The sequence below is a fragment of the Paenibacillus sp. LHD-117 genome (genome assembly GCF_030929555.1).
In the GTDB taxonomy this organism is placed as follows: Bacteria; Bacillota; Bacilli; order Paenibacillales; family Paenibacillaceae; genus Pristimantibacillus.
In genome coordinates this window covers 1-57,671 of record NZ_JAVFVT010000002.1, presented here as the reverse complement: position 1 = coordinate 57,671, position 57,671 = coordinate 1, and the positions used below count along the sequence as shown (strand labels likewise).

Sequence of the window (57,671 nt, the reverse complement as noted above, 5' to 3'; positions counted from 1 at the left end):
TCGGAGATGCCGTTACGATCAAGACGATCGAACAAGCGATTATCGATCGCGGCTTCGAAGAAGGCTGGGTCGTACCTCAGCCGCCTAAAGTCCGTACGGGCAAGCGCATCGCGGTTGTCGGCTCCGGTCCTGCGGGCATGGCGGCGGCAGCGCAGCTTAACAAAGCCGGCCATACCGTTACGGTATATGAGCGCGCGGACCGCATCGGCGGTTTGCTGACTTACGGCATCCCTACGATGAAGCTGGAGAAACATGTCGTACAGCGCCGCGTCGATCTGATGACCGAAGAAGGCATCGAATTCGTGACGAACACGGAGATCGGCAAAGATATTACGGCGAACGAGCTTGTCGAGAAGTTTGACGCGGTCGTGCTTTGCGGCGGCGCTACCAAGGCTCGCGACGTCGACATCGAAGGACGCGATCTGAACGGCGTTCATATGGCGATGGATTATTTGAACGGCACGATCAAGAGCTACCTGGATTCCAATCTGGAAGACGGCAATTATCTTTCGGCGAAGGACAAGAACGTCATCGTCATCGGCGGCGGCGACACAGGCACCGACTGCGTAGCGACCGCGCTGCGTCACGGCTGCAAATCCGTCACGCAATTCGGTACGGTCGGCAAAGCTCCGCTTAAGCGCGACCCGATCACGAATCCGTGGCCGCAATTCCCGAACGTCTATACGCTCGACTATGCGCAGGAAGAGGCGAAGGCGCTGTACGGCGAAGATCCTCGCGCTTTCTCCGTCCTTACGAAGAAGTTTGTAGGCGACGAGAACGGCAACCTGAAGGAGCTTCATACCGTCCAAATCGAACGTACCGTTGACGAGACGGGACGCCGCATTTATAAAGATATTCCGGGCACGGAGAAAGTATGGCCGGCAGATCTGGTCTTTATCGCGGTAGGCTTCGAAGGTCCGGAGACGACGCTGATCGAACAGCTCGGCCTCGAGCAAGATCGCCGTTCCAACGTGAAAGCGAACTATGGCCAGTACAACACGAACGTAGAGAAAGTATTCGCAGCCGGCGATATGCGCCGCGGCCAAAGTTTGGTCGTTTGGGCGATCAACGAGGGCCGCGAAGTCGCCCGCGAAGTTGACAAATATTTGATGGGATCGTCCATGCTGCCTTAACATGGTGGTCATATTCCATAAGCAATGGAATGATATATGAGCAGGTATAAAGCGCCCTCGGGCGCTTTTCTTGCTTCCAAATGTTTTTATTTCGCAAGAATAGTATTGAGGAGGAGTCCAGCTATGATTAAATATGGATTGGATCGTGTTACGGAGTTAAAGTTCTTATCGTTCATGCCAACGATCGAACGTAGAGACTCGCAATGGATCGACATCGTGCTGCGGCCGGAGCTTGCGGAAGCGACTCCCGTACCGGATGATATGATCGATTTTACGATATTGGTCATCTGCACACTTGACGGCACGGTCGTGCAAATGGTGCCGCAGGACGAGGATACGGATTGCGAATACGGGTTTACCGTAGGCGAGAAAGAGCAAATCGCGGCATACGTCGCGCGTTCTGAAATCCAAGCAGAAATCGCGAATCTATCTTCCCCATAAGCAGGAAAGTTGTGGTAGAATCGGTGTGAGACTGCGTGCCAGGGAGAGATGTGGATGCTTGCCGATCATGCATACGTGCTGACGCCGACGGACGTACGGAATATTCGGAATTACGTGCAAACCAAATATGCGGCGATGTCGAACCGCAAACGGGCGGAGATCGTGGCCGATGCCGTGTCTCGGATTATTCATAAACAGTTGCCGGACTTCGAGCCCCAGACAAAACATTTCCTTACAAGCAATCTGATTCGGACGACGGTACTCGAAGAGAGGCGGCCGGTAAGCGCGGACGATATTTACCGGTTATGTTTAGAGCTCGATCAGGAGAACGAGGCGATCGCGGTGCCTTTTCGCCGCTGGGTTCGCGCTCAGGAAACTCGGCTGGACACCGGAGCTGCCGGCATCGTCGGGACGACCAAAAACGCGGAATCCTCAAGCTCCGTTCCACCATTGCTTCCGGGACTGCCTTATTCGCATATAAGACGCATGCGCAAACGTTCCTTTATATACGGATTGTTGTGTTTGCTGATCGTGGCATCAGCTTCGGTCTACGCATTGTCAACTTCGACGGCAGTTCTGCAAGGTTCGCGTGCCCCGATGGGCATGCCGGTCCAGCAGAAGGAGCTGCCCGCGGCGCCGCCGACATCGCTGAACGAGCTGCCAGCAGAGCTTCGGTACGCGGAAGTGGATCGGGCATTAATGGAGGCATACCTGAATGACCGCGGTTCTATTTTGGCTGATGCCCCCTATTTGAATGCCATCATTCAGACGGCAAGGGATTTCGATATTCACCCTGCCGTTCTATTCGCCATAACCGGTCAGGAGCAGTCGTTTGTGCCAAGATCGCATAAGAAGGCCAAGGAAATTGCCAATAACCCGTTTAACGTCTTTTATAGCTGGGAGAAGTTTAATACAACGATCGAGCAGTCTTCGGCAATTGCCGCCCGCACCATCAATCGATTAAGCAAGGACAAGCCTACGGACATGGATCCATTCGTATGGATTAACCGGGAATACGCGGAAGATCCGAACTGGTCGATCGGCGTTCGATCGATCTTCTCGGATATCATGGCGACTTTGGACGCTTCCCCACCGCTGGGAATCAAGTAAACAGAGGGAGCGAGCCTCATCGTGAAAACGTTAGTGATAGCAGAAAAACCGGATATGGGACGGAACATCGCTTCCGCTATCGATCCGAAAGCCAAAAATCACCGTACTTATATTGAAGGCGAACACTACATCATTACTTGGGCGATCGGTCACTTGATCGGGTTGGCGGAGCCTGATGCCTATGATGCGAAATATAAAAAATGGAACATTCAAGATTTGCCCATCATCCCGGATCAATTCAAGCTGGTACCGAACCGAAAAACGATCGATCAGCTTAAAGTGATCGGCGAGCTCGCCAAACGTTGCGCAGCGCTTGTTAACGGCTGCGACGCAGGGCGTGAAGGGCAATATATATTTTCGCTTATCCAGCGCCACTTGAAGCTTAAGCAGCCCGTAAAGCGGCTATGGATATCCGATCTGACGCCGGAGACGATCCGGAAGGGATTCGCCGAGTTGAAGGAAGGCAGCGAATACGACAACCTAACGAAAGCCGCAACGGCGAGAAGCGAGGCGGATTGGCTCATCGGGATGAACGGATCTCGCGCGTTCACGACGAGGCATAACGTGCTGCTGTCCGTCGGACGCGTCCAGACGCCCGTACTTGCGTTGATCTACGATCGTCAGAAAACGATTGAAGCTTTTACTTCATTAAAGTACTTCGAGGTAGAAGGGCACTTCAAGCAAGCAGAAACGACTTATCGCGGCATGTGGCAAGGCGAACGAATGACGGACCCGGAGAAGGCCGAAGCGATCGCGAAGAAGGTGAAGGGGAAGGAAGGAAAGGTCGCCTCCTATGAAGTGAAGGACGTGAAGGAATATCCGTTCAAGCTGTACGATTTGACGCTGCTTCAGCGGGAAGCGAACGGCAAATACGGTTTTTCGGCGAAAAAGACGCTCGATACGGCGCAGGCGCTTTACGAAAAACATAAAGTGATTTCCTATCCGCGTACGAACTCGAACTACGTGACGGAGCAAAATATTCCCGACATGCACAAAACGCTTCAAGCGCTTCAAGGAACTTCCTACGACGAATGGGTGAAGGGAGCGAACCGCGCGCTCGTGCATAAGGGGAACAAGTTTATTTGCAATCCCGCGAAGGTCGAGGACCATCATGCGATTCTGCCGACCTACCGCAAGGCAGCCGGATTGTCCCCCGACGAGCAGAAGCTGTACGACATGATCGTTCGGCGGTTTTTATCCCAGTTTTATCCGGCGGCCGAATACAAATCGCATAGCGTTCTCACGGAGGTCGAAGGCGAGTCGTTCAAAACAAATGTGAAAGAGCTGCTCAGCCTGGGATGGAAGGCGATCTATGCCGATCAGAACAAATCCAAGGACAAAACTTCTTCGAAGAAAGGCAAGGACGAGGAAGCCGAAGAGGAGGAGGAAGTAAGCGAACCGTTCCGTCTTGCGTCGGATCAGCCAGTCGATTGTCAAGACGCTGTCATGAAGGAGAAGGATACCCAGCCTCCCAAAGCGTATACCGAGGGCACGCTGCTTAAGGCGATGGAAAGCGCCGGAAAGCAGATCGAAGACGAGGAAGTACGCGATGCGATGAAGGATTCCGGGCTCGGAACGCCGGCTACGCGCGCCGCCACGATCGAGAGGCTCAAGAACGTCGGCTACATTGAAATGCAAGGGAAACGCATTCTGGTGACGCAAAAGGGCAGAACCGCGATCGAGCTCATTCGCGCCGCGGGAGTGGAGCTGCTTACGTCTCCTGAGATGACGGGCATGTGGGAGAAACGATTAACGGAAATCGCGCGCGGCGGCGCGTCGAACATGCAGTTCATGGACAATGTGAAAAAGTTCGCGACCATGATCGTGGATAAGGTAAAACATCAGTCTCGTGCGGATATTGCTTCATTCGGGGCAGATTCCGGTTCGGAACGAGGCAAAGCCAAAGGAGCAGGAAGTCGCGGCCGAAACGGGAAAAGCGTTGGAGCTGGCGGCGCCCAAGACGCAAAAACCGACGGAGCGCGGGCGAGCAGGAGCGGCGGTGCCAAGGCCAAAAGCGCATCAACCGTCCGCCAAGCGGATGCCGGGGCAGCGGATTCTACGAAAAGCGCTGAACCGCATCACATCGCAGCATGTCCGAGGCCAGGCTGCGGCGGCAGTTTATTTATGGGCAGGAAAGGATATGGCTGCTCGCATTACCGCAGCGGCTGTTCGTTCGTCATTTGGAAAGAAAGCTTCGGTCGGAGCTTGACGGATTCGCAGGTCAAGACGCTCGCCGAGAAAGGCAAAACGGCGAAGCTGAAGCTTGTACTGGAGGACGGCAGCTCCGTCGACGGCCGGATCGTCGTTCGCAATCCGGCAACGGGGGAGCTTGCCGCCGATTATTAACGATTATTTTCGGATAAACTGTTGAATCGCGTCCGGCACGTCGCAAAGCTTATCCAGCGTCAAGAAAGCGCCTTTCGGCTGCACGTTGATCTGAACGACGTTGTAGTGCCATTCTTCCGAAGTTCTCATATGGATGGCATGAATGCCGGCGGTCAGGGCAGGAACAACATCCGTGCGGATGGAATTACCGATCATCCATGTCCGTCCGCGATCGAATGTGCCGCCGGACAAAATTTGTTCGAGCGCATCATTGTTCTTTAATTGCCGAATGTAGATTCGGGATTCGAAATATCTAGCCAGATTCATCCGTTCGATCTTGCGCTGCTGAATGAGCAGTTCTCCGCCCGTATATAAATGAAGCTCATGGCCGGCATCCGCAAGCGCGTCGAGCGTTTGCTCCATATGCGGGTAGGGCTCCGTATCGTGTTCGTAAACGCTCATGCCGAGCTTCCATAAAAAATCTTCCTCGACGGCCGAACGTTTCCGCCCGGTCAGATCGCCGAAATGTTTGTACGTATCGATAAACGACTGGGGGAAATGTTCGCTCTTAAACCCGGTATTCCCGATCAGGACGATGTCGCGTTCGGTTTGCATGTCGCGAACGGCGCCGTCGGTCACGAGTTCGTAGCCGCGAAACCACGTCGTCATGGAATCCACGAATTGGTCAACGACGAAAAAAAAGTACTTGTTGCAATAAATGAGCGTGTCGTCTAGATCGAACATGATCTGCTGTTTCATGCGAATGGTCTCCTTTGGCAAGGCAAATGCTGTGTATGATCAATCTACCTTAAAGCCATTACAGAGTCAATCCGCGAAAAACGCATTCTTCAAGGCTGGTCACATAGATTGCCGCTTCACTCCGCATAATGGTAGTGGAGGTGAGCGACATGCCGCATAACAAAAGCAAAAAGATAAACAATCTTCAAAACGAGTCCAGCATCAGCGAGGAAGCCATTACGGTTAAAGGGGAAAAAGCCGCAAAACGGCCGCCCAGCCTGAATGGCATTAATAAGCAGCCATAACCAAAGTGAAACGGCAATGCAAAACGTATAAATGCTTAGAATGGAACAAAGGAGAGAACGATTCGTCGTTCTCTCCTTCTTCAAATAGGAGGATTATGCATATTTCAACTGCGATGCGGCCAGTTGATTCTTAATGAACGCGATGCGCTTGCGAACGTAGAAATCTCTGCTGTCTGCTCTCAAGTCCTTCGGGCCGATCACCTCCTCCGTGGCGTTATCGATGATGACGAGTTTCCCGTCTTTGTAAAATTTGAAGGTCAAATCGCGGTGCGGGCGGACCTTCTCGACGTAACGAAAATTTTCACAGTTGATGTTCATGGTGATCTAGCCTCCTTCAAAGGTTTAGTGAAAGTTCAGAACATTTGTTCTTATTTCGATTATACCAAACATTTGTTCGTGTGGAAAGTGTTTTTTATTTCACGTAAACTAGATTCATAGAAGCGTTTGCAGCGACAGAAAGGGAGCGGAAGATGTTACGGATAAAAGGATTGACGAAACGCATTCCCGGGGGACCGAAAGTGCTTAGCGACATTAGCTTCGATGCTTACGAAGGCGATTTCATCGCGGTGAAAGGAAGCAGCGGCAGCGGCAAGTCGATGCTGCTCAAATGTTTGGCGCTGCAAGAAAGCTGGACTAGCGGGAGCTACCAATTTAACGGCAAGGACGTATTCGCGCAGGGCTGGTCCGGCAAGTCGAAAGTCAAGCAGCAGGTTGCCTACCTGGAGGAGAAGCCGTATCTTATTCCGGACAAAACCGGGCTGAAAAACGTGATCATCGGCTCCGTCAGCCAAACGCCGGCATGGCGGAGATGGACGGGCATGATGCGAAACGACGATTATATGGGCGCTATGGATATGATCGAGAAGCGCGGTCTGCTTGACAAAGCGCATATGAAAGCAAAAAATCTCAGCGGCGGCGAACGCCAACGGATGGCCATCGCGAGGGCGCTTGTCCACGGCGCGAAGGTGATCGTGGCTGACGAACCGGTATCGGGCCTTGACCCGCATGCGGCGGATGCCGTTCTTGGCGAGCTGAAGTCGCTCTGCAAGAATGAAGGTATTATCGTTATTGCCGTGCTGCATCAGGGGGACTGGGCGGAGCGGTATGCGGACCGGATACTCGGTTTGAACCAAGGCCAGCTCGTGCTCGATGTGTACGGGCGAAGGCTGACGGAGAGGGAGAAAGGGCTGCTGTAATTTCGTGCCGATCGCATACATGACGCGAATGGGACAGGCTCGGCGGCGCATAGACTAGACCATCTTTCACTTCTAGAAAGGTGTGTTTCCTTATGCCAACTCCGAATCCGCTCATCGTACAGACGGTGAAGTCAACGTTCCCGAAGGCGGAGCTCTCCATTCCGCATGTCTCCGGCGGCGCGAATCCCGCGGCGGATAAGCTCATCAACGAAACGATCATCGCCCATGTCAGGCAGCTGGTTCACGATCAAGGCAGCCTGGAAGATCCGAGAGCGGAGATGATCGGCTATTACGAACTGAAGACGAACGAGAAGGACGTATTCAGCTTATCGTTGATCAATTACGCGTATACGGGAGGCGCGCACGGCATGACGCTCCAGCGTTCGCTGACGTTCAGAGCTTCGACGGGACATACTTATGAGCTGGAGCAGCTCTTCAAGCCGGGCAGCGATTACGTCGGCCGTATCAGCAAAATCGTTGCGGCTCAGATCAAAGCAAGGAACATCCCGACGCTGGAGCCGTTCAAGGCGATTTCTCCCGATCAATCGTTTTATGTGGCAGACCGATCGTTAGTCATTTATTTTCAGCTTTACGAACTGGCGGCTTACGTTTATGGGTTTATTTATTTCCCCATTTCCGTCTACGAACTGGAAGACATCATCGCTGAAGACGGACCGCTTGGTCCAATGCTGATGAGTTAAAATTAATGCCATTAACGAAACAACGCCCGGCCGGCAGGCCGGGCGTTGTTCGCTGTCTGCATTAGGCGGCGTATCCCGGCGGTTGGAACGGGCCCAGGGCATGTCGCAACGCAACCGATCATACATTACCGTATGGGGGTGGAATCATGATCGTTGCTATTGCCGGCTTGCTGCTGGCCGCGGCCGTGTGCGCGTTCAGCCTGCTTGTCGGCCGGAAGGCGCAGCAAGGCTTACAACGTTCTCGTTATCAAAGCATGATTCAATACGGCTTGGAGACGCAGTTGATCCAAGATAAAAACGATTTGCACCGCTTCGGTCTTTCGCAGCTGCTCCGAAGAACATCCGGCGGCTTGTCGGTCGTCGGCATGTCCATGAATACAATGGCGATCATCGGAGGGGGGGCGCTTTTGTTCGGACCGGCGCTAGAGGCGGGAGGACCGTCGGTGATCGGAATCGGGCTTCCGATCGTTGCGCTTCTATCCATATGCGTCAGCGCATCGCTGGCCGAGCTTGTCTCCGGCGTACCGACCGCTGGCGGCATTTATCATGTCGCCTACCAGCTAGGAGGGCGGAAATGGGGCATTCGCGCGGGGTGGCTGCATCTCGCCGGATATTTGGCCAAGCTCGCTTTATTCATTGGAGGGTTCGCCTTCTTGGTCGACAGCCTTCTTGCTTCGCGGTTCGGTTATGATAGCACTGTGCTGACGTTCTGCGCGGCAGCCGGAGCGGGGGCGTTCACGCAAGCTGCGCTGTGCCACTATGGCCAAAGCATCGCGAATAAAGTCCAGGCAGCGGGCGTATGGCTGCAGATCGTCATTATCTTATCGGCGATCGTAGGTCTTGTTTGGATGTTCTGGCCCGGCGATTATTCGCCCGTTACGATGTACCAATGGCTGGATAGCAACCTGGAACAGCCCGTCCAGCCGCTCATGTTTGTCTTGGGCTTCTTGCTGCTGGCCCAATTGTTCACGGGCATGGACGGGGCAGCGCATGGTGCCGAGGAAACGATCGAGCCACGCGTACGAGTCCCATGGGCGATCTATTTATCCACGGCATATACATATATCGCTTTATTTGTGCTACTGTTCTTCATGACGCTTATCGTCATGCCTGCGGGAGGGTTAATGTTTGTGTCCCCCGAGCTATTCCACGCTTCGGGGTTGGGCGGATTCGTGCAGTACGCCGCTGCGGGATGGGGCGGTTCGGTTTGGCTGAAGGCGCTAATTATCGTCTCGTTATGGCAAAGCGGCCAGCAGACGATGACGGCGTGTTCGAGAGCGGTCTTCAGCTTGGCGAGAGACGAAGCGCTCCCGTTCAGTCGCAAGTTAGCCAGCCTATCGTTTCGTCGCCATACTCCGCTTATCGCGATATGGAGCGTTGCTTGCGCGGCGCTGCTGCTTCTCATTGGGTTAGGCTCTCTTCAAACGGAGGGAGCGTTCATGCCGCTAATAGCCGCCGCGATCGTCTGTCTGCATCTCGCATACGCGATTCCGGTCGGCCTTAGCTGGTTGTCCGACAGGTCAGCCAGTCGGGCGCAGCATAAGCGGGGAACGCGTCCGGTAGAGCCCGGCGGTAACAAGTCGCCTTGGCAGCTGGGGGAATGGAGCTTCCCGATTCGAAGCGCCGCGCTCGCTTGGCTCATCCTGAGCGCCGGTCTGACCGCGGGTATCGTCCATCCATTCGGAGGCATCACGGCAGCGGCAGTCACGCTCGCTCTGACGGCAACGGATTTCCGATACGGAAGTCGCCGTGCAACCGGCAAGAAGCGGCGAGAGAGGCAGGACCGAAGTGAAACGGCTGCAACCGCCGAAAACAAAATCAGACAGCAGTAATTGGCGGATGCGAAATAAGATGAATCTTGGGAATGTTCAGACAAATCAATCAAATCAAATCATGAGCGGGTCATTTGGGAAATCGTGATCGGAATACGGGAAATAGATTCGAAAAAAAGCGCAATCATTTCCCGGGGAAGCGCAAGGATTTACACGAACAAGAGCTTTTCGACAGTATTGCGCACCACCGGCTGGGAGAATGTGTCGAATTGCCAGAGGTCATGGATGATGTAGTCAATATGACGCGCGGGCAAAGGTTATTGTTTTGCCATCATCTCCCTGCTGGGCTTATAATAATAGGGATAGAACATAGGGAGGGAGGAAAAAGCCCATGATAGAAAAGGCGATCGCTCCATCGATCGTTTCGCTGCAGATCGGCATGCCGGCCATGATCGCGCATGGCTCGAAGGAGGTGCTCAGCGGCATCTTTAAGCAACCGGTAAGCGATGAACGATTCGCTGGCGCGGAAGGCATCGAAGGCGACGGTCAAGGGGATACGATCAATCATGGCGGACCGGACAAAGCGATCTGCGCCTATTTCGCCGAGCGGTATCCCTATTGGGAATCGCAATTCGGACGTCCGTTCTTTGCAGGCTCGTTCGGAGAAAATATGACCATCGGCGGGTGGACGGAAGAAGATTTATGCATCGGCGATATCATCGAAGGAAACGAAATACGGTTGCAGGTAAGCCAGCCTAGGCAGCCTTGCTTCAAGCTGGGTTTGCGCAACGAACTGCCGATTCTGCCTTCGCTCGTGCAGCAGACGGGGTACTCCGGCTTTTATTTTCGCGTGCTGAGACCCGGGAGAATCGCTTCCGGCGAGCGACTGAACATCGTTCAGCGCCATCCGGCGGGAATGACGATTATGGAAGCGAACCGAATTATGTATCACCAGAAAGAAAACGTTGCCGCCATCGAGAAGCTGCTGGCCGTGAAGGAGCTGGCCGCAAGCTGGCATGAGCAGCTCGGCGGCCGATTAAGCAAGCTGCGCGGAGACTCGTAGCGAACAGACACCGAGAGGAGCGGCAATTTGACAAGCATCGAAGAACAAATCGAAGCCGCGCTCGGCCGGTACCGGTGGCAAGCGCCTTGCATTGCCGAAGCCGGGGCAAGCGGAATGAACAATACAACGCGAATCGTGAGCAGCGGAGAAAAGAAATACGTGCTTCGCATCTACAATAACCACGGGGACGCGGATACCGTCAGGTTTGAACACGATATGCTGAAGGCGCTTACGCGGGAGAAGCTCGACTTTCAAGTGCCTGAGCCGGTGCCGAACAAAGCCGGGGACTCCGTCACCATGCTGGAGGACGGCAAGCTCGCTTGCGTGTTCCGCTATATCGAGGGAGTAAGGCCGACACCTGAGAACTCCGCGCATGTTTCATCGCTGGGAGCGGCGACAGGGAAGCTCTGCAAAGTTCTTAGCGGCGTTAAGCTTGATCGCATGCCGCAATACAGTGCTTATTACGAGTTAGGACAGACTTACGCCGCCATGGACAAGCCGTCTTTTCTTGGTCTAGCGAATATGTCGGAATATTTAAGGGAGCAGGCTCAGCAGTTTGGTTATTTGCAGAACGAGCGAGAGACGGTGCTCAGAGCTTGCGAAGACGTGGCAGGTTTGCCTCGCCAATGGATCCATGGCGATATCTGCTTCGGCAACGCGTTAAGCACCGGCGACCGCATTGCAGGGATTCTCGACTTCGAGTTCGTCACGGTCGATTCGCGGGCCATGGAATTAGCGGTCTTAATGGTTGATCTGTTGAAACGGGAAATCGCCGCCGGCAGCTCCGAGAAACTCGCACTCGTCGCGGATGCGTTCCTGTCAATCGTGGAGTTAACGGCAGAGGAGAGGAAGCTGCTGCCGACGCTGATGAAGCTGAGGCTGCTGGACGTGGCACTGCACTTCGCGCTGCGTTTCCGTGAAGGGCTCGACGGTCCGGAGGTGCTCTCGGGCATCGTGGATAGCAGCGCCTATGGCTGCGAATGGATCGCCAAACACAAACCTGTGTATTAGGAGGAAGATCAGATGAGTCTTGCGAAAGCGTTAGGGTATAACGAAAGCGATCGGTTGCTGCTCGTGAATGCGGACGATTACGGCTTATGTCATGCAGTGAATCTCTCGGCTCAGGAGCTGCTGGAGAAAGGCGTTATTTCTTCGGCGACGCTTATGATGCCATGCGCCTGGGCGCGCGAAGCGGCATTATGGAGCGCCGAACGGCCGAATCTGGATGTTGGCATCCACTTCACGTTCACGAGCGAGTGGGAGCCGTACAAATGGGGGCCCGTCACGAGACATGCGGACGTCTCTTCGCTCGTCACGAACGAAGGTTATTTCCCTGCCGATACGAAGACATTCGAACTGCAGGCGGACTCGGAACAGGTTAGGATCGAGCTGATCAGCCAAATCGAACGTGCGCTTGCGTTAGGCATGGCGCCGTCTCACGCGGATAATCATATGGGGAGCCTCTATGGACTCCAAACTGGGAAACATTTTATGGCGGAGGTGTTGGACGTCTGCGCGGAGTACGGATTGCCGTTCCGGCTGCCAAGGTACATTACGACGGAGCCCGGGCAAGTCGCGCCGCCGGAAATGGAAGAGCAAGCTAGGCAAGTTGCCTCCCTCGCCGATTCGAAAGGCGTCGTCATCCTGGATTATTTGATCGGACTTCCGTTCCGGCTGCAGGAGGGCGAGACGTACGACTCCTTCAAATCCGCGATGAAAGAGGTACTGACAGGTTTGCAGCCGGGCGTAACGGAGCTCATTATTCATCCGTCCCTTGCAAGCGACGAGTTGAACGTCTTCCATTTGGAGCCGGAGAAACGCGACATGGAGCATCGGTTGTTCCAGGATGAAGAGATTAAGAAGTGCTTGGAGGACGAAGGCATCCGGTTGATCCGCTGGAGCGAGCTGCGCAAGCTGCAAAGGGAACGGGCTGGGAAAAGCCAATAAGACGAAGGGACTGCTGCTTCGATGTCATACCAACCGATCAGAACGTTAGCGCAAGAGGTCAAAACGAACATCGCGAAAGTAATCGTGGGCAAGGAAGACGTTATCGATCAATTGTTGATCGGCCTCATCGTCTCGGGACATGTGCTGCTCGAGGATGTGCCGGGTACCGGCAAGACGATGCTGGCAAAGTCGTTCTCCAAATCGTTGTCGCTGGATTTCAAACGCGTTCAATTCACCCCGGACTTGCTGCCGTCGGATCTCAGCGGCATACACTTCTACGATCAGAAGCAACACGATTTCGTATTCCGCCCAGGCCCGTTATTCACGAATTTGCTGCTCGCGGACGAGATTAACCGGGCAACGCCCCGGACGCAGTCCAGCCTGCTGGAATGCATGGAAGAGCGCCAGGTAAGCATCGACGGAGAGACGAAGCGGCTGGATCGCCCGTTCATGGTCATCGCGACTCAGAATCCGGTGGAGCATCAAGGCACGTTCCCTCTGCCGGAAGCCCAACTAGACCGTTTCCTATTCAAAATCAAGATGGGATATCCGACGAACGAAGAAGGTCTTTCGCTGCTGAAGCGGTTCAAATCGGCCGATCCGCTTGCCGAGCTGCAGCCGGTCGCCGGCCCGGCCGAGATCGAAGCCGCCCAACGGGCTTTTTCATCCGTCGGCATTCACGATGATGTTCTGCTATATTTGCTCCAGCTCGTGGAGCGCACCCGCGTACGGGAAGACGTCGCCATCGGCGTAAGCCCGCGCGGCAGCCAAGCGCTGCTGCGTGCGGCGCAGGTGCATGCGATCTTAAAGGGCAGAGAGTACGTCACGCCTGACGATGTGAAAGCGATGGCGAAGCCGGTGATGAGCCATCGCCTTTCGCTTCGCGGGATGGCTAGAGGCCGGCAAGGAGAGGCGGAACGAATTGTCGACGAGATTTTGCGGCAGGCGGAAGTGCCGGCGGAAGCCGGAATAACCGTCCGCACGGGTTAGCGGCATGATCTTCTTCTGGTTCCTATTGACGGCGGGAGTTGTCGTCTATTTGCAAAGCATTTTATTCCGGCGCCATGCGCTCAAAGGCTTGCGGTATTCGAGAAAATTCCAGAAAAACGCCTGTGTTTGCGGAGAAGAGATCGAGCTGATCGAACAGCTGTCGAACGAGAAGTGGCTGCCCGTGCCTTGGCTGCGCGCCGAGTCGCAGCTTTCCGCGTATCTTAAATTCCGCGGCAGCGATAACTTCGCGGTTAGCAGCGGTCAACATTACCAGAACCATCGCAGCTTATTCAGCATGGCACCGTATACGAAGCTGACGCGCACGCACCGGTTGACGCCTACGCGGAGAGGCTGGTATCGGCTGAACTCGATTACGATGACGGCCGGCGATCTGCTCGGCGGCATGGGCGTCTCGCTTCAAGTGCCCCTGCAGGGGGAACTGCTCGTCTATCCGAAGCCTGCCGACGTGCCCGTGCACGAGCTGCCTCATCATAGCTGGCAAGGGGAGACGCAGGTGCGGCGGTTCATCGTGCCGGATCCGTTCGTCGTGGCGGGCGCGCGCGCTTACCAGCCCGGCGATTCCTATCGGCAGGTGAACTGGAAGGCAACGGCCAGAACCGGGGCTCTGCAGGTTCATCAATATGATTACACCGCCAATCGTTCGCTTATGATTTATTTGAACGTTGAAGACGGCGAGGGCATGTGGCGTTCGGTAACGAACGAAGCGGTCATCGAGCTTGGCATCGAATGGGCGGCCGGAGCGGCGCTTGCGGTGATCGGCGAAGGCATGGAAGTGGGGTTCACGGCGAACATGGCGGTGGAAGGCGAGCTCGATTCCGTACGCGAGCAGCCGCGAAGCGGTCACGAACAGCTGTATAGGTTGAACGAGTTGATGGCCAAGCTGAAGCTCGAGAGAAGCGAACCGTTTGTCTCGTTGCTAGGCCGCGAGTCGGCGATCGGCTACAACGGGATTGACGCTTTGATCATCTCCGCCTACTGGAACGACGAGCTGGAGCGCGAGGCCGAGCTGTTGCGCAGGCATGGGAATGCCGTTACCGTATGGCAGCTTCCTTCGGCGAAGGAATTGACAGCGGCTTCTTCGGACAGGGGGCTCGGCGCATGAACGAAAACGCGGCTTCATACGTTTGGGTCAACCATATTGGCCGAGGGATGACGGAGCTATTATTTTATATGCCCTTGTTTCTGACGCTTGGCGTTTATTTGTTCCCGAGCGGTCTTGCCGTTCCATGGTTGATGTCGTTGCTTATTCCCTATATGGCAGGCGCCTTGACGGCGGACCGATGGCCAAGGACGCGGATTATCGTGCGGTGGTTGGTTTCGCTTGGCATCGCTAGCGTTCATACCGCGGCGGTTGGCATTATTGGGGAGGGCTTATCGCACAGCTTTTATGGAATCGTTTCGCTTATCTGCGGACTACTTGTCGCGGAACGCGGAGCCGCGATGATCCGCAACGGTTGGCAGCATTCGTTCAACTCCGCATACATGGCTGTCGGAATCATGATTTATGTCGTTATCGTGCCTTTATCGTATTTACTTTTGCATGAGCTCGCGGCAATCAGGTTTTGGGTCATCGCCTGCGGAATGGCTGCGCTTATTCTCGGCTTGAATATCGTAAACGACCGCCATCTGACGGGCGAATCAGTTGATCAATCCAAATCCCAAACCCTGTTAACAGCCAAAAAACGCAATCGTTTGCTGCTCGCTGGGCTTACTTTGTTGATCCTCTTTTTCTCGGCGTTTCGTCACATCCAACAATGGGTCGAAAATAACCTAAGAGAAGGGCTTAGCAGATTGTTGAGCTTGTTCGACAGAGGCGAAAGCACGGAAGCGCCGCCAGAGCCTCCGGCGGAGCAGCCGCCAAACATGCTGCCTCCGATGGAAGCTGCCGAGCCTTCGCCGTTTCTTGTATGGCTGGAGCAAGTCATGCGAATCGTCGTGACGATCGCAATCGTTATCGCCGCCGTCTTCGTACTCTATTGGCTGGGGAAAAAATTCGCCGCCTTGATGCGGAAGTGGATGGACAAGCTGCTTCGAAGGCAGCTCGTGATGGCTAAGGAAGACGGCGCTTACACGGACGAGACCGAAAGTTTAATGACGTTAAACAAATGGCGCGAGAAATACCGGGACAAGCTTAAGCTCCGCAAGAGGAGCGGGGGAGAACGCGAACCGGCGTGGGAAGAACTCTCCTCGGGCAAGGAAAGGATGCGCTGGCTGTATCGGCAATGGTTGAAAGCGGAGATCCGCAAAGGTTTTGTCCCGCAGCTGCACCTTACGCCAAGAGAAACAGCCGACACGCTTGCAGACTGGAATGGGAAGGACGGCCATCCTAGCAATGTCACGGATTTCGTGCGCGACTACGAAGCTGCAAGGTACGGGGGAGCGGATCCGGTTTCGGAGCGGTTGGATCAGCATCGAAGCTGGGTGGATAAGCAGGGGGATTCGAAGCGCGGCTGGGCCGAGAGACGCAGAAAATAGAACAAATGCCCTCGCAGGCGAGGGCATTCTCCCTACGCAACAAAGACCGGGTTCCGAAATCGGAACCCGGTTTTGTTGCGTTGGACGCCCGCACAGCTCTAACTTGTCATATGCGCAACGATCTTGCGTCCATGGAAACGGCCCGACTCGATGAAAATTTCGTTCGCTTCGTGGCGCGAGGCAACGACGCCGGCCAAATAAATCCCGGGTACGTTCGTTTCCATCGTCTCTTCGTTGAAGGTCGGATAACCTTCCGCTTCCATCGTGACCCCGGAAGCGGTCAAGAACCCCCGGTCGGGGTGGAAGCCCGTCAAAGCGAGCACGAAGTCGTTCTTGATCTCCTCGGTACCGTCCGGCGATTCGATCCGAACGCTTCTCGGGCGGATCTCGATGACTCTGGATGAGAAACGTATGCCGATAAAGCCTTTGTCTACTTTGTTTTCGAGAGAAGGACGAACCCAAGGCTTAATGCTGCGGGAATAGTCGGGACCGCGGTAGACGATCGTTACGCGCGCGCCGACCCGTTCCAGCTCGAGTGCCGCGTCGATTGCGGAATTGCTTCCTCCGATGATCGCGACTTCCATGCCGATATAGGGATGCGCTTCCCGAAAGAAATGGCTGACCTTATCCGAGGTTTCCCCTGGAATGCCTAGCAGGTTCGGATGGTCGAAGTATCCGGTCGCGATGATGACGTTCGAACAATGATAGGCAAGCGGTTCGCCGAACCGATCCTGACCTTCTAACGTAAAGCTGCCATCCGGGCGTTTGGAGACAGACGTAATCGTCTCGTAGGGCCGGATGCGTATGCCATGCCGCTGGGCGGCAGTTCTGTAATAATGAAGAGCTTCGAGACGGGACGGCTTCTCGTTCGCCGTCGTGAACGGAATATCCCCGATCTCCAGCCGATCCGGAGTGCTGAAGAAATGCATATAGGTCGGATATTGCGAGATGGAGTAGGCGATATTGCGTTTCTCGATGATAAGCGGGTTCAAGCCGGCTTGCTGCAGCTCGATGGCAGCGGCGAGCCCGCAAGGTCCGGCGCCGATAATAATAACGGATTCCAATGACACGTATGATGACCTCCTGGAAGCGATGCTTCCGTTCTTGCGGAACGGAGTGAAACGACACTCCCTTTATTGTACCTTCGCGCCTTCCGGGATGGCAAATTTGGCGAATGTCTATCTTGTACAGCCTACGGAATATTGTATAATAAGAGGAAACGCAAGCAAAATTATTTCACGATGCGCAAAACAAGGGGGAGAAGCCATGCGTCGACGGTTTGTAATAGAAGCAGTGATGGTAGCCACGTATGGGCATCTGCTCGTCCCGAGTCGTCCCGTTGATTACGTCATCCCATATACTTCGATCGCGGAGCTGTACGATATGCGCGACAGCACGGAACCCGTCATGGACGATCCGGACGATGATCTTCACGTCAAGTCCAAAATTAACGAACTGATCCAGTTCTTCGAAGATTCTTTGAACCGGAAGAAGATCGAAAAGGCGCTTCAGGTGCCATGGCGCGAAAGCGCGCCGCTTCTGCTTAACGAAACGATCCAATTCACGATCGTCAATGCGGTGGATAACGCGCAATACGGCGAGATGTTCGACCCGGTGGAGACGGAGCTTCTGCTTTCGAGCCTGAAGCTGAACGTGCCGCTGCTATCCGATCAATTCGAATTCCAGGATAAGCTGATCGAAGCGGAAGTTCCGGTACAGGTATACGATATCGAAGACTTCGAGTTTGCGGTAGAAGAAGGCATTACGCCTGTCGATATGGAGTTATAAGCTTCGAGCTTGAATAAACGAGGGCAAGCGGATGGCGCAGCGGCTGCGTCAATCCGTCTTGCCCTCGTTTTGTCTTCGATCGATCGCTTCGGCCATCGTTTTGTCGGTCAGATGCGCATAGATTTGCGTCGTCTCGGGCGAAGCGTGTCCAAGCTGTTCCTGCGTTTTGTATATATCGTTCTGCAAATAATAGTCCGTCGCGAAGGAATGCCGCAGCTTATGGACGGACAAATAAGGTTTGCCGAACCGTTTCGCGTACTTGATGACCATGGCTTGAATGGCCCGTTTCGTCATGCGCGAGCCTTCGTTCTTGCCGTTCGCGATCGCGAGGAAAAGCGCCTTCTCCTTGCGCGGTGCTTTGTACCTTGTGTCGCGAAGGGCCAGATAGCCCGTTAAGTCTTCGATCGCGTCATGGCGGAAATAAACCGGCGTTTTGAACGTGTCGTCGTTTTTGCCTTTGCGATAGACGTAACACAGCTTCTTCTTCAGATCGATGTCGTCCACGTTCAAATTTACGAGCTCGGAGACGCGGAGTCCGGAATGCAGTATAAAGCCGATAATGCAGGCATCCCGTACGTGATTCAGCTCGAAGGCGTGCAGTGCCTGCTTGTTACTTGTGACATCCGTGCCATAATACACTTTCACGTAGGCCATGAACTCCGCAATTTCTTCCTCTTGCAACAACTTGCCCTCCAGCTTGGCGGCGGTATCCTTCGGCTTATGCGTCCGCTTGATCGTCACTTTGGCCATGACATTCCGCTTGAGAAGCGGGTAAAAGTCGTCATCCTCGGCAATCTGGCTCAGGTAATGAAATAAGGAGCGGAGCGAGGAGAGCTTCCGGGAGATCGTCGTCCGGTTGTTGCGCTCCGGCTTATGCGTCGACAGAAACATGCGATAGTTGTCGATGCTCTCCATCTTAAGTACTTCCAGCTCGCCGAGCTTCACCTCTCGAAGCGTCCGCGCTTCCGTCAGCCCTTCGGCCATAAGCCACTTCATAAACGTCTCGTAATCGCGCATATATTCCACGAGCGAGGACGGCGACAGATCAGGCAGCTTGTATTGGATGAATTGCTCGATAAACCAAGGCATCGACGGCAGCTTGGCGTCCAGCTCCTCGCGATCTTTCTGTTTGATCAGGTTCAAATGCGTTGCCTCCTTAACGTCATTCCTCGGGTCAACTGCTTCTATTGTAACAACGGCAACATAAGGGAACAACAGGAAACTGGGCCGGAAAATAATTAGAAATTTCCGAATAGCAATTTTATGTAATTTTTGTTTTTCGGTTACATTTGCTGGATGGCTATGATACACTCGAACGAGTCGCCTGGCACTTTATCATAACGATTACAATTAGGAGGCATGAAGCCGAATGAAAAATAGAATTTCTATCGCACGAGCGGGCGTAATGTTTGCCGTCCTGCTCGCATTGACGCTTGGTACCGTGCTTCAGCCCGCATCGGCTGCCGGACCGGCAACGCTGACATACGGATCGAAGGGTACGGATGTGCCGGATCTTCAATATCGATTAAAGACGCTGGGCTACTTCAATGAACAATTGACGTCCTATTACGGTGCGGTCACTCGCCATTCGGTTTTGCTGTTCCAAAGGGATTACGGTCTTAGGGCAGACGGAATTGCGGGACCAGCCACATGGGAGATGCTCAAAAAAGTTTCCGTGAACAGAAACGAGCTGGATCTGCTTGCGCGCATCATTTACGGCGAGGCAAGAGGTGAACCGTACGAAGGGCAAGTCGCAGTAGGCGCTGTCGTCATGAACCGACTGGCGTCGCCGAGCTTCCCGAATACGGTAAAAGGCGTGATCGAACAGCCGCGTGCGTTCACGGCGGTCGACGACGGTCAGTACTACATGAAGCCGGACGCAACGGCGTATCGCGCGGCATTGGAAGCCGTGCGGGGCTACGATCCGACGGGCGGGGCCTTGTATTATTTTAACCCGGATACGGCAACTTCATCGTGGATCTGGTCGCGCAAGCAAGTTGGCAAAATCGGAAGACATATTTTCGCCGTTTAATTTATGAAGCATGATCGACGGGCAGCAAGCAGCTGCTCGGAGGTCATGCTTTTTTTTGGCTATCCCGCGCGCGCATTCGTAGACGGTATCAGAACATGCTATAATAAATCGGTACATAACAGGGAGGTGCGGTAATGAAAGTCGAAATATGGTCGGATTACGTTTGTCCGTTCTGCTATATCGGCAAAACAAAATTCGAAAGCGCGCTGGCCGCCTTCGAGCACAAGGACAGCGTCGTGACGGAGATGCGCAGCTTTGAGCTCGATCCGAATACGGACTCGTCCGCCGGCATGACGACTTATGAAATGCTTTCGCGCAAATACGGCATGAGCATGGAGCAGGCCAAAGCGTCCAGCGACGGGGTAGTACAGCAGGCGGCTGCCGTTGGGCTTCCGTTCCGGCTGGAAGGGACGTTGAATCTGAATACGTTTAACGCGCACCGGCTGTCGCATTACGCGGAGGAGCAAGGAAAAGGCAAGGAGATGTCCGCGCGGCTGCTCAAGGCTTATTTTACGGACAATCTCAACATCGACGACCTAGATCAGCTCTCGGAGCTTGCGGCGGAAGTCGGGCTCGATCTTGAAGAAACGAAGAAAGTGCTTGGTTCCGATCGATATGCGGATACGGTCAGAAGCCAGGAGCAAGAAGGAAACAAGCTCGGCATCCGAGGCGTTCCTTTCTTCGTCATCGATCGCAAATTCGCGATTTCCGGCGCTCAGCAGCCAGAGGTCTTTTTGGAGACGCTCAGACGGGCTTGGGCGGAACGATAACCAGAGGTATGGTACCCATACCGCCTGCGCACAATAGAACACGTTAGTCGGGGAGGAACAGCATTGGCAAACCAAGAAGGACGGTTGTTCGTATTCGTCGGCTCATACGCCGGGGATGCGGATCATGGGGTTAAAGTGTTTAGATGCAATGAGGTTGACGGCAGCTTAACGCTGCAATACGAATACGGCGGATTAAGCAATCCGACATTCCTGAACGTCGATGCCGCTCGCGGACGCCTATATGCCATTGCGGATAAGGTCAACGAGCATGGGAAAAAGGTCGGTGAAGCCGTCTCGTTCGCTATCGATCGGGAAACGGGAGCATTGACGGAGCTTAACCGGGCCTGGACGGTCGACAATACGACCTGCCATATCCAACGGGACGAGGAGAGCCGCTTCCTGACCGTAACCAGCTATCATGGCGGCATGATCGGGTTATCCGAGATCGAAGCCGACGGTTCGATCGGCGGAGTGATCGACGTGATCCAGCATACGGGAAGAAGCTCTGACGAGGAGCCGCAGGACAGGCCACATCCGCATTCCAGCTTCTACAGCCCGGATGGCCGATTCCTATTCGTGCAGGATCTTGGACTCGACCGTATCGTGGCATATCGTCTCGATGCTGAAGCAGGCAAGCTGTCGAAACATAACGAGACCGTCGTTCACGCAGGAGCGGGGCCGCGCCACTTCGTGTTCCACCCGAGCGGAAGCTTCGCCTACGTCATCAATGAGCTGGATTCGACCGTTACGGCATTTCGTTATGATGGGGAGCAAGGTTTGCTAACCGAATTGGAGACGATCAGCACGCTGCCGGATTCGTTCGAGGGCGAGAACGGCTGCGCGGAAATCGCGATTTCTCGCGACGGGAATTATCTATACGGATCCAACCGCGGACATGACAGCATCGTTGTTTACGAGTTGGATCAAGATACCGGCAAGCTGAAGACGACTCAGCATATTTCGACTGAAGGCGGCCATCCTAGACACTTCGCGTTGACTCCGAACGGGAATTATTTGATCGCGGCGAATCGCGACGGCAACAATCTTGTCACCTATCGGGTAAGCGAGAGCGACGGCACCCTGGCATTCACCGGCCTCACGGCCGAAGCCTCGAAGCCTGTTTGTGTTATTCCCGTTTACTTAACGTCTTAAAATGCATGTTCAAAAAGTCCGGTTTTTAGCACCGAGAAGGTTGGATGAAGCTAGGAAATGAGGAGCGGAGCGTAGTGATAGCTACGTGAGCACCGGAAGTTCCGGCTGAATTCAAGATTCGATGCCGAATACACCGCCTGGTATACTTCGTGATCAAAAGTGGGCTTTTTGAACAACCTCTAAAACTGCATGACTTTGTTTTGCAATCAGAAAGGAATACGAACCCCACGTGACGACAACTAGCGACGACACCAAACCGAACTTAAAACCTACGAAGATATGGAAATGCAAAAACGCGGAATGCAAGGCATGGGTCCGCGACGAGTTCGCGGCAACGGAACAGCAATGCCCGATCTGCAAAGGTCCGATGCACCGCAGCATGCGGCATCTGCCGCCGGTGCAGAACAAGGTAAAGCCGCAGCCGCGAAAACCAAAAAACGAGTTTTGATTTCGGTTGCGTGATTAAAAGAACGAACACCCCTTATGAAGGAGCCGCGGCGCCTTCTGAAGGGGTGTTCGCTTATTTTCTCGATTCGGTTATCCGATCAGTTTAAGCCCGATGACACTGCATAAGACGAGCGCGATAAAGAACAAGCGAAGGAAGCTTTTTGGTTCCTTGTAGAACAGGATGCCGACGATCGCGCTGCCGACCGTGCCGATTCCCGTCCAGACCGCATAGGCCGTCCCCATGGCAAGATCCTGCATCGCCAGCGACATAAAGACGAAGCTGACAAGGAAGCCACCGATCATTAACGTGACGTTGGCTGCCGAAATCCGCTTGTTCAGCTCCGAAATGCCGGCGACGCCGGCAACCTCGAACAATCCGGCGAGAATGATATAGATCCAGCTCATATCCTATTCCCTCCTGAAGAAGCTTTTGTCCTATTCGATGCTTTCGATTGTACGGGATCATTCGATTCTTGATCTCCGTTCTCATCCCGCTCGTGAGTAACGGTCTTTAGTCCGATAATGCCGATCAGCAGCAGCGCTATAAGTGCAATTTTGCCCCAGTGGAAAGGCACGTCGAACAAGAGCATCTCGGCCACGACGCTGCCTGCCGTGCCAAGACCGACGAAGACGGCATATACGGTGCTTGTCGGAAGCTTCTTCGAAGTGTAGAGGAGCAATCCGAAGCTGACGCCAATCGCGATTACGGTAGCGCTCCACTCCAGCATGTTATCCGCATGCTTCAGTCCGATGACCCAAACGACCTCGAAACAGGCGGCCAGTACGACCAAAAGCCAATTCTTGTTCTGCGAAGTTGTCATGTTTGTTTCTCTCCTTTCGTTCATTTCAATATCCCTAGCATGGATCAGGGGAGGGGGATTTCATCCCGGACAAATAAAAAAAGCCCTAGAAATATCGCTACGATATCTCCCGGGCTTTTGTCCCTCCGTGTCATTCGCGATCGATTGAGATCGCGCGCGTTCCCTCGGACCAGACCGGCGCATGCGCCGCGGAACCCTAGAACTCCATTTCCATATTCGGTTCGTTTGATTATAGTACATGCGACAACCGCGGTCAAGTGCATCCCTACCCGATTTATGATACGATGAGTGGAGCGAATGTATGATGGAGGAGCTGCATTCACATGGGGATGGATCGTTACGCGCCTGAGATGGAAGGGAACCATCATCCGGTCATTCTGATCGACGGCGAATGCCATTTATGCCAACATATCACCCGATACCTGGTTAAACACGACAAACGAGCGCATTTCCGCTTCGCGGCTCTGCAATCGAGGGTCGGGCAGCGAATGCTGAAGGAAGCGGGTTATTCGGATGATTGGAATTCGCTGAATACGTTCGTGCTGCTGAAGGATGGCCGTTACGCGACCAAATCCGGAGCGGCGCTTCGCGTTTGGAGAGCACTGGGCGGCTGGCGTTCGCTAGCTTTCGGACTCATTCTTATACCGGCGCCGATAAGGGATGCCGTTTACGATCTGATCGCTCGCAACCGATATCGCTGGTTCGGCCGGTCGGATGTTTGCCTTCTGCCGACCAAAGAAATCCGATCGCGATTTTTGGAAGGCGGATTCGAATAACAGTATCGCAATCATGATCAATGGAGCGCAACCAATGAAACGATTCAAAAAATTTTATATCGAAACGACGAGCATCTGCAATCTTTCTTGCCATTTCTGTCCGCCGACGCAGCGCGCCAAAGGTTTTATATCCGTCGAGGACTTTTCCAAGACGCTCGATCAGGTGAAGCCGTTCACCGATTATATTTATTTCCACGTGAAAGGCGAACCGCTGCTGCATCCAAAGGTGGACGAGCTGCTCGATATTAGCCACGAGAAGGGGTTCAAGGTCAACATTACGACGAACGGCACCCTCATTTCCAAAAATAAAGCAAAGCTGCTTGGCAAACCGGCCTTGCGCCAAATCAATTTCTCTTTGCACAGCTTCGACGGGCATGCGGGCTCGAAGGATAAAGCAGGTTATTTGGCGTCGATACTCGACTTCGTGCGCGAAGCGACCGAACAAAGCGATTTGATCGTTTCCTACCGCTTGTGGAATTTGGACATGGACAATGACGTCAACCGTCAGCGGGATAAGAACAGGGAGCTGCTCGGTATGATCGAGGAGGCGTACGGACTCGATTATCGAATCGAGGAGAAGTTTAAGCCGGGAACGGGCGTCAAGATCGCGGACCGCATCTATCTGAATCAAGACCCGGAGTTCAAGTGGCCGGATTTAAAGGAGCCCGAGGATGATGGGAAGGGCTTCTGCCACGCGCTTCGCAATCAGGCGGGGGTATTAATCGACGGCACGGTAATCCCTTGCTGCCTGGATGGGGAAGGCGTCATTAATTTGGGCAATATCCATCAGGCCGACTTCGCCGACATCGTGGAAGGGGATCGCGCGACGAAGATTTATGACGGCTTCTCCAGAAGAGAGGCTGTCGAAGAGTTATGCCGGAAGTGCGGGTACCGTCAACGATTCGGCACGTAATTACGCACATGCGATTCATAGATGCCGCGGTTGAACAAAAAGCCGACATTCTCCAGCTGGGGAATGTCGGCTTTGATTATGATTGGGTTTCCGCGAGAACGAGCTTTTTGCGTTCTTCGCGCTCCTCCGGCAACATACGAGGGCAGTTGTAGCATTTCTCCCCGTCTTCGCGATGATCGAACATACAGCAGGAAGAGCGGAGAATAAATGTGCCGTCCGGCGGCGACCAAGGATTCTCGATATATCTGCGAGTATGTACGAATGGGTTGCGTCTGCGTCCGAACAGTTCCGGCTCCAGTTCATGCAACACGGTTAAGTCGCCTTGAATACGTTCGACGAGGTCCGGCATTTGGAGATGGTTGCTCACATAGTCGATGGTTGACAAGAGCTGGGCGCCGAATTGGCTCCAGATCATCTCGGGTTTTAATCCGCCCGCATGCGCGACGCTTTCGATGAACGGCTTGATCATCTCCCGGATCCATTCCGGCCATGCCGCGCGGAAGAACGTGTCGCGTTCCTCACGGCTCTGCGGAAGCGGCACAAGCTCAAGCCGATCGAGTTTATAACCGACATGCGCGTGATCGTCATGCTGCTCCATCTGGAACGTCATATCCTTCAGCTTGAACTTCGGCCATACCTGATCTCTCGCGGAGAAGAACAGCGAAGTCACGCAAAAGTTGAACATCGTCATGCCGATATACGAGACTGGCAGTTCGTTGCCGCAAGCTTTCCATAGCTCCCCGGTTCGCTCCAGCACCTCCTTGGCTTTGGCTTGGTCCAGCAGATCCACAGCCGGCATCTCGGCAAGTGGTACATCGAATCCTTGAGGCGAAATATGATAGAAGCTGCGAATAATCGTAAAATCCAATTCGATGGACATAAGAAGCCTCCCCTGAACGGGCGATATGAAATTCGTTCTCATTTTACTGCTGTTTGGCCCATTCATCAAGCTGTTTTTGCTTCTCGGCGATGATCTTGTCGATACCGGCAGCTTTCAGCGCGGTCTGTAACTCCGGCAATGTTTCTGCCGGGTCGAGCGTGCCCGTTTCGAGACCGCTGAGATATCGGTCTAACACCTCCTGCACAGCGGAAATTTCAGTTCCCACAGGATTTGCATCATATGAGAATCCAAGAGCCTTTGATTTTTTGGCCTTTTGATTAAATACATTCATCTTCTTCCAAATGTCCGGGTCATCCGTCTCCCAGATGCTTGATATGAATTGATTGCCGACTTCATAATTGTGAAACGAATAGCCGAGATCGGAGGAATCAACGCCTGGGGGATAAGCAATGACCTGATCCGTTTTCTTGATATAATGTTTGCCTTCGATCCCGTAGTTTAATAAATTGAGCAATGCGCTGTCTGAATACAATAAATTGAGCAGCTCCATTGCCTTCTGGGGATGCTGGCTTCGGGCGGATAAGCTCATTCCGAACAATTTGATCGTGCTTGATGTCATCGTCGGCGAAGTGAGCGGAGCCGCTATCATCGCTTTGCCGGTCAATCTTGATTCTTGCTCTTCCACCCCTGGTTTGATAGGCGTGAAATAGGAGAATGCTTTTCCCGCCCGGACCAATTCCCTGCCGTTATCAGAGCTCACCGCGGCATCCTTGGCCACGTATCCCGCTAAATACCAGCTGCGGATTCGATTAATAGCGTTTGAGTAATCGTCGGTCTCATATAAGTTCACTACCTTCAAATCATTGTCATAATCGGGCAGAATGCCCAGACCGTCTTCCAAACGGTCGTATGTACCGCCGCTTAAGCCTGAATAAATCGACGATGGCTGGAACGGAACAATCGGGACTATACCCGGCTCCCGTTCTTTGATCGTTTGCAGAGCCTTCTCAACATCATCCATCGTCCGAATGGAAGCTGGATCGATACGATGTTTGTCTGCCAGATCCTTTCGCATAATGATACCGTAGCTTGTAGCCCAATCTCTGACGCTCGGAATCGAGTAAATGTCTCCGTTTATCTTCAGGCTGTCCAACAAAGGGATGCCAATCGCTTGCTTAATATCCGGTCCAGAGCTGTCAAGCAGATCAGCAAGGGGATAAAGCAGCCAATTCAGCACCATATGGTTAATCTCATCCGAGGTTACCGTAACAAATAAATCGAGAGGTTCATTTTTTAGCAGCATGAGGTTTAATTGCTGGTTATAACTATCGGATGGAATAGGGACCAGCTTTAATTGGACTCCAATTTTATCAGCCAATATTTTGTTCATCTCGTTTTGGACTTCGGCCAGGTCTCGACTTGCTTGTTCAACTCTTAGGACTAATGAAATTTCCGGCAAGGAGCCGTCGGATAACGGTTTATGCTCGGTATGGGATTTGGGCGCATCCCGTATGCATCCCGTCAAGGAGAGCAAAATCAACAATAGAGCTGTTATGGACATTATCGTTTTTGAATGCGTGAAAGACACGAGATCATCTACCTCCGAGCTTCTGGTGACGGTATTCCAGCGGACTCATGTTCATATACTTCTTGAACTGCTTCGAAAAGTAGGAGAAGTTAGGGATGCCGACCTTCTCCGCAATGCTGCTTATAGGCAGATCGGTTTGCGCTAGCAGTTTTTTGGCTAAGCCCATTCGTTCTTCCGTCAAATAATCCATGATGGATAATCCGGTTTCCCTCTTGAAGATTCGGGCTAAGTAGTCCGGATTCAAAAACACATGATTCGCGATTAGCTCCCTCGTAAGGTTCTGATCCCGGTGATCGGCTATGTATCGAATTACCTTATCGATTACTGACATCTCCGGCAGAACAAAAGCAGATGGCGAAAACTCCGCCTTATCCAGTAGGATCGCCCGATTGTGTTCGGCGACGTTGCGTCTTTCCCGTTCGTACAGCGAGTTCAACATGCCAACGACTACTTGAATGGCAACCGGATGGCCGATATAGCAGGACAAGTCGCAATAAAAGTATTGATTGCACGATACAATATAATCGCGGCACACAGATGCCAGCTGCTCCCTATCTATTGGATTCACACCCGTACCGTCCGTTGCCAGCATGCATATGATCTCTCCGCCGCTGAGCGGCAAAGCCTGCCCTCGCGCGCAATGTTCGAGAATCACTTCTTCCGCCGCATTCCGAAGGGCATATTCCATTATCTTTTCTTCTCTTTTTGTCCACGCTTTATGCCATCTTTCTACTTTAATATAGATAGGCAGAAACAGCGAATTGCTCATGGAAGGGACTTCCAGACTAGCAAGCGCCTTTTCGATCGCTTCGGGATGAGAAGGGATGTTCTGATGAATCAGGTCGGACCAGAACCGTTCGATCACTAAGGGTTGATGGATGGACCACAGCTTGTGATACTTTTGAAGAATCTCATGAAACGTATGTTGCTCGCGTTCTGCGTGTATTTTGTCGATAGCCTTCGCGATGGCCGATTCCAGTTCATAAGCGGGGGCCGGTTTCAGTATGTATTCCAAGCTTCCTAAATGGATAGCTTCTTTCGCGTAATGAAATTCCGAATGGCAAGTAAGAAAGATCGATTCCGCAGATGGATAGAACTCCTTCACCCAGGCCACCAGCTGCAGTCCGTTAACCTCCGGCATTTCAATATCGCATATCATCACATCAATCGGATGGTTGTCGAACACTTCCTTAGCCTGACGGGCATTGGTAGCCGTATGAAGCTTGGATATCCCGAGCTTGTTCCATTCCAATTCAGCCTCAATGCCTCTAATTGCATGAATTTCATCGTCCACAATAAGTAATTGGTACAAGTCAAGCGCTCCTTTTATTTCCTCCGCCCAGAGGCAGTCGTATTTCAATGCGCGCCCCTCGATTCGGATCGTTCGTTACGGTCAGCAGCGACTGCTCGTGCGTATACATTAATCTTAAACGGTGCTGAACGTTCCATATTCCAATATGTTCGCCTTGTTCATTGACGAGGGGTTGTTCATCGAGCAATCTGGCCAAAACCTCCGCGGGAAATCCTTTGCCGTTATCCCGAACGATGATGCACAGAACGGAATCTGGCTGTTCATTTACGTTAATCTCGATATGAAGAGGTTTATCCATAATAAAGGCGTGTTTGATCGCGTTCTCGACGAACGGTTGAATGACCAGCAGCGGGATCGGATGATGCAGCAAGTTATCCGGAATCGCTATTCGGAAAGACAGCTGGCCCGGAAACCGGAGCTCCTGAATGTTCAAGTAGTTACGGATATGATCGATTTCATCTTTCAGTTCGACAAGAGCCATCCCGCTTCGGAACGTATACCTGAAATATTTGACTAGATACATCGACATATCCTTGATAAGCTCAAAGTCTTTGACGCGCGCAAGATTATAAATAATGTTCAGCGAGTTGAGGAAAAAATGGGGATTCACTTGCAGCTGCAGCTGCTTAAGCTCCGCCCTCTGATGGTTCAACTGCTCCTCATAAACACTAATTTTCAAGGCTTGAATTTGCGTGACCATGTTGTTAAACGTTTTGTTCATCACTTCCATCTCCGTGCTTGTTGCTCTTTCCGCGATTCGGGAATCCATGAAGCCGCTGGAAACCGTCCGCATGGCGGAAACGATATTTCGGATGGGATGCAATATAACCTTTCGTAAAAAAAATAGAAACAAAATGACGAGCAAGACGGCACCAAAGGATAAGACGGAAAAAATGCGCTGCAAGACAGGCAGTTTTTCCAAAATGACATCATTCGGGATGAGCGCGATTAAGTTGAACATACCTTTGCGCGACTGTTCTCCTACGATAAGAAACCGATTGTTAAGGCCTGTCAGGGTGTACTCTCGTTTCTCATAGGATAATTGAAGGCTAGGATTCTCGGCGAAAAATTCGGCGTCGGACATCGGTTTGTCCTCGGACGTTGTCAAGACGGCTTTCCCCCGAGGGCCAAGATCGACGAGATCAAAAGGGGTCATCACATTTTTGACATTGACGATTGCCCCTACATAAGTGGTGCCCGATTTGACAATATGGTACAAGAAGTTTCCGCTATCCGTCTGAAGGACGGACCAGTAGTCATAATAATGATGGCCATACTCTGGTTTTTCTTGGAGCAGACCGATGATACCGCCCGCAATCGCTTCCCGTTCCTCGAATGAATAACCGTGCATGGACGTTTTGATCAATTCTTGATTGGAGTCGGAGTAGACAAAAAACATGTCCGCAAGTTTATAGCTCGCGATGTCTTTCGATAGTCTTTTAAATATTTGAATCTTGGCTTTATTGTAAGTCTGGTGGTGATTACGCTCCCAAAGCTTCAAATAATTAAGGTTCGTCTCCTGGGTCGCGATCGTGTATAAATATTTATCGACTTCCTCAAGGCCCATGTCTATCTGGTTCATATATAAGGAAATGGTATTCTGATTGGATTGGGCAATTTGATTGCGGACAACCTTAATGGCGTATTGGTTATTGAAAAACAGAAGAATGACGACCGGAATGGTCACGATCAGAAATCCTGTAACAAGCTGGAATCTTAAGGATCTGAGAAGCAGATTATTTCGTAATGGCACGGGACTGAATCACCTTTAATATGCAGGATGGGTAATGAAGTTTGAGTAATGAAATCGCTTTCGTATATTGTACCTGAAAATCGCGTCTACTTGAATCCTTACGAATAGAAGGTCGGAATTGTAATAACAGGATGTCCGAATCGTAATAGTTGCCATCTGCGAAACTATCTTATAATGAAACCGGTTACGACAAGCTATGTTCCATTCTAAGGGAGGAAGAATATGAAGAAAAGAGTGCGTCTTGTTTCAGGAATGTTCCTTTCCATGGGCCTTGTTCTATCGTCCATGAGTCAAGTTGCCTTGGCGGAAAACGCTAATCTAAAGGTTTTTGCAGATGTCAAAGGACATTGGGCATCCGAAAGTATCGTCAAATGGACATCGAGGGGCATGATTAACGGTTATGCCAATGGCATGTTCAAGCCTGACGAGGACATGAAGATTGCGGAGTTTGTTACGATTATGAACCGTCTCTTCGGTTTCGCGAAAAAATCGGACGGCTCCTTCTCGGATGTGAAAGCAAATGCATGGTATGCCGATGAACTGTTGAAAGCGAAGGAAGCCGGTTACTTGGAAATCGAGGGCAACGAGGCGAATCCGAAACAATCGCTTCAAGCGGGCAAGGCGGCAACGATGCTGTCGAAGCTGTTCGGCAAATCAAAATCCGAAATTTTGGAAATTGCGAAAAATGTCGCTTCTAGAAGTTCATCCCCATCCGATGACGATACCCTATCGCGCGCGGAGGTTGTCGCCATCATCGACAAGTTGATTATCGGTTTCAATGAGAAGTGGTTCGAATCCGTATCGGGCACGACTCGCTATGTGGTCAACAAAGGTGGAGCGACACTTGGGTACTCGACCGATTCCGGAGTGACAATCGTTGAGAAGGAAGGATACGCGTTTAAGGATTTGAATCAAAACGGAAGCTTGGACGCCTATGAAGATTGGCGCTTGAATGCGGACGAGCGAGCCAAAAACTTGGCTTCGCAAATGACAGTCGAGCTAATTGCGGGACTTATGCTGTACAGCAGTCATCAATCCGTACCGGGCGGAACTTTTGGCGGCAGTACATATAACGGGAAGTCTTATAAGGAAAGCGGCGCTAAGCCTTGGGACTTGTCCGATGACCAGAAGAGCTTCCTAACGAAGGATAGTTTGCGGCATGTTCTCGTTACTACGCTGGAAAGTCCGGAAATCGCGGCTCGCTGGAACAATAATGTTCAGGCGTTAGTGGAAGGAGAAGGTTTGGGCATCCCGGCAAACAATAGCTCCGATCCGCGCCATACGACGGTAGCGAGCACCGAATACAATGCCGGCGCAGGCGGGAAGATCTCCATGTGGCCAGAAACCCTTGGCCTCGCTGCAACGTTCGACCCGGAATTGACGCTGGAGTTTGGGGAAATTGCCGCGCAAGAATACCGTGCGTTAGGCATATCGACCGCATTATCTCCACAGATCGATATGGCGACGGATCCGCGCTGGAGCCGGTTTAACGGTACGTTCGGCGAAGATTCGCTCCTGTCTACCGATATGGCTCGCGCTTATGTCGATGGCTTCCAGACCTCTAAGGGAAGCAATGAAATTGCAGGCGGATGGGGTTACACGAGCGTTAACGCTATGGTCAAGCATTGGCCGGGCGGCGGATCGGGCGAGGGCGGACGCGACGCCCACTTCTCTTACGGCAAATTCGCAGTGTATCCGGGCAACAATTTCGAGGAGCATTTGCTGCCTTTCGTTAACGGGGCTTTCAAGTTAAACGGCGAGACGGGCAGCGCCTCGGCAGTTATGCCATACTATACGATTTCCTACGACCAAGATAAGAAGAATGGCGAAAATGTAGGAAACTCTTATAGTTCATACATCATTAACGATCTGCTTCGTACGAAATACGGCTATGACGGCGTTGTTACGACAGACTGGGGCATTACGGATGATTCCGGCCCAACTGTCGATACTTTCTCGGGCAGGCCGTTTGGGGTTGACGAGCTCACGGTTGCTGAACGGCATTACAAAGTTATTATGTCGGGCGTTGACCAGTTCGGAGGCAATAATGAGGCTGGACCTGTTATCGAAGCTTATAAAATCGGCGTAGAAGAACATGGAGAAGCCTTCATGCGCAATCGTTTCGAGCAATCGGCCGTTCGTTTGCTGAAAAACATATTCCGTGTTGGTTTGTTCGAAAACGCTTATTTGAATGTAGACGAAACCGTAGCGACGGTCGGCAATCCCGAGTTTATGGAAGCCGGCTATGAAGCGCAATTGAAGTCCATCGTCATGCTGAAAAATAAAGATCAAGCATTGCCGCTTAAGGATAAAGCGACGGTGTACATTCCGAAGAAGTTCTACCCTGAAACCGTAGGATGGTTTAACAATGTCACTCCTTCGAAAGTGGATTACCCGGTCAATATGGAAATCGTGAAGAAATATTTCAATGTGACGGATAAGCCCGAGGAAGCCGATTACGGCATTGTCTTTATTGATAATCCGCAGACCGGTACGGGCTATAACAAAGCTGACCTTGCTGCCGGAGGGAACGGTTATGTGCCGATCAGTCTTCAATATGGCACTTATAAGGCTACGCAAGCACGCGCAACAAGCATAGCCGGGGGAGATCCGCTGGAAGACTTCACGAACCGCACGTATCTGAACAAGTCGGTTACAGCCAGCAACATCAAGGATTTGGAATCGGTATTAGAGACGAAAAAAGCAATGAACGGCAAGCCGGTCATCGTGTCGCTGCTTACGGATAATCCAGTCGTCGTGAAAGAATTCGAATCGTCTGCAGACGCGATCCTGGTGAACTTCGGCGTACAAGATCAGGCGTTGATGGATATTATGTCCGGCAATCGCGAGCCTTCGGGTCTTCTTCCGATGCAGATGCCAAAAGATATGGAAACCGTGGAAAAACAATTCGAGGACGTTCCGCACGACATGGAAGTGCATGTCGATTCCGAAGGCAACGCTTATAATTTTGCATTCGGCATGAATTGGAAGGGCGTTATTCAAGACTCCCGCACTGCCAAATACGCTAAATAATAATCGCGAGAGTGAACATGTTTTTAAATTAAAATTGATGGCTGTCCCCAACCGTAAAGGATGAAGGGGATAGCCATCTTTTTTCGTTGTATAACGCTGTCCCTCACTTTTTCTGCGCTCCGTAAACGTCTCTGCTCAAAGAGGCGCGGGACGGCTCCAATTGATGACGCCGTCGTCGTCCATAATGCCGAGCGTCACGTCGGCGATATCATGATCCATTAGTAAGCTGCCAATAATGCGGTTCTTGACTTTCGTGGCCTCGGAAAGGGAGAAGCCTTTGGTCAGCTCGATATAGGCTTCCACATGATAGGTCCGCCCTTCTTGGACGATACGCATCTTGCCGATGTCCGTTACCTCGGGCTCTGAGAGAATGCGGGCGCTGATCCGGTCTTCCACGTCCTTCGGCGCGGCTACGCCAATCAAGCCGACCATGTTATCATAACCAACCTTAAACGCGACGCCGATCATGAGGAACGAGATCAGGATCGTTGCGATGCCGTCTAGAATTTTAAAGTCCGTAAATTCGGCCAATATGACGGCTACAAGAGCGAGCAGCTGTCCGAAGGTGGCGACGATGTCTTCATAGAAGACGAGACGGGTCGGCGGAGCCGCGCGTCCGGCATTGCGGACCGCTGCGTTAATAATGCCGAGACCCTTTGCATCCGAGCGGGTTTCTTTGACGATCTCCTTCATCGCCTTGATCAAGATAGAACCGTCAATGACAATGGCGATGAGCAGCACGAAGAAGTTGAGCCAGAAGTTCGTGGATTCCTCGGGATGCTCGATGAGCTTGATGCCCTTGTGGAACGTCTCGTACGCCATGATCGTGACGACGATGACGGCGACCATGCAGAATAAGTTCACGACGCGGCCGAAACCGGTCGGGAATCGCTTCGTCGGCTTCTTCTCCGCCAGCACGCTTCCGAAGAAAACGAACCCCTGGTTCACGGCATCCGCCACCGTATGCATGGCGGAAGCGAACATTGTGCCGCTGCCGCTGAGCGAAGCCGCAATCGCCTTGATGATCGCAAGTCCGGCATTGCCAAGTGCCGCAATGCCTGATGAGGTGTTGCCCCTCTTGATTAACGCGAGAAAATTGCTCATTTTGCGTTTTCTCCTCCACATTCCGTAATTTTACATGTAATTATATGCCTATTCAGTGCTTACTTCAATGCTTGACCGGGAAGCCTTCGATACCTAGGCGGCTTTCGACATTAGTTTTGGCAATTGTCGACAAAGCCATTATAATGGAGAAGGAATCATGAAAGGAGTGGCTGTAGCCATGCTAACAACAGAGAGAGTACAACATAAGGAACAGCTGGAGAAAGCATACCGGATCCGCACCGAGGTGTTCGTCGAGGAGCAGGGCGTTCCCGTCGAAGCGGAGATCGACGAACATGAGAACGCATCGAGCCATGTGCTCATTTCATACGATGGCGAGCCTGCCGGCACGGGCAGAGTGCGGGTTGTAGACGGCGTCGCGAAGCTGGAACGGATCTGCGTGCGAGAGAAGTTCCGGAAACATCAGATCGGCAAAGCGGTTATGGAGGCGCTCGAAGCGATCGCTCGCGAGCAGGGCTTGTCCAAGGCCAAGCTTCACGCTCAGACGCAAGCGGCCGGATTTTACGAGAGAGTTGGTTACAAGACGGATTCGGAAGTGTTTATGGAAGAGAACATTCCTCATGTCCGGATGATCAAATCGCTTATTTAATCCCGAATTAAAAAGCGGCGAAAGAAGGGTTTGGCGTGATTTTTTCTACATATACGTTTATCTTTGTTTTTCTGCCGGTCACGCTCCTCGGTTACCGGATCCTCGGCAGCCTCGGATGGAAGAACGCGGCCAAGCTGTGGCTCGTGTTGGCATCGATCGCGTTCTACGCGAAAGGGAGCGGCACGTTCGTGTTCCTGTTCATCGTGGATATTCTCTTGAATTTCGCGATCGGCAATCTGATCGCGAAAGCCGACAAGGCGGGCGCCATTTGGCGCAAGCGGCTGCTGCTCACTATCGGCATCGCTTTGAACATCGGGTTTCTAGGCTATTACAAGTACGCGAATTTCGCGATCGAGAACTTGAACCTGCTTAGCGGAGGAGCTTTCCCGCTGCTGGAGATCGCGCTGCCGCTCGGCATATCGTTCTACACGTTCCAATTGATCGCTTTTCTGGTCGATTGTTACCGGGGAAGAACGAAGGAAACGCCAATCATCGATTTTCTTACGTTCATCACGTTCTTCCCGCAGTTGATCGTGGGTCCGATCGTCCATCACGAGGATATGATACCCCAATACCGCGAGCGTAATTTCTTGCGGTTCAACGGGACGAACATGATGTTAGGCATTTTCTTGTTCTCGATGGGCTGCGCCAAGAAGATCATGTTGGCCGACCCGCTGACCGGTTATGCGGCTTCTTTCTACGCTAACGTAGGCGCCGGGGATACGTTTACGTCATGGGTCGCTTCGCTGGGTTATTCCATTTCGTATTATTTTGACCTGTCGGGCTACGCGGACATGGCGCTAGGCCTTGCGCTGATGTTTAATATCAGGCTTCCGCATAACTTTAATTCGCCTTACAAGGCAAGAAACTTCCGCGAATATTGGCAGCGCTGGCATATGACCTTGTCCAAGTTTTTGTCGGACTATGTTTTCCGAAGCTTCTACCGAAAAGGCAGCGGAAGCTTCAACTTTTATTTCTCGGTCATGATGACTTTCTTCGTGTCGGGCTTCTGGCATGGAGCGGGCTGGCAATTCATTATTTGGGGCCTCATTAATGGGGTGTTCGTCTGCATGTCCCACATGATGTACCGCAACAAATGGCAGTTGCCGTTTGCGCTTGCTTGGACGCTAACGTTCGCGGGCGTTGTCGGAACGCGAATTCTGTTCGTCTCCGACGACATGCCGGAGGCATGGGCCGTCTTCCGCAAAATGTTCAGCCTGCAGGATTTCGCGGGCATGGGTTTTGGCGGATTCCTGGAGCAAGCGACGATCTACGCGGCGAATCATGCTTATATCGTCGCGCTGCTCCTGATCGGCATGGCGATTTCGTTTTTCGCGCCCAATTCGAGCCAATTGACAAATGACTTCCAACCGCGTATTCGGCATGCGGTTGCCGCCGCGTTTATGTTGGGCATCTCGTTAGCCCAGATGACATCGGTTTCCAATTTCCTATATTTCCAATTTTGAGAGGGGTGTTTCGCATGACTTTCCGAAGATGGTTGACCGCATTCCTCGCATCTCTTCTATTGGCGGCCGCAGCGCTCTGCGGCTTCAATATGATCGTGGATCCGTTCGGCGTATTCGGGGACAAGGTGCTGAAGTGGCATTCCTACAATATGGTCAACAATCCAAGGGTGGCCAAGATCGGTTACCTGGATCAGTATCACGAACGATATAACTCTTACATTATCGGCGGATCTAAGTCCAGCTCCATCTCGCCAGAGCTGCTGAACCAGTATTACGGCGACGGGGCCAGCTTCTACAGCATGCTCATGTATGGCGGAGACTTCCACGATTACGAGAAGACGCTCTATTATTTGATCGACGAATACGAACCGAAAAACATCGTGCTTCACATGAGCCTGCAGGAGATCAGCCACTTTAACGAAACGCCGACTGACTTCAAGCAGTCGCTTCATGCGAAAGTCAATGGAGAATCGCTGCTGAAGTTTTACTGGGACTACTTGAAGCTGAATCCGTCATACGGCTATTCGAAGCTGGAAGGATATGCGAAGCGGGCCGTCGATTCGTTCGCATATGCCAGTTTCGTTCCGGAGACCGGCGTCTACAACAAGGTGAAGCGCGATGCCGAGCAGGTCGACGATCTGGACGCTTTCATGACCGCGAATCAAGCGGCATTCGCTCCGTTCGGGAAGCTGGAGGCAATCGCGCTGGACCAAAACGTAGCTGCGCTCAAACGAATGAAAGAGTATACGGAAGCCCACGGCGCAACCTTCCGACTGATTACGGGCGCGACTTCGGATCAGGAGCTGCAAAGCTATGACATGGACGCGCTTAAGAACTACTGGACGAAGATTGCCGACGTGACCGATTTCTGGGATTTCTCAGGGTATTCGGGCGTCAGCGGCGATCCGAGATATTTTTACGACACGATGCACTACCGGAATTCGCTTGGGAAGATGATGCTCGGATATGTATTCGAGGATCCAGACGTTTATGTTCCCGCAAACTTCGGTCATCATACGACAAAGGCGAACGTGAAGGAACGGGTAGCGGAAGCGTTCACACGTCCCGCTGGCGGATCGGGAGAGAAGCTTGATATTCCGATCTTGGTCTATCACCACATCGACGACGATCCGTATGAGCCGAATTCGCTTATCACGCCGCCGGATAAATTCCGCAGCGATATGGAAGCGGTGAAGGCAGCCGGCTATCAGACAGTACTCATCCAGGACTTGATCGATTTCGTGGACGGGAAGAAGAAGCTGCCCGACAATCCGGTCGCGATTACGTTTGACGATGGTTATCTAAGCAATTACGAATTCGCGTATCCGGTTCTGAAAGAGCTCGGAATGAACGCGACGATCTCCATGATCGGCTGGTCTACCGGCAGGGAAGAGCACCGGATCAAGGGCAAACAGTTTTACCCGCATTTCACTTGGTCGCAAGCCCGGGAGATGCAGCAATCAGGTGTCATCGATATCCAGAACCATACCTTCGATCTTCACGAATCGTTGCCGGACGATCCTTCCGTACGGGCTGGCGTCTTGCGGAAAAATGACGAGACGGATGCCGCGTATGCGCAGACCTTCGAGAACGATGCTTCGTTTATGGCGGATTTGATTGAAAAGGAGACTGGATCGAAGGTCAACGTCTTTACCTATCCGTTCGGCTACTATTCGCATTTATCGGAGCAAATTCTGATGGATATGGGGTACCGCGCGACCTTGACGACGACGCCGGGCATTAGCCAGATCAGGCAAGGCGACAAACGAAGCTTATTCGCTTTGAAACGGATTAACGGCAGTCCGGAGGTGCCAAGCGACGTCTTGGTCCAAATGCTGCAAGGCAAGTAGCGAGAGGAGAGCTGACACCGCATGAGCGGAATGAGAGCAATTGCGCAAGAGCAAGCCGGAGGGCCGGAAACGCTTCGAATCGTGGAACTGGATATCCCGTCGCCCGGACCCGGAGAAATACTGATTCGGATGATGGCTGCTTCGCTGAATCCCGTCGATTACAAAGTGATGGGCGGCGGTCACCCGAATTGGACGTATCCGCATGTTCCGGGCGTAGACGGAGCTGGTATCGTTCAAGAGATCGGAAGCGGCGTAACGGAGTGGAAGATAGGCGACAGAGTCGTCTTCCATGCTGACTTTACGCGGCAAGGCGTATGTTCCGAGTATGCGGTAACGACGGCTCATACAGCTGCCCGGATTCCCGCATCGCTATCGTTCGAAGCTGCCGCGGCATTCCCGTGCGCTGGACTGACCGCATATCAGGCGCTTGTCCGCAAGATGAAAATTCAGCCGGGACAGTCGATCTTCATCCATGCGGGCGCAGGCGGCGTAGGCGGATACGCGATTCAAATCGCTAAGCTCCTCGGAGCCGACAGGATTATTAGCAGCGCTTCAGCGGGAAACGCGGAATATGTGCGATCGCTCGGGGCGGATGAAGTGATCGATTATACATGCGTAGACGTCCATGAACGGATCTCTGAATTAACCGACGGGCTCGGCGTCGATCTCATCCTCAATTCGATCAATCGCGCGACGGCCCAGAAGGACTTGTCGGCGTTAGCTTACAGCGGACAGCTGGCTTGCATCGCGGGAGCGCCAGAGATCGTGGCTGACTTCCAACCCTCCACCAAGACGTTTACGGTCCATAAGCTCATGCTGGGCGGCGCGCATAACTCCGGCAATCGGCAAGCAGAGGAAGATCTCGCGCGGATGTCCGAAGAGTTCTTGGGATTGATGGAGGCCGGTTATCTGAACCCGCTTATCGGTGAAGTCATCAGCTTGGCCGAAGTAGGCGACGCATTGAAGCGGTTCTCCGAACGTCATGTGCGCGGCAAGATTGTCGTAAAACTTATGTAAATGTATTATGTCCGCTTCAGCTTCATTGGAGCAAAGGCTGCCAAACGAACCTTGGATGGTCGTCGGGCAGCCTTCTTCGCTTCGTTAGCCGGTTGAAGGGCTATTCGGCGTATGTCCCTTCTGATTGCGATTGTTCGTTGTGGATGCAGCTACATTGTTCTCCGCATGCAGCGAGTTGACCTCGTACGCGAAATTTCTGCTTGCCATCGATTTGTGTCTGTGACGACCCATACCATGACCTCCATCCGAAATTGGAATGACCGCTGACCGCGGGGGACCTTTTTAGCCTTGCCGATAACGCGCTTGTTTATCTAGGGAAAGTTCAGGCAATTCGGAAGGTATGCCCATTACGTGCGTCGAAGGCTTAGATAGCCATTAACTCATCAACCAGTAAGAAGGAGTGATTTATTTTGAAACCACATGTATTCGTTGACCGGCCGCTTGCCCCGGAAGTGGAACAATCGCTTGCTGCGCACTGCACCTTAGACATCTGGACCGATGGCGATACGATTCCTCGCGACGAACTGCATCGAAGGCTCTCGAACGCGGAAGGATTTTTGACCGCGGGGCGCAGAATCGATGCCGCTTTGCTTGAAGCGGCGCCAAAGCTGAGGGCGGTAAGCACGATCTCCGTCGGCTACAACCATTTCGATATCGACGCGATGAAACGATTCGGCGTCATCGGCACGCATACGCCTTACGTGCTGGACGAGACGGTTGCCGACCTGACCTTCGCGTTAATGTTAGGCGCGGCCAGAAGAGTGGCGGAGCTGGATCATTATGTGAGAGAAGGCAAGTGGAAGCGGGGAGACGGCGAACAGCTATTCGGCGTTGACGTCCATCACGCGGTGCTCGGCATTATCGGCATGGGCCGGATCGGCGAAGCCGTCGCCAAACGCGCGCGGTTCGGATTCGATATGACCGTGCAATACTATAACCGCTCACGCAAGCCGGATGCCGAACAGCGATACGAGGCGACCTATGCGGAGCTCGACGAATTGCTTGCTACGTCGGATTTCGTTGTTATGCTTGCTCCGTTAACGGAAGAAACGAAGGACATGATAGGCCGCGAGCAATTCGCGAAAATGAAAGCTTCGGCGATCTACATCAATGTGTCGAGAGGCGCGACCGTCGATGAAGACGCGTTGATCGATGCGCTTGAGAATGGCGTCATCCGGGGAGCGGGTCTCGACGTATATAAGCAGGAGCCGATCGACGGCAGCCATCCGCTGCTTCGGTTCCCGAACGTGCTCGCGCTGCCGCATATCGGATCGGCGACGACGAAGACGCGAATCGATATGGCGAAAGCTGCCGCGAATAACCTCATTGCCGCGCTTAACGGTGAAACGCCGCCTTATCTGGTGCCTGAATTCCGTTCATAATGCCAACTTCACTACGATAAAAGCCATGCCGCCAGCGGTTTGCTGACGGCATGGCTTATTATCGGTTATGGCTCCGTATATTTATAATTTCACGACTTCCACACGGTTCGAGAAGAAGGTCGCGCCGCCGCCCATGTCGGCGAGCCTTTGGGGAGTTAGCGCATTAACCGAGCTGCGGCCATGCTCCTCGTCATCCCACCAGAGCCCTTGCGTTACGAGGACGCCTGGGAGCACATCACGGCCAAGCTTGATCGTCAACTTCGCTTCGCCTCGTTCGTTCCGGACGAGGACGCGTTCGCCGTCGCCGATACCAAGCCGCGCGGCGTCTTGCTCGTTCATATGCAGAGTCGGCTGTTTCTCCAGCTTCTGAAGCTTCGACTGGTTGGCGAAAGTCGAATTAATATAGCTATGATTCGGTCCCGTCGTGAGCCAGAACGGGAAGTCCGTTTCCTCGCGCAGCGGCGTATATGTCGGCACGGGAGGCAACCCGCTTGCGAGCATCGCCTCCGAATAAAGCTCGATCTTGCCGGACGGAGTCGGGATACGCTCGGATAACGGTATTCGCCTGCCGCCGCCCGCCTTCATCCACCCATGCTCCCTCAGCGACTCGACCGTAATGCCTTGGAGCAGCGGATTGAACTCGGCATCCAGCGCTTCGCGAATCATGTCCTCTTCCGTCAAGTCGAATAACTCTGGCTCGAAGCCCATCCGAAGTGCCAGCTCCTTGAACAAGGTGAAGTTCGACTTGCTTTCGCCCGCAGGAGACAGAATCGGCTCGCCAAGCTGTAAATACAGATGCCAATAGGATGCGTATAGATCCAAGTTTTCCAAATGGGAGGTAGCTGGGAGGACGATGTCCGCGTACTTGCAAGTATCGGTCAGGAACAAATCATGCGTCACCGTGAACAAATCCTCGCGCAGCAAACCTTCCCGAACCTTCGATTGATCCGGCGCAACGATAGCAGGATTGCTGTTATATACGAACAACATGCGAACCGGAGGATCCATCGTCAGCAGCGCGTCGCCAAGCTGGTTCATATTGACTGTGCGAACGCCAGGATCGGGCAGCAAATCGATTCGCTCCAGACGATCATTGTTAAGACGGGAATACCAGCCGTTGCCCTTCATCGCCCCTCCGCCGATCTGATCCCATTGTCCGGTCATGGCGGGGAGGCAGGAAATCGTTCGGACGATCATGCCGCCGTTATCGTGATGCTGGAGCCCATTCCCGATTCGGATAAAGGATGGCGTCGTCGTGCCATAAAGCCTGGCGAGCGATTCGAGCTGATCGATCGGCACGCCCGTAATGTCGGAAGCGACCTCAGGCGGATATTGATCGGTTTGATCTTTTAATTCTTTATAGCCGATCGTATTCTCGCGGATGAATGATTCGTTCACGAGACCGTCGCGAATAAGGATATGCATCATGCCAAGCGCAAGCGCTCCGTCCGTGCCCGGACGAACGTGGACGAATTCATCCGCCCATGCAGATGTCCGGTTGCGATGCACGTCGATATGAACAATCTTCGCTCCGTGCCTGCGGGCTTCCGTCGCCAGCATCGTCTGGTGCATATTCGTCGATACGAGATTGCAGCCCCAGATCAGGAACAGCTTCGTATGTACGGTTTCTTCGGGATCGATCCCGATCGATCCACCCATCGTGTATTTATATCCTGCCGCTCCGGCCGCGTTGCAGATAGAACGGTCCAGCAGAGAAGCGCCTAGCCGGTGGAAGAAACGGCGATCCATGCCTTCGGCATTTAGCACGCCCATATTCCCATAGAAGCTGTATGGCAGAATCGATTCCGCGCCGTAACGATGGATGATGTCTTTCATTCGGGATACGATTTCTTCATAGGCTGCGTCCCAGCTGATCGGCTCGAATTCAAGCGTGCCTTTCGGACCGACGCGCCGCATGGGCTGCAGCAGCCGGTCGGGATGATGTACGCGATCCGGCAGCTGACGCACTTTATTACAGATTGCGCCTTTCGTGACGGGATGGTCGGGGTCGCCGGTTACGTTCGTTACTTTGCCGTCTTTTAAAGTGATATGAAGCCCGCAGGTGTCCGGACAGTCGAAGGGACACACGGAGCGAAAGACTCCTTCTGTTGCCGCAAGTGTCGCTATCGTCATGATTGATCACTCCAATTAGGTTTGACTAAGTATGTTTAGCGAATAATAGCTAGAGCACATAATCCATTATACCCGCACTCGCCGTTCGGATAAATATCCCGATGGCGGACAGCCGTAGGTGCGCTTGAATACGCGCTGAAAATAAGAGACGTCGGCATAACCCAAGTACTCGGAAATCTCCGCGATCGTGAGCAAAGACTCGCGCAGCATATAAGCGGCCGTACGCATGCGGACCGCATGCACATAGTCGCTAATCGTCTGTCCGGTTACTCGGCGGAAGAGGGAGGCGGCATGATTGGGGCTTCGGCCGATTGAGTCGCCAAGCTTTTCTTTCGTAACTTTATCCCGATAGTTTGTCTGGATATAGGATTTCATTTTCTCCGCATGCTGCATCGATACGTCGGTTTCCTTGCCGCGATCCAGCTCCCTGCTCCATAAGGCAATTGTCTCGAGCACGGCGGCCGACATCCGAAGATGCGCATAAGGTACGCCGTCTTCCCATTCGGTGCTCGCTGCCCGGAGTCGTTCGACGCATAACTCGTAGCAACCGGCTCTGGACCTGATGCCCTGGGATAATGGGAAGAGAGGAAGTCTCTCCTCGCCATCCGTCCATGTAAACGCAAAAACGAGCTTCTCGTGGAAAACGGTTGGCACGCATTTGCCATAGAAAGGAGTATGCGGCGGGATGTAGACGAAGTCACCTCGTTCCGCAAGCAGCTTCTCGCCGCCGATCCAATAGAGGCATTTACCATATGTGATTACGATTAGCCGGGCGCATTCGCTCGTGCCGTCATTTTCGACGTACCAGTTAAGACCACGATCCTGTATATAATCGGTTATTCTTACCACTCTGTCACCTCGCCGTACTATACTTCAACGATCATACTATATTTCATGTACGTTGTCCGCTGCATCCACTACAATAAGTGAAGTTGATTACGGAGGGATGAAGAAGATGAGTCAGACAAAAATTGTATGTACCATGGGACCGTCCAGCAATTCCATATCCATCTTGAAAGAAATGATGAAAGCCGGCATGAGCGTCGCGAGATTGAATATGGCGCATGGCGAGCTTGAAGACCATAGCAAACGAATTGATTTGATCCGTGAGGCGGCATCCGAAGCATCTTCGGTTGTTGCCGTCATGATGGACATTAAAGGGCCGGAAATTCGGATCGGCCTGCTGGAAGAAGGCAGCTACGAGCTCAAAACCGGAGATACGTTGACATTGACAAGCAGGCCGATTACGGGCAACGGCGAAGTCGTGGCGGTTAATTACCCGGATATGCCGAAGGTCATCAAGCCGGGAGACCGGATTCTGATCGATGACGGCTTGATCGAACTGATCGCGCAAGAAGTGAACGAAACCGATATCGTCTGCAGCGTGATGAACGGCGGACCGCTCAAGCCGCGCAAAGGCGTTAACCTTCCCGGCATTCGCACGACGCTGCCGGGCGTTACGGAACGCGATGTACGCCATATCGCGTTCGGAGTCGAGCAAGGCGTCGATATGGTCGCGATGTCGTTCGTCCGCAAGGCCGAGGACGTGCTTCATGTTCGCCAGCTGCTGGAGGACGCGAACGCGTCGCATATCCAAATTATTTCGAAAATCGAAAACGAGGAAGGCGTCGATAATCTGGACGCGATCATCGAAGTTTCCGACGGCATCATGGTCGCGCGCGGCGACTTAGGCGTCGAAATTCCGGCTGAAGACGTGCCGATGATCCAAAAGACGATGATCGAGAAATGCAACGCGGCAGGCAAACCCGTCATCGTTGCGACGCAAATGCTGGATTCGATGCAGGTGAATCCAAGGCCGACCCGCGCGGAGGTAAGCGACGTTGCGAATGCCGTCTTGCAGGGCGCCGACGCGATCATGTTGTCCGGGGAAACGGCTGCCGGGAAATATCCGCTGGAATCGGTCCGGATGATGGCCATGATCGCCGAACGCGCAGAATCGACGATCGATTACGCGGAGCTGTTCAAATCCCGACTGACGGTGCCTACGGGCTCCATTACCGAAGTGATCAGCCAAGCCGTCGTCAGCTCGTCGTTGCAATTGAACGCCAAAGCGATCCTGACGCCGACCGAAAGCGGGTTTACCGCTCGCATGGTATCCAAGTATCGTCCAGCGTCGCCGATTATCGCGATAACGGCGCATGACGACGTGCTGAAGAGGCTGACGCTCGTTCGCGGCGTTATTCCGGTCAAGGGCGAGTCCACGCCATCGACAGATGAGATGTTCAAATCGTCGATTCGTAATGCCAACCGTACGCAGCTGCTGCAATCCGGCGATTACGTCGTCATCTCCGCCGGCGTACCGAGCGGTCGGGCGGGCGCAACGAATCTGATCCGCATTCATCAAATGGAATAGAGACCTATTGACAGACAACGCATTCGGTGCGACAATAGCACTGGCCATGAACGTCATGGCGAATCGAAGACAGCAATGATCATATCATTCGTATAACTCCGCATAACGGTTATTGGACACAGGGCGGGGGTCACTACGGGAAGCCTAACTTCCTTGCTACGAATAGCGGTACGGCGATGAACGACAGTTCGCGCCGGCCCGTTGTCCGTAGCTTTTTTGCGTGGACGCCAGCTGATGAGGCGCCTGCGGATAGAAGCTCGAGACAACCATTATTGCTGCTTCGCAAATAACAGCGAAGAGAGGTAGCAATTATGAAACACATGGTATCGGTATTTCTTGGGGCAGCGAGCTACGGCATCCTGTCCACCTTCGTGGTGCTTGCTTATGGCCACGGTTATACGCTCGGCGAAGTCGTCGGCTGCCAGATGATGGTCGGCTTCCTGCTGACGTGGGCGTTGTCGGCTTATCTAGGCAAACGGAAAAAACGGAAGGCTGTCAACCTTGGGGTCCAACAAAGCGCAACGCCGAGTATGGAAGGCACCGTTTCGGTTCGTAACGTCAAGATGAGCTGGAAGCAGAAATTGCTGCTCATGGTTTCGGGAATGCCGACTGCGATTACGGGTTTGCTTTATTACGAATCGCTTCGTTATATCCCGGCTTCTGTCGCGATTCTGCTCCTGTTCCAGTTCACGTGGATCGGCGTGCTCATGCAAGCGATCCGGCTTCGCAGACGTCCGGAGGGTACTATCTATTTGACGCTGGCGATTCTGCTTGGCGGCACGATTCTTGCCGCCGGAGTGATGGAGCAAGGCGCAGGCGGTTTCCATCTGTGGGGAGTAGCGCTGGGGTTGTTGGCAGCCGTGAGCTATTCGCTGTTTATGTTGTTCAGCGGCAAAGCTGTGCCGGACGCGGAACCGGCTGTGCGAAGCAAATGGATGATGTTCGGCGCCATGGTGTTTGTTTTCGTCCTGTTCCCGCCGCAATTTTTATGGAACGGCGAGCTGTTCAGCGAGCTGTTGTTGTTCGGGCTGCTGCTGGGCGCATTCGGCGCGTTCATCCCGCCGCTCCTGTTCGCGTACGGCGTCCCGCATATCGGGGAAGGCATGGCCGGCATACTCGGTGCGGCGGAGCTTCCCGTTGCCGTCTTCCTATCTTCTCTTGTGCTGCATGAAGAGGTAAGCTTCCTGCAGTGGCTGGGCGTTGCAGTGGTCTTGGCAGGCGTCGCTTTCCCGGAATGGCTGAAGCGGCTCCGATCGAATTCCCGAGGAGGAACTGCGGCGCAAGCCTAAACCAAATGATCCAAGACCGTAACCGAAGCCGGCGATGCCGTCCGACTCTTCGATTACGGTCTTTTTTTTGCGCGCCGCACCGCCAAAGGATGGTAACAGCCGTTTCACCTTGCGTTTTGGTAAAGTTTTGTTATAAACCGTTCTTTCGCTACCCGAGGCTCGCCAGCTGGAATTATAATGTAGTTGTCGGGCCGACGAAATACGCGCGAAAGGAGATGATCCAATTGAATCACAACGTAGAGGTGATCTCCGAGTAATCGGAGAGCATCATCGATCGGGAAGAGGCCTGCGGGCCTCTTCTTAAATTCTAAGCCAAATTTTTGGAAGCTGTTCGCATTGTGCGATTGAACATTTTTCATTATAATGGTAAAGCGGTTCCGATTCCGGAATCAGCACCACACAATTTGAAGAAAGGGAGGATGTTAACAATGAATGCATGGAATGTAATGAACGCAACTTCGACTGCTATGCTGCCTAAATCCGTTAACGTGACACAACCGTATCGCTTAAACCAGTTCGAGGAGGACTTTGAACGTGAACTACAAAAATGGAAGAGACGTGCTTCCCCCTAGTTTGTTATTGGAGCTGCAAAAATATATTCAAGGCGACTTGATCTACATTCCGAAGCCGGCGAATCAACGCGCGAGCTGGGGTGAGGTCAGCGGGACGCGAAAGCTTCTCGCGGAGAGAAACAAGGAGATCGTGCAATGTTACGTGAACGGCGCGACCGTCGCGGAGCTGGAGCGGAAATACCATCTGTCCAGCGAAAGCATTCGCAAGATCATCGTGAAAGCCCGTTAATGCGATGGCATTCACCCATACCCATATGTCCGGACAAAAAGAACCTCCGTCTTCCGCATCTGCCTCAGATGCCGGAACGGAGGTTCTTTTTATTTGGCAATCGATTAATGAGAGGCCGACGGAAGCGCGACCTTCGTGCTCGGATATGCGTAGTCGTTTCGGTAACAACGGGTCTCGTTGTCGTAATCGGATTGGGATAGGCGATGCGACACGTCGAAGATCGGCAGATCCGGATTGACATGCAAGGTGGAGCCGTAGAAGGAACATCCTTCGAAGTGAAAGTCCAGCGTCGTAATCATAATGATGCAATTGGTAAAGCAGCAATTTTTGAACGTAAAGCCGTCGAAGGTAATCGTCTCGTTCGTGAATTGTTGATTCATGATTAATTTCATTCTCGCAACTCTCCTCTGCAATGTATGGGCGACATGTCTATCATCCTATCAGATTGTCACTAAAATGTTTGTCGCAACTTGACTGCCCCTTCCAAATAGATATCGACAAAACCGCGCAACCTAACTTGCAGCGATTGGAAAGGAACAGGAGTTGACAAAAAGAAGTTTACAAGTTAATATTTCAATAGTTTAAATATATAGTTGTAAACTAATTATGCGGGGGTGAACGAATGGAATCGGAGGTGGACAGATTTCAACGCTCGCTGACTGCTTTGAACCGGTTATTTTCGGCGGAAGTCATGAAGCAAATGGATACGCAGGTGACCAGTACACAGATGTTCATGCTTCATTACATCCAGGAGAGCGGAAGATGCAGACTTACGGCATTGGCCGATAAGCTCGATGTGAAGCCCAGCGCGGTTACGGTCATGATCGATCGGCTGGCGAAATCAGGTTATGTTACGCGGGTGAACGACGCTTCGGACCGAAGAGTCATTCAGGTCGAGCTGACGCAGGCGGGAGAAGACATTCTCGCAAGGGCGCATCAATCGAGGAAAGAAATTGTCGCGAAATATATGCAAAATTTGAATAGGACGGAAGTCGAAGCCGTGACTCATATCATGGAGAAGCTCGTCGCGGCTGCTCAACATTCTGCAGTTAGCGCGAATTAACCACAGAGAGAAATTACGAACAGAATGAGGGAGAAACAAGCTATGGAACATTTGTCACACAAAAGAAAAATGACGATCATGTTCGCGATTATCGCGGCCATGTTCTTCTCTGCGATCAACCAAACGATCGTAAGTACGGCGATGCCGCGCATAATCGCGGTTCTCAGCGGCATGGAATACTACAGCTGGGTCATTACGATCTACATGTTGACTTCGACGCTCGCGACCGTATTGGTCGGCAAGCTGTCCGATATATACGGCAGGAAACCATTCATTTTATCCGGTATCGTCATCTTTATGATCGGCGCATTCATGACCGGCTTCTCCAAAGATATATTCCAATTGATTATTTATCGCGGCATTCAAGGCGTGGGAGCGGGCATTATTATGGCGACCGTATTCACGGCGGTAGGAGACTTGTTCTCGCCGCGCGAGCGTGGCAAGTGGACCGGCGTCATGATGGCCGTCTTCGGTTTCTCCAGCGTCATCGGGCCTACCCTTGGGGGCTGGCTCGTCGATAACATGGAGTGGAAGTGGCTGTTCTGGATTTTCTTGCCGCTTGGCGTTATTGCATTCCTTATGATTTTGTTCCTGTTCCCGAAAGTCGAACGCAAGCCGTCGGAGAAAATCGATTATCTCGGCTCGTTGCTCCTCAGTATTACGATCGTAACCTTGTTGCTGGGCTTTACTTGGGCAGGCAGCCAATACGATTGGGGCTCTTGGCAAATACTCGGCTTGTTCGGCGCATCTGCTCTGTCCCTGGTACTTTTCGTTCTAGTTGAACGCAAAGCGAAAAGCCCAGTTCTGCCGTTGTCCCTCTTCCGCAACGACATCGTGACGATCTCGAACGTGATCGGCTTCTTGATGAATGCCGGCATGATGGGCGCGCTGATCTACCTGCCGTTCTTCGTTCAAGGCGTCGAAGGGATCTCGCCGACGTATTCCGGTTACGTCACCATGCCGATGTCGATCGGGATGGTGATCATGAGCACTCTAATCGGACGACAAATTACGAAGACGGGCAAATACAAACGTTACGCAGTCGTCGGCCTCCCAATCATGATCGCGGGTATGCTCATCATGGCGTTTATGAACAGCGTCTGGCTTGCCGTCGTCGCGATGATCGTGTTCGGCATCGGTCTAGGCGTAGGCATGCCAGTATTCTCGCTAACCGTGCAGAACGCTGTGAAGCCAACCGAGCTTGGCGTTGCAACTTCCTCGTCGCAGCTGTTTCGAAATCTTGGCGGCACGATCGGCATCGCGGTCATGGGTACGATCATGCAATCCGCACTTGTCCGGAACATGAAGGATGCAGCCGCATCAAGTACGGGTTTCCACTTCGAAGATCTGGATCCGGAAATGGCCCAAAAACTGGCCGATTTCCAAAATCCGGAGATGCTGCTCGATCAGCCGAAGCTGGAGCAGCTGCAGCAGACGCTGCCGGCCGACGTGCAGCCGCTTATCGCGCAGATGATCGATACGCTCAGAGATGCGCTCAGCTCATCTTTGACTGTCGTCTTCCTGGCAGGCACCTCGCTTGTCGTCGTCGCGATGCTTCTGTCGTTCTTCCTGAGGGAGATTCCGCTTCGGACATCGAACAAGATGCCTGAGCCGCAGAAGGAAACGTTGGAAGGCAGCCGTCTGAATACGGTCTAACATATTTCGACGGACACCCCATATACATGTATCGTTCCGCGATCATGCATATGGGGTGATTCGTTTGTACGTGGAAGTCGAGAAAGACGTGCATATCTATGTGGAGGATATCAATCCGGGCCCGGGCAGCCAAACCGTTTTCTTCATTCACGGTTGGCCGCTGAGCCATGCCATGTTCGAATACCAGTACAATGTGCTTCCGATGCACGGTTACCGCTGCATTGCCATGGATATGCGAGGATTCGGCCAATCGGATAAGCCATGGCACGGCTACACATACGATAGACTTGCGGACGACGCGGCCGCGGTCATCTCCGCGCTTCAAGTTCAAGACGCGACGCTTGTGGGATTCTCCATGGGAGGCGCTGTGTCGATCCGGTATATGGCGCGCCACAAAGCGAAGGGCATAAAGAAGCTCGTCCTCATCGATGCGGTCGCGCCAGCGCTAATTCAAGGTCCCGACGCGCCGGATGCGCTGCCGCAAGCGGCTTTCGATGCCTTGCTGAAGCCATTGCTTACGAATCGGCCGAAGTTCTTTAACGACGTGTCGCTCATGTTCTTCAACCGCAACCTGGGGCCGGCCATGCAGCAATGGTTCGTCGGCATGGGCATGCAATCCGCTTCGTATGCAAGCATCAATCTGCTTCTGGGATCGACGCAGGATAACGTCAGCAAGGATCTTGCCGCAATCAAAGTGCCGACGGCCATCTTCCATGGCATTCATGACGAGCTGATCCCGTTCAAGAGCGCGCAGCTTGTGCATGAGAAGATTCATGGCTCCGAGCTGATCCCGATGGCGAACAGCGGGCATGGCGCTCCTATCTGCGAGTCGGAAGCCTTTAATGTTAAGTTATTGGAAGTATTAAAGCGATAAGAGAAGAGGAAGCTTTCTCACGTAAGCCCGCAGGTTCAAAAGCCGGCAATCCGGTCAACCATCGACGCGGATTGCCGGCTTTTTCGTGCGGAAAATGACCCGTATCAAGCGTAAAATCATCATTTACTGGTTGAGTTGGCGGTACGAAAACGATTATAATATAGCGAGTATGAATTTCTTACAGAAAAGGTGTCATTCATGAGCATATTAAACGTAGAACGACTTAGCCATGGCTTCGGCGACCGCGCGATCTTCAACGACGTATCATTCCGACTGCTGAAAGGCGAACATATCGGCCTGATCGGCGCGAACGGCGAAGGCAAATCAACCTTTATGAACATTATTACGGGCAAGCTTCAGCCGGATGACGGTAAGGTGGAGTGGTCCAAGCGGATGCGCGTCGGTTATCTCGACCAGCACGCCGTATTGACCAAAGGGATGACGATCCGCGACGTGCTTAAGAGCGCGTTCCAATATTTGTTCGACATGGAGAACGAGATGAACGACATGTATGCCCGTATGGGCGATGTGTCGCCCGACGAACTCGAGAAGCTGCTGGAGGATGTCGGCACGATTCAGGATATGCTGACGAACCAGGACTTCTATATGATCGATGCGAAAGTGGAAGAGACGGCGCGCGGCCTCGGCTTGACGGACATCGGCCTGGACAAGGACGTTAACGACTTGAGCGGCGGTCAACGCACGAAAGTATTGCTTGCCAAGCTGCTCCTCGAGAAGCCGGACATTTTGCTCCTCGACGAGCCTACGAACTACTTGGACGAAGTTCATATCGAGTGGTTGAAACGTTATCTTCAAGAATACGAAAACGCGTTTATCCTGATCTCTCACGATATTCCGTTCCTGAACAGCGTCATCAACTTGATCTACCATATGGAGAACCAACAGCTTAACCGCTACGTCGGCGACTATCATCATTTCCAGGAAGTCCACGAGATGAGGAAGCAGCAGCTGGAGTCGGCTTATAAGCGCCAGCAGCAAGAGATCGCGGATTTGAAGGACTTCGTGGCCCGTAACAAAGCGAGCGTGGCAACCCGGAACATGGCGATGTCCCGCCAGAAGAAGCTCGACAAGATGGATGTCATCGAGCTGGCCAAGGAGAAGCCAAAGCCGTCGTTTAACTTCAAGGAAGGCCGTACCGCTGGACGCGTCATCTTCGAAGCCAAAGATCTGGTCATCGGTTATTCGGAGCCGCTTTCCCGTCCGCTTGACCTTCGGATGGAGAGAGGGCAGAAGATTGCGCTCGTCGGCGCCAATGGGATCGGCAAGACGACGCTTCTGCGCAGCATTCTCGGCGAAATTCCTGCCGTATCCGGCAACGTGCAGCTCGGGGAAAACCTAGAAATCGGTTATTTCGTGCAAGAAGCGAAGGACGCGAACTACAACACGTGTATCGAAGAGATCTGGAACGAGTTCCCTTCCTATACGCAGTTCGAAGTGCGCGCGGCTCTTGCGAAGTGCGGTCTGACGACCAAACATATCGAAAGCAAGATCACCGTGCTCAGCGGCGGGGAGAAAGCCAAAGTCCGCCTCTGCAAGCTGATCAACCGTGATACGAACCTGCTCGTGCTCGACGAGCCGACGAACCACTTGGACGTCGACGCGAAGGATGAATTGAAGCGGGCGCTGAAGGCTTACAAAGGCAGCATCCTGCTCATTTCCCACGAACCTGAATTTTATCGCGACATTGTGACGGAAACGTGGAATTGCGAGTCCTGGACGACGAAAGTATTCTAAATCTTGATGATCGCAAGCAGCCTGCTTACCCTTCGATGGTTGAAGGGGAGCAGGCTTTTTTGCATTCATGGACGATATTTCGCCACGCTAGCTGTTGGGTGCAATTGCTGCACAACTCGGCTATAGTAAAGGAAATACGATCATATCGAGAAGGGGATTTGGTTATGAAGCCCATTACGAAGCCCGACCTCTCGGCAAGGCCGTTGAAGCTAACCGTAGAACGCTTGATGGATACCTCTCCGGAAGTGTTATACCAAGCGTGGACCCAACAATTCGACCGCTGGTTCGCTGCTCCGGGGAGTGTCATTATGTTTGGAGAAGTAAATACGCTCTTTTTCTTCGAAACCGTCTATCGATTCGAGAATCAAACGGAGGCGCAGCGACATCCACATTATGGCCGTTTTCTAAGACTTGAACCTAATCGTTTAGTCGAGATGACATGGGTAACCGGCACGGAAGGAACCCGGGGAGCCGAAACGGTTGTTACAGTTGAATTAACACCTATGAGCGGCGGAACAGAGCTGCGGCTTACCCACGCGGGTTTTCCCGACGAGTCCTCCAAAAATCAGCATGCAGAGGCTTGGCCGATTGTACTCGAACAATTAGATAACCGTATGAAGGATCCTTCCTAACCCAAGTCAGGGCCAATCAAAAAAAGCTTCGAATGCGAGTGGCATTCGAAGCTTTTTTGGCGTGTGCTGCTAGGATGCTGCAGGAACGGTCGAAATGGTGAAGGTGACGCTGAACTTGTCCCGTACCGTACCGTACCGAACGCGATGCAAATAGTATTTACAAGGATTGTCAAGCATGATAGCATGCAGCTAATGGAATGGATTGAACTGGAAGCACCAGAGGAACTCGAGTCGTCAAACTCAGATTCCTCTTTTTTGTTTCCAGTATTTTGCATGAATGATATAATGGGGGGCATGCGCATGGATGTTCGGTTAACGAAAAAGGATGACTACACGGTTCGCGTTTGGTTTAACGGGTACATTCCGGAATACGTGAAAGTCATGAAATCGATCAAAGGAAGTAGATGGCAGCCTGCCGACAAAACCTGGTCCGTGCCCTACACGCTTCATCATATCGAACGATTGATCGATGGATTTGGTCTAGAGCGTTTGCAAGCGGATCAGGCATTAAGAGACGAATGTTATCTCTTGCAAACTGTCGGAGACCGTAAACCGCAACCCGAAACGGTAAGGAGGAAAACAACGGTTTGGGATGTTATCACTATTCCTTGCAGCTTATCGAGCGCGGTTGTTCGCATTCGTATGTCAACCAAGCTATTAGCGCGATCAAATTTTACCACGAACGTGTTCTGCTTATCAAAGAAAAAAGCGGCCTATATCAGGCCTAAGAAAGAATCAAAGCTTCCGCAAGTTTTATCGCTTAGCGAGATCAAGAGGATGATTCGAACCGTAACCAACCTGAAGCATAAAGCGTTATTGATATTGACGTATTCGTCTGGATTACGGGTTAGCGAAGTCGTGAAGCTTCGTTACAACGATCTGGACCCAGAGCGGAAGACGCTTTTGGTTCGTCAAGGGAAGGGACGGAAAGATCGGGTGACCTTGTTGTCGGAATTAAGCTTTTATAATGCTGCAGCAGTATCTAGACGAACATGGACGTAGCGAATGGCTTTTCCCCGGACAGTATGTTCATCAACATCTTACAGAGAGATCCGCTCAGAAAATATTCGAGCAGGCACTCGCTGCATCATAGATCGGCAAAAAAGCCAGCATTCACACGCTGCGGCATTCCTTCGCCACTCATCTGCTGGAAGGCGGCATCGACATTCGTTACATCCAGGAGCTATTGGGTCACAAGAGCAGTAAGACGACGGAACGATATACGCATGTAAGCATTAAGGATATTCGTCGGATTAAGAGCCCGCTGGATCAGGGGGATTGAGGGTAGGGAGAAGCCAAGAAATAGCCAGCATAAATACCGATGATATAGCGATGTTACTGTATTTCAGAAACTTGTTAAGATCAACATCTTTTTAAGTAAGACGTAAAAAAGAAGTTAGGCGAAATCAACTATAAACTTAAAAAAGAGGTAGTGCATTGTTAAATCCAAGAGAAGAAGCTATAGTAATTTGGATAATTATTTTTTTATTATTAGCATTATTTATTAAAGGTTTCCGTTCATCAATACCTAACATTATTAAATCTTTTTATAATTTACTAATGCATCCAATTTTTATTTTTACGAATACTTATATTGTAATCATGTTTTTAATAATGTATTTTTTTGAGATACTTGAAATTGGAGTTATTAAGGACTATATTCTGTGGATTTTTATGGCTTTGTATCCACTTATTTTTAAAGTCACTTCAAAATTAAGTGAAGTGAATATTGGAAAACTTATACTTGAATCTTTTAAATTGAGTGTTATTCCGGTATTCATTATTAATGAATACACACTACCACTTTGGATTGAATTGATTTTAGTACCGTTCCTAGTTCTAATTGGTGGAATAATTGCTGTAAATAATGCTGGAGATAAGAATTTACAATTACATAAATTCTTGAATTTCTTTCTTGTAGTAATCGGAATAATATTTGTCTTTGTAGCGTTTAAGGGGTTTATTTTTAATCTTCATGATGCAACAAAAGTGGACTTTTATGAAAAAATGTTCTTTGATATTATTGGAGTCTTATTACATGCACCTCTCTTATTGTTGCTCCAGTATATGTGTTTGTATGAAAATCTTATTTTAAGAACGAATTTAAAATCAAATAAAATTTTAACAATTTTCTTAATGACTCTTTCATGTAGATTTAATAAACAGACTCTAAAAGTAAACTTGAAAAATCATTACGAATTAAGGAAAGTAAATACAATAAAAGATTTGAAAATAATTTTGCAAGCTAATTCAATGAAGAGTTGACATCGCCTAACACAGTATTCACGCTGCGTCGCCTCCGGCTCCTTGGTCCGTCCGAAGCAATAAGAAGTGGTTTCGAAGAAGATAATCCAGTAGCAGGGGAGCATACTCAGCCGGACAACCTTGCACAGCCTAACCGCGTCGCGGCCACTCCCTACGGTCGTTTAAGGCAGTGAAGGTTCGTGAATACAAGAACGTTATGTGAAATCAGTGCAAGATTATAGAGAGGACTGAAGTGTGTGTTCGTTTTAAAGTTTACTCAAGATCTAATGAAGGACATGAAAGTTACACCAATGGAGATGGAAAGTATATCAGATTTGTATAGTTGGCATGCGCATATATACAAACTAAATAATCGGAAACATATCATCTTCATTAATGATCTAAGTCGATTGTGTGTAATAATCGATGGAGTTAGAACCGCACAAATTAAAACATTGAAAGAAAAATTCTTTTCAACACTTGAAGAATATCTTATAAGCGAAGGTGTAAGTCAGAATTTAGTTAACTCATATCTCGCAAATGGCTCTGAGATTATTATTTCAAAAACAAATAATAGAAGTGTTTTGGGAACAATGAAAGAAATTACAATGTATACTACAGATACTCACTTGGAATTCAGAAATCATATTGAAAGAATGAAGTGGCTAAATAAACTAATTTATAAACCAATTGATTACAACGAACCCCAAAAAGTATTTAAAGAAACAATAAAAAATCATAATTAAGATCGATTGTAAGTAACTCAAGATGGCACTGGCATCACATAACACCATATTCACGCATCGGGGCATTCGCCCCTCGGTCCGGCAGAAGCAATTGGCAGGGAAGAAGATTCAGCCGGACACTTCCGACTTCGTCGGACGTCGTGAATATACGAAACGTTAGGTGAAACCTCGGTAAGTGCATTTAAACCACAAAACTATAGTAAGTGAGGTGTGTCATTTGTTTCGATTCAATGATATCCGTAATTTTATTTTGACATTACCGGAAACAAAAGAAATTGATCATTTTGGCAAACCGTCGTTTCGAATAAATAATAAAATCTTTGCTACAATACAGCCTGATGGTAACACCTTAACTGTTAAAACTGTTGGGGAAGATCGAGAAATATATACCACAATGGATCCAGAAACATATAGAGTACCAGACACTTTTTCAAATCTAAACTACATGAATATAAATCTAAATACAGTATCACCAAAGGAGTTAAAAGGATTAATAATAAAAGCATGGAGTAGTGTTGCTCCGAAGAGATCAGTAAAGGCGTTTGATGTGAGTAAATTCGAAGATGACCGAGGCATCACCTAACACCATATTCACGCATCAGGCATTCGCCCTCGGTCCGGCAGGAGATATTGGCAGGGGAGTTGTAGCAGCCGGACACACCCGACTATCGTCGGACGTCGTGAATACCTGAACGTTATATGAAATGGCTGAAAACAATCAAAATATGATCGGGAAGGTGATTTCATGGATGTGCTTATAAAACTCATTTCAAGTCGAAAGCCCGGAGTAGAGATTCAAGATATAAAAAATACAGAGGAAGTGTTAGGCGTAAAGCTTCCTGAACAGTATAAAAAATTAGTTGGAATAGTAAACCAGCCTGAAATAGACGAGTGGATTCTATACCCCATTAAGGATTCAATGAGACTCTCGAATACATATGATGATATTGTAAGAAACAATACTGGTGAGTTATGGCCAGAGAATACAGGGGACTATATTTCGATTGCTTATGATGGCACTGGCGATTTGTTATGCTATAAGTTAATTGATGATTCAAGAGAATTAGGAGAAGAGATTTTTTACTGGAACCATGAAGAAGATACATTTGAATTAATCCTGAATTACGAAAGTATCACCTTATAAAAATATAAAAAAGTGCTCTAATCTTTGGTAGAATGGTGTTTGTCGAGAACATCACCAACCAAGGAAGGAGCACCCTTAAAGTGAAGTCTAC

Annotated in this window: 56 protein-coding genes and 1 riboswitch (1 of these 57 running past the window's edge); of the genes, 41 read left to right on the top strand and 15 right to left on the bottom strand. The window is 51.7% G+C overall.

The window, feature by feature from the left end; all coding sequences use genetic code 11:
- The 4 genes from RB620_RS01315 to RB620_RS01300 form a co-directional block, all read left to right on the top strand.
- Positions 1-1,133, top strand: the 3' portion of a protein-coding gene (locus RB620_RS01315) for a glutamate synthase subunit beta (RefSeq protein WP_308091704.1). The gene continues 355 nt to the left of window position 1, outside the view; 1,133 of the gene's 1,488 nt are visible here — the last part of the coding sequence; its start codon lies beyond the left edge, outside the window; its stop codon occupies positions 1,131-1,133.
- Between the two features lie 123 nt (positions 1,134-1,256).
- Positions 1,257-1,574 (top strand): hypothetical protein, encoded by a 318-nt coding sequence (locus RB620_RS01310; RefSeq protein WP_308091702.1) that lies wholly within the window; start codon positions 1,257-1,259, stop codon positions 1,572-1,574.
- Positions 1,575-1,628: 54 nt separating this feature from the next.
- On the top strand, positions 1,629-2,684 hold the full coding sequence (locus RB620_RS01305) for a hypothetical protein (RefSeq protein ID WP_308091701.1): 1,056 nt from the start codon (positions 1,629-1,631) through the stop codon (positions 2,682-2,684).
- Positions 2,685-2,705: 21 nt separating this feature from the next.
- The gene (locus RB620_RS01300; protein WP_308091700.1) at positions 2,706-5,030 is read left to right on the top strand and encodes a type IA DNA topoisomerase; all 2,325 of its coding nucleotides are present in this window, start codon (positions 2,706-2,708) and stop codon (positions 5,028-5,030) included.
- Positions 5,031-5,033: 3 nt separating this feature from the next.
- On the opposite strand, the gene RB620_RS01295 is transcribed toward RB620_RS01300, so the two are convergent.
- Entirely contained in the window at positions 5,034-5,768 is a 735-nt protein-coding gene (locus RB620_RS01295) for an HAD hydrolase-like protein (RefSeq protein ID WP_308091699.1), read from the bottom strand.
- Positions 5,769-5,917: 149 nt separating this feature from the next.
- Between RB620_RS01295 and RB620_RS01290 the strand changes: the two genes are divergently transcribed.
- Positions 5,918-6,052, top strand: coding sequence for a hypothetical protein (locus tag RB620_RS01290; RefSeq protein ID WP_308091698.1), 135 nt, complete (start codon positions 5,918-5,920; stop codon positions 6,050-6,052).
- Positions 6,053-6,145: 93 nt separating this feature from the next.
- Here the strand turns inward: RB620_RS01290 and RB620_RS01285 are convergent, their stop codons facing one another.
- On the bottom strand, positions 6,146-6,370 hold the full coding sequence (locus tag RB620_RS01285; RefSeq protein WP_308091697.1) for a hypothetical protein: 225 nt from the start codon (positions 6,368-6,370) through the stop codon (positions 6,146-6,148).
- 152 nt (positions 6,371-6,522) lie between these two features.
- Between RB620_RS01285 and RB620_RS01280 the strand changes: the two genes are divergently transcribed.
- The 9 genes from RB620_RS01280 (at position 6,523) to RB620_RS01240 (ending at position 16,217) form a co-directional block, all read left to right on the top strand.
- A complete protein-coding gene (locus RB620_RS01280) occupies positions 6,523-7,248 on the top strand; it encodes a phosphonate ABC transporter ATP-binding protein (protein WP_308091696.1) in 726 nt (241 codons plus the stop codon).
- Between the two features lie 92 nt (positions 7,249-7,340).
- Complete coding sequence (locus tag RB620_RS01275) at positions 7,341-7,949, top strand: DUF3298 and DUF4163 domain-containing protein (RefSeq protein ID WP_308091695.1); 609 nt, start codon at positions 7,341-7,343, stop codon at positions 7,947-7,949.
- A gap of 146 nt (positions 7,950-8,095) precedes the next feature.
- Complete coding sequence (locus RB620_RS01270; protein WP_308091694.1) at positions 8,096-9,781, top strand: APC family permease; 1,686 nt, start codon at positions 8,096-8,098, stop codon at positions 9,779-9,781.
- Between the two features lie 331 nt (positions 9,782-10,112).
- Positions 10,113-10,784 (top strand): MOSC domain-containing protein, encoded by a 672-nt coding sequence (locus RB620_RS01265; protein WP_308091693.1) that lies wholly within the window; start codon positions 10,113-10,115, stop codon positions 10,782-10,784.
- A gap of 27 nt (positions 10,785-10,811) precedes the next feature.
- On the top strand, positions 10,812-11,795 hold the full coding sequence (locus RB620_RS01260) for a phosphotransferase (protein ID WP_308091692.1): 984 nt from the start codon (positions 10,812-10,814) through the stop codon (positions 11,793-11,795).
- A 12-nt stretch (positions 11,796-11,807) separates the two neighbouring features.
- A complete protein-coding gene (locus RB620_RS01255; RefSeq protein WP_308091691.1) occupies positions 11,808-12,731 on the top strand; it encodes a polysaccharide deacetylase family protein in 924 nt (307 codons plus the stop codon).
- A gap of 21 nt (positions 12,732-12,752) precedes the next feature.
- Positions 12,753-13,721, top strand: a complete 969-nt coding sequence (locus tag RB620_RS01250; RefSeq protein WP_308091690.1) for an AAA family ATPase — start codon at positions 12,753-12,755, stop codon at positions 13,719-13,721.
- A 4-nt stretch (positions 13,722-13,725) separates the two neighbouring features.
- Positions 13,726-14,844, top strand: a complete 1,119-nt coding sequence (locus RB620_RS01245; RefSeq protein ID WP_308091689.1) for a DUF58 domain-containing protein — start codon at positions 13,726-13,728, stop codon at positions 14,842-14,844.
- Positions 14,841-16,217: a DUF4129 domain-containing protein gene (locus RB620_RS01240; protein WP_308091688.1), complete on the top strand. Its 1,377-nt coding sequence runs from the start codon at positions 14,841-14,843 to the stop codon at positions 16,215-16,217. The genes RB620_RS01245 and RB620_RS01240 overlap by 4 nt, the downstream gene beginning before the upstream one ends.
- Positions 16,218-16,315: 98 nt before the next feature.
- On the opposite strand, the gene RB620_RS01235 is transcribed toward RB620_RS01240, so the two are convergent.
- Positions 16,316-17,281: a YpdA family putative bacillithiol disulfide reductase gene (locus RB620_RS01235; protein WP_308091924.1), complete on the bottom strand. Its 966-nt coding sequence runs from the start codon at positions 17,279-17,281 to the stop codon at positions 16,316-16,318.
- Between the two features lie 202 nt (positions 17,282-17,483).
- On the opposite strand from RB620_RS01235, the gene RB620_RS01230 reads away from it, so the two are divergent.
- The gene (locus RB620_RS01230) at positions 17,484-18,005 is read left to right on the top strand and encodes an ADP-heptose synthase (RefSeq protein ID WP_308091687.1); all 522 of its coding nucleotides are present in this window, start codon (positions 17,484-17,486) and stop codon (positions 18,003-18,005) included.
- Positions 18,006-18,053: 48 nt separating this feature from the next.
- On the opposite strand, the gene xerS is transcribed toward RB620_RS01230, so the two are convergent.
- Positions 18,054-19,148 carry a tyrosine recombinase XerS gene (gene xerS, locus RB620_RS01225; protein ID WP_308091686.1) on the bottom strand — a complete coding sequence of 365 codons (1,095 nt, stop codon included), beginning with the start codon at positions 19,146-19,148 and terminating at the stop codon, positions 18,054-18,056.
- 226 nt (positions 19,149-19,374) lie between these two features.
- On the opposite strand from xerS, the gene sleB reads away from it, so the two are divergent.
- The 4 genes from sleB to RB620_RS01205 all read left to right on the top strand — a co-directional run bounded on the left by sleB (position 19,375) and on the right by RB620_RS01205 (position 22,407).
- The gene (gene sleB, locus RB620_RS01220; protein ID WP_308091685.1) at positions 19,375-20,037 is read left to right on the top strand and encodes a spore cortex-lytic enzyme; all 663 of its coding nucleotides are present in this window, start codon (positions 19,375-19,377) and stop codon (positions 20,035-20,037) included.
- A 134-nt stretch (positions 20,038-20,171) separates the two neighbouring features.
- Positions 20,172-20,807 carry a DsbA family oxidoreductase gene (locus RB620_RS01215; RefSeq protein WP_308091684.1) on the top strand — a complete coding sequence of 212 codons (636 nt, stop codon included), beginning with the start codon at positions 20,172-20,174 and terminating at the stop codon, positions 20,805-20,807.
- Between the two features lie 63 nt (positions 20,808-20,870).
- Entirely contained in the window at positions 20,871-21,959 is a 1,089-nt protein-coding gene (locus tag RB620_RS01210; RefSeq protein WP_308091683.1) for a lactonase family protein, read from the top strand.
- 229 nt (positions 21,960-22,188) lie between these two features.
- Positions 22,189-22,407: a cold-inducible protein YdjO-related protein gene (locus RB620_RS01205; RefSeq protein ID WP_308091682.1), complete on the top strand. Its 219-nt coding sequence runs from the start codon at positions 22,189-22,191 to the stop codon at positions 22,405-22,407.
- An 89-nt stretch (positions 22,408-22,496) separates the two neighbouring features.
- On the opposite strand, the gene RB620_RS01200 is transcribed toward RB620_RS01205, so the two are convergent.
- Together RB620_RS01200 and RB620_RS01195 are read right to left on the bottom strand one after the other, a co-directional pair.
- Entirely contained in the window at positions 22,497-22,811 is a 315-nt protein-coding gene (locus RB620_RS01200) for a DMT family transporter (RefSeq protein WP_308091681.1), read from the bottom strand.
- Entirely contained in the window at positions 22,808-23,227 is a 420-nt protein-coding gene (locus RB620_RS01195) for a DMT family transporter (RefSeq protein WP_308091680.1), read from the bottom strand. The genes RB620_RS01200 and RB620_RS01195 overlap by 4 nt, the downstream gene beginning before the upstream one ends.
- A gap of 104 nt (positions 23,228-23,331) precedes the next feature.
- Positions 23,332-23,438: riboswitch (guanidine-I (ykkC/yxkD leader) on the bottom strand.
- Between the two features lie 112 nt (positions 23,439-23,550).
- Here RB620_RS01195 and RB620_RS01190 point away from each other — a divergent pair.
- Positions 23,551-24,003 carry a thiol-disulfide oxidoreductase DCC family protein gene (locus tag RB620_RS01190; protein ID WP_308091679.1) on the top strand — a complete coding sequence of 151 codons (453 nt, stop codon included), beginning with the start codon at positions 23,551-23,553 and terminating at the stop codon, positions 24,001-24,003.
- A 34-nt stretch (positions 24,004-24,037) separates the two neighbouring features.
- Positions 24,038-24,916, top strand: a complete 879-nt coding sequence (locus RB620_RS01185; RefSeq protein ID WP_308091678.1) for a radical SAM/SPASM domain-containing protein — start codon at positions 24,038-24,040, stop codon at positions 24,914-24,916.
- A 76-nt stretch (positions 24,917-24,992) separates the two neighbouring features.
- Here the strand turns inward: RB620_RS01185 and RB620_RS01180 are convergent, their stop codons facing one another.
- From RB620_RS01180 to RB620_RS01165, 4 genes are all read right to left on the bottom strand, one after another.
- On the bottom strand, positions 24,993-25,796 hold the full coding sequence (locus RB620_RS01180) for a (2Fe-2S)-binding protein (protein ID WP_308091677.1): 804 nt from the start codon (positions 25,794-25,796) through the stop codon (positions 24,993-24,995).
- Between the two features lie 43 nt (positions 25,797-25,839).
- Positions 25,840-27,216 (bottom strand): ABC transporter substrate-binding protein, encoded by a 1,377-nt coding sequence (locus RB620_RS01175; protein ID WP_308091676.1) that lies wholly within the window; start codon positions 27,214-27,216, stop codon positions 25,840-25,842.
- Between the two features lie 133 nt (positions 27,217-27,349).
- Positions 27,350-28,657: a response regulator transcription factor gene (locus tag RB620_RS01170; protein WP_308091675.1), complete on the bottom strand. Its 1,308-nt coding sequence runs from the start codon at positions 28,655-28,657 to the stop codon at positions 27,350-27,352.
- Between the two features lies 1 nt (position 28,658).
- Positions 28,659-30,410, bottom strand: a complete 1,752-nt coding sequence (locus RB620_RS01165) for a sensor histidine kinase (protein ID WP_308091674.1) — start codon at positions 30,408-30,410, stop codon at positions 28,659-28,661.
- Positions 30,411-30,632: 222 nt separating this feature from the next.
- Here RB620_RS01165 and RB620_RS01160 point away from each other — a divergent pair, with 222 nt between their 5' ends.
- Positions 30,633-33,443 carry a glycoside hydrolase family 3 N-terminal domain-containing protein gene (locus RB620_RS01160; protein WP_308091673.1) on the top strand — a complete coding sequence of 937 codons (2,811 nt, stop codon included), beginning with the start codon at positions 30,633-30,635 and terminating at the stop codon, positions 33,441-33,443.
- A 135-nt stretch (positions 33,444-33,578) separates the two neighbouring features.
- Here RB620_RS01160 and RB620_RS01155 read toward each other — a convergent pair whose 3' ends face one another.
- Positions 33,579-34,547, bottom strand: a complete 969-nt coding sequence (locus tag RB620_RS01155) for a cation diffusion facilitator family transporter (protein WP_308091672.1) — start codon at positions 34,545-34,547, stop codon at positions 33,579-33,581.
- Between the two features lie 157 nt (positions 34,548-34,704).
- On the opposite strand from RB620_RS01155, the gene RB620_RS01150 reads away from it, so the two are divergent.
- Genes RB620_RS01150 through RB620_RS01135 form a run of 4 tightly spaced genes read left to right on the top strand, consistent with a single transcriptional unit; the run spans position 34,705 to position 39,487 of the window.
- The gene (locus RB620_RS01150; protein WP_308091671.1) at positions 34,705-35,154 is read left to right on the top strand and encodes a GNAT family N-acetyltransferase; all 450 of its coding nucleotides are present in this window, start codon (positions 34,705-34,707) and stop codon (positions 35,152-35,154) included.
- A gap of 35 nt (positions 35,155-35,189) precedes the next feature.
- On the top strand, positions 35,190-36,620 hold the full coding sequence (locus RB620_RS01145; protein WP_308091670.1) for an MBOAT family O-acyltransferase: 1,431 nt from the start codon (positions 35,190-35,192) through the stop codon (positions 36,618-36,620).
- 14 nt (positions 36,621-36,634) lie between these two features.
- Positions 36,635-38,470, top strand: a complete 1,836-nt coding sequence (locus RB620_RS01140; protein WP_308091669.1) for a polysaccharide deacetylase family protein — start codon at positions 36,635-36,637, stop codon at positions 38,468-38,470.
- Between the two features lie 21 nt (positions 38,471-38,491).
- Entirely contained in the window at positions 38,492-39,487 is a 996-nt protein-coding gene (locus RB620_RS01135; RefSeq protein ID WP_308091668.1) for a zinc-binding dehydrogenase, read from the top strand.
- An 84-nt stretch (positions 39,488-39,571) separates the two neighbouring features.
- Here RB620_RS01135 and RB620_RS01130 read toward each other — a convergent pair whose 3' ends face one another.
- Complete coding sequence (locus tag RB620_RS01130; RefSeq protein ID WP_308091667.1) at positions 39,572-39,718, bottom strand: hypothetical protein; 147 nt, start codon at positions 39,716-39,718, stop codon at positions 39,572-39,574.
- Between the two features lie 179 nt (positions 39,719-39,897).
- Here RB620_RS01130 and RB620_RS01125 point away from each other — a divergent pair, with 179 nt between their 5' ends.
- The gene (locus tag RB620_RS01125; protein ID WP_308091666.1) at positions 39,898-40,869 is read left to right on the top strand and encodes a 2-hydroxyacid dehydrogenase; all 972 of its coding nucleotides are present in this window, start codon (positions 39,898-39,900) and stop codon (positions 40,867-40,869) included.
- Between the two features lie 81 nt (positions 40,870-40,950).
- On the opposite strand, the gene RB620_RS01120 is transcribed toward RB620_RS01125, so the two are convergent.
- Positions 40,951-43,002 (bottom strand): molybdopterin-containing oxidoreductase family protein, encoded by a 2,052-nt coding sequence (locus RB620_RS01120; protein ID WP_308091665.1) that lies wholly within the window; start codon positions 43,000-43,002, stop codon positions 40,951-40,953.
- A gap of 66 nt (positions 43,003-43,068) precedes the next feature.
- Positions 43,069-43,851, bottom strand: coding sequence for a helix-turn-helix transcriptional regulator (locus RB620_RS01115; RefSeq protein ID WP_308091664.1), 783 nt, complete (start codon positions 43,849-43,851; stop codon positions 43,069-43,071).
- A gap of 106 nt (positions 43,852-43,957) precedes the next feature.
- Here RB620_RS01115 and pyk point away from each other — a divergent pair, with 106 nt between their 5' ends.
- From pyk to RB620_RS01100, 3 genes are all read left to right on the top strand, one after another.
- Entirely contained in the window at positions 43,958-45,376 is a 1,419-nt protein-coding gene (gene pyk / locus RB620_RS01110) for a pyruvate kinase (protein ID WP_308091663.1), read from the top strand.
- A 311-nt stretch (positions 45,377-45,687) separates the two neighbouring features.
- A complete protein-coding gene (locus RB620_RS01105) occupies positions 45,688-46,665 on the top strand; it encodes an EamA family transporter (protein ID WP_308091662.1) in 978 nt (325 codons plus the stop codon).
- Between the two features lie 534 nt (positions 46,666-47,199).
- The gene (locus RB620_RS01100) at positions 47,200-47,466 is read left to right on the top strand and encodes a CD3324 family protein (RefSeq protein WP_087569232.1); all 267 of its coding nucleotides are present in this window, start codon (positions 47,200-47,202) and stop codon (positions 47,464-47,466) included.
- 104 nt (positions 47,467-47,570) lie between these two features.
- Here RB620_RS01100 and RB620_RS01095 read toward each other — a convergent pair whose 3' ends face one another.
- Entirely contained in the window at positions 47,571-47,858 is a 288-nt protein-coding gene (locus RB620_RS01095) for a hypothetical protein (RefSeq protein WP_308091661.1), read from the bottom strand.
- Positions 47,859-48,088: 230 nt separating this feature from the next.
- On the opposite strand from RB620_RS01095, the gene RB620_RS01090 reads away from it, so the two are divergent.
- The 11 genes from RB620_RS01090 (at position 48,089) to RB620_RS01040 (ending at position 57,580) form a co-directional block, all read left to right on the top strand.
- Positions 48,089-48,529: a MarR family winged helix-turn-helix transcriptional regulator gene (locus tag RB620_RS01090; protein ID WP_308091660.1), complete on the top strand. Its 441-nt coding sequence runs from the start codon at positions 48,089-48,091 to the stop codon at positions 48,527-48,529.
- Between the two features lie 42 nt (positions 48,530-48,571).
- Positions 48,572-50,185 carry an MDR family MFS transporter gene (locus RB620_RS01085; RefSeq protein WP_308091659.1) on the top strand — a complete coding sequence of 538 codons (1,614 nt, stop codon included), beginning with the start codon at positions 48,572-48,574 and terminating at the stop codon, positions 50,183-50,185.
- 64 nt (positions 50,186-50,249) lie between these two features.
- Entirely contained in the window at positions 50,250-51,059 is an 810-nt protein-coding gene (locus RB620_RS01080; RefSeq protein ID WP_308091658.1) for an alpha/beta fold hydrolase, read from the top strand.
- A 198-nt stretch (positions 51,060-51,257) separates the two neighbouring features.
- Entirely contained in the window at positions 51,258-52,814 is a 1,557-nt protein-coding gene (locus RB620_RS01075) for an ABC-F family ATP-binding cassette domain-containing protein (protein ID WP_308091657.1), read from the top strand.
- 164 nt (positions 52,815-52,978) lie between these two features.
- Complete coding sequence (locus RB620_RS01070; protein WP_308091656.1) at positions 52,979-53,446, top strand: SRPBCC family protein; 468 nt, start codon at positions 52,979-52,981, stop codon at positions 53,444-53,446.
- Between the two features lie 192 nt (positions 53,447-53,638).
- The gene (locus RB620_RS01065; RefSeq protein ID WP_308091655.1) at positions 53,639-54,448 is read left to right on the top strand and encodes a tyrosine-type recombinase/integrase; all 810 of its coding nucleotides are present in this window, start codon (positions 53,639-53,641) and stop codon (positions 54,446-54,448) included.
- Between the two features lie 91 nt (positions 54,449-54,539).
- Entirely contained in the window at positions 54,540-54,728 is a 189-nt protein-coding gene (locus RB620_RS01060; RefSeq protein WP_308091923.1) for a tyrosine-type recombinase/integrase, read from the top strand.
- A 155-nt stretch (positions 54,729-54,883) separates the two neighbouring features.
- Entirely contained in the window at positions 54,884-55,711 is an 828-nt protein-coding gene (locus tag RB620_RS01055; RefSeq protein ID WP_308091654.1) for a hypothetical protein, read from the top strand.
- A gap of 236 nt (positions 55,712-55,947) precedes the next feature.
- Positions 55,948-56,436, top strand: a complete 489-nt coding sequence (locus RB620_RS01050; protein ID WP_308091653.1) for a DUF6933 domain-containing protein — start codon at positions 55,948-55,950, stop codon at positions 56,434-56,436.
- A 217-nt stretch (positions 56,437-56,653) separates the two neighbouring features.
- On the top strand, positions 56,654-57,019 hold the full coding sequence (locus tag RB620_RS01045; protein WP_308091652.1) for an MmcQ/YjbR family DNA-binding protein: 366 nt from the start codon (positions 56,654-56,656) through the stop codon (positions 57,017-57,019).
- A 162-nt stretch (positions 57,020-57,181) separates the two neighbouring features.
- Positions 57,182-57,580 (top strand): SMI1/KNR4 family protein, encoded by a 399-nt coding sequence (locus tag RB620_RS01040; RefSeq protein WP_308091650.1) that lies wholly within the window; start codon positions 57,182-57,184, stop codon positions 57,578-57,580.
- Positions 57,581-57,671: the final 91 nt, after the last annotated feature.

What these genes read in the sequence shown, in the direction of transcription:
- RB620_RS01160 (WP_308091673.1), top strand. Translation starts at nt 30,633, where the DNA reads ATGAAGAAAAGAGTGCGTCTTGTTTCAGGAATGTTCCTTTCCATGGGC.
- RB620_RS01105 (WP_308091662.1), top strand. Translation starts at nt 45,688, where the DNA reads ATGAAACACATGGTATCGGTATTTCTTGGGGCAGCGAGCTACGGCATC.
- RB620_RS01255 (WP_308091691.1), top strand. Translation starts at nt 11,808, where the DNA reads ATGAGTCTTGCGAAAGCGTTAGGGTATAACGAAAGCGATCGGTTGCTG.
- RB620_RS01185 (WP_308091678.1), top strand. Translation starts at nt 24,038, where the DNA reads ATGAAACGATTCAAAAAATTTTATATCGAAACGACGAGCATCTGCAAT.
- RB620_RS01130 (WP_308091667.1), bottom strand. Translation starts at nt 39,718, where the DNA reads ATGGGTCGTCACAGACACAAATCGATGGCAAGCAGAAATTTCGCGTAC.
- RB620_RS01280 (WP_308091696.1), top strand. Translation starts at nt 6,523, where the DNA reads ATGTTACGGATAAAAGGATTGACGAAACGCATTCCCGGGGGACCGAAA.
- pyk (WP_308091663.1), top strand. Translation starts at nt 43,958, where the DNA reads ATGAGTCAGACAAAAATTGTATGTACCATGGGACCGTCCAGCAATTCC.
- RB620_RS01090 (WP_308091660.1), top strand. Translation starts at nt 48,089, where the DNA reads ATGGAATCGGAGGTGGACAGATTTCAACGCTCGCTGACTGCTTTGAAC.
- sleB (WP_308091685.1), top strand. Translation starts at nt 19,375, where the DNA reads ATGAAAAATAGAATTTCTATCGCACGAGCGGGCGTAATGTTTGCCGTC.
- RB620_RS01285 (WP_308091697.1), bottom strand. Translation starts at nt 6,370, where the DNA reads ATGAACATCAACTGTGAAAATTTTCGTTACGTCGAGAAGGTCCGCCCG.
- RB620_RS01200 (WP_308091681.1), bottom strand. Translation starts at nt 22,811, where the DNA reads ATGAGCTGGATCTATATCATTCTCGCCGGATTGTTCGAGGTTGCCGGC.
- RB620_RS01305 (WP_308091701.1), top strand. Translation starts at nt 1,629, where the DNA reads ATGCTTGCCGATCATGCATACGTGCTGACGCCGACGGACGTACGGAAT.
- RB620_RS01245 (WP_308091689.1), top strand. Translation starts at nt 13,726, where the DNA reads ATGATCTTCTTCTGGTTCCTATTGACGGCGGGAGTTGTCGTCTATTTG.
- RB620_RS01135 (WP_308091668.1), top strand. Translation starts at nt 38,492, where the DNA reads ATGAGCGGAATGAGAGCAATTGCGCAAGAGCAAGCCGGAGGGCCGGAA.
- RB620_RS01270 (WP_308091694.1), top strand. Translation starts at nt 8,096, where the DNA reads ATGATCGTTGCTATTGCCGGCTTGCTGCTGGCCGCGGCCGTGTGCGCG.
- RB620_RS01265 (WP_308091693.1), top strand. Translation starts at nt 10,113, where the DNA reads ATGATAGAAAAGGCGATCGCTCCATCGATCGTTTCGCTGCAGATCGGC.
- RB620_RS01085 (WP_308091659.1), top strand. Translation starts at nt 48,572, where the DNA reads ATGGAACATTTGTCACACAAAAGAAAAATGACGATCATGTTCGCGATT.
- RB620_RS01230 (WP_308091687.1), top strand. Translation starts at nt 17,484, where the DNA reads ATGCGTCGACGGTTTGTAATAGAAGCAGTGATGGTAGCCACGTATGGG.
- RB620_RS01120 (WP_308091665.1), bottom strand. Translation starts at nt 43,002, where the DNA reads ATGACGATAGCGACACTTGCGGCAACAGAAGGAGTCTTTCGCTCCGTG.
- RB620_RS01240 (WP_308091688.1), top strand. Translation starts at nt 14,841, where the DNA reads ATGAACGAAAACGCGGCTTCATACGTTTGGGTCAACCATATTGGCCGA.
- RB620_RS01065 (WP_308091655.1), top strand. Translation starts at nt 53,639, where the DNA reads ATGGAATGGATTGAACTGGAAGCACCAGAGGAACTCGAGTCGTCAAAC.
- RB620_RS01190 (WP_308091679.1), top strand. Translation starts at nt 23,551, where the DNA reads ATGGGGATGGATCGTTACGCGCCTGAGATGGAAGGGAACCATCATCCG.
- RB620_RS01310 (WP_308091702.1), top strand. Translation starts at nt 1,257, where the DNA reads ATGATTAAATATGGATTGGATCGTGTTACGGAGTTAAAGTTCTTATCG.
- RB620_RS01070 (WP_308091656.1), top strand. Translation starts at nt 52,979, where the DNA reads ATGAAGCCCATTACGAAGCCCGACCTCTCGGCAAGGCCGTTGAAGCTA.
- RB620_RS01180 (WP_308091677.1), bottom strand. Translation starts at nt 25,796, where the DNA reads ATGTCCATCGAATTGGATTTTACGATTATTCGCAGCTTCTATCATATT.
- RB620_RS01295 (WP_308091699.1), bottom strand. Translation starts at nt 5,768, where the DNA reads ATGAAACAGCAGATCATGTTCGATCTAGACGACACGCTCATTTATTGC.
- RB620_RS01275 (WP_308091695.1), top strand. Translation starts at nt 7,341, where the DNA reads ATGCCAACTCCGAATCCGCTCATCGTACAGACGGTGAAGTCAACGTTC.
- RB620_RS01250 (WP_308091690.1), top strand. Translation starts at nt 12,753, where the DNA reads ATGTCATACCAACCGATCAGAACGTTAGCGCAAGAGGTCAAAACGAAC.
- RB620_RS01195 (WP_308091680.1), bottom strand. Translation starts at nt 23,227, where the DNA reads ATGACAACTTCGCAGAACAAGAATTGGCTTTTGGTCGTACTGGCCGCC.
- RB620_RS01075 (WP_308091657.1), top strand. Translation starts at nt 51,258, where the DNA reads ATGAGCATATTAAACGTAGAACGACTTAGCCATGGCTTCGGCGACCGC.
- RB620_RS01215 (WP_308091684.1), top strand. Translation starts at nt 20,172, where the DNA reads ATGAAAGTCGAAATATGGTCGGATTACGTTTGTCCGTTCTGCTATATC.
- RB620_RS01290 (WP_308091698.1), top strand. Translation starts at nt 5,918, where the DNA reads ATGCCGCATAACAAAAGCAAAAAGATAAACAATCTTCAAAACGAGTCC.
- RB620_RS01140 (WP_308091669.1), top strand. Translation starts at nt 36,635, where the DNA reads ATGACTTTCCGAAGATGGTTGACCGCATTCCTCGCATCTCTTCTATTG.
- RB620_RS01150 (WP_308091671.1), top strand. Translation starts at nt 34,705, where the DNA reads ATGAAAGGAGTGGCTGTAGCCATGCTAACAACAGAGAGAGTACAACAT.
- RB620_RS01095 (WP_308091661.1), bottom strand. Translation starts at nt 47,858, where the DNA reads ATGAAATTAATCATGAATCAACAATTCACGAACGAGACGATTACCTTC.
- RB620_RS01155 (WP_308091672.1), bottom strand. Translation starts at nt 34,547, where the DNA reads ATGAGCAATTTTCTCGCGTTAATCAAGAGGGGCAACACCTCATCAGGC.
- RB620_RS01040 (WP_308091650.1), top strand. Translation starts at nt 57,182, where the DNA reads ATGGATGTGCTTATAAAACTCATTTCAAGTCGAAAGCCCGGAGTAGAG.